At 45.4% G+C, this 41,124-nt stretch carries 31 protein-coding genes, 1 tRNA gene, 5 pseudogenes and 1 other annotated feature; of the genes and pseudogenes, 30 read left to right on the top strand and 7 right to left on the bottom strand.

What is annotated here, in order from left to right; genetic code table 11:
* Positions 1-79: 79 nt before the first annotated feature.
* From QUA16_RS18615 to QUA16_RS18605, 3 genes and pseudogenes are all read left to right on the top strand, one after another.
* Positions 80-472: pseudogene (locus QUA16_RS18615) on the top strand (GMC oxidoreductase); the annotation flags it as partial.
* Positions 473-479: 7 nt separating this feature from the next.
* Positions 480-1,397, top strand: a complete 918-nt coding sequence (locus QUA16_RS18610) for an alpha/beta hydrolase (RefSeq protein ID WP_333108306.1) — start codon at positions 480-482, stop codon at positions 1,395-1,397.
* 174 nt (positions 1,398-1,571) lie between these two features.
* Entirely contained in the window at positions 1,572-1,985 is a 414-nt protein-coding gene (locus tag QUA16_RS18605; RefSeq protein WP_333108305.1) for a nuclear transport factor 2 family protein, read from the top strand.
* Between the two features lie 165 nt (positions 1,986-2,150).
* On the opposite strand, the gene ltrA is transcribed toward QUA16_RS18605, so the two are convergent.
* A complete protein-coding gene (gene ltrA, locus QUA16_RS18600) occupies positions 2,151-3,797 on the bottom strand; it encodes a group II intron reverse transcriptase/maturase (protein WP_333108303.1) in 1,647 nt (548 codons plus the stop codon).
* A gap of 626 nt (positions 3,798-4,423) precedes the next feature.
* Here ltrA and QUA16_RS18595 point away from each other — a divergent pair.
* The 9 genes and pseudogenes from QUA16_RS18595 to QUA16_RS18555 all read left to right on the top strand — a co-directional run bounded on the left by QUA16_RS18595 (position 4,424) and on the right by QUA16_RS18555 (position 14,815).
* Positions 4,424-4,765: a muconolactone Delta-isomerase family protein gene (locus tag QUA16_RS18595; protein WP_333108302.1), complete on the top strand. Its 342-nt coding sequence runs from the start codon at positions 4,424-4,426 to the stop codon at positions 4,763-4,765.
* Between the two features lie 576 nt (positions 4,766-5,341).
* Positions 5,342-5,776, top strand: coding sequence for a hypothetical protein (locus tag QUA16_RS18590; protein ID WP_333108301.1), 435 nt, complete (start codon positions 5,342-5,344; stop codon positions 5,774-5,776).
* A gap of 252 nt (positions 5,777-6,028) precedes the next feature.
* Positions 6,029-7,504 (top strand): serine hydrolase domain-containing protein, encoded by a 1,476-nt coding sequence (locus QUA16_RS18585; protein ID WP_333108299.1) that lies wholly within the window; start codon positions 6,029-6,031, stop codon positions 7,502-7,504.
* A gap of 342 nt (positions 7,505-7,846) precedes the next feature.
* Complete coding sequence (locus tag QUA16_RS18580; protein ID WP_333108298.1) at positions 7,847-8,662, top strand: type II CAAX endopeptidase family protein; 816 nt, start codon at positions 7,847-7,849, stop codon at positions 8,660-8,662.
* 436 nt (positions 8,663-9,098) lie between these two features.
* On the top strand, positions 9,099-10,136 hold the full coding sequence (locus QUA16_RS18575; protein WP_333108297.1) for a calcium-binding protein: 1,038 nt from the start codon (positions 9,099-9,101) through the stop codon (positions 10,134-10,136).
* Between the two features lie 138 nt (positions 10,137-10,274).
* Positions 10,275-11,365 (top strand): annotated as a pseudogene (locus QUA16_RS18570) (calcium-binding protein).
* 698 nt (positions 11,366-12,063) lie between these two features.
* On the top strand, positions 12,064-12,516 hold the full coding sequence (locus tag QUA16_RS18565) for a hypothetical protein (protein WP_333108296.1): 453 nt from the start codon (positions 12,064-12,066) through the stop codon (positions 12,514-12,516).
* A 546-nt stretch (positions 12,517-13,062) separates the two neighbouring features.
* Positions 13,063-13,932 carry a hypothetical protein gene (locus QUA16_RS18560; RefSeq protein WP_333108295.1) on the top strand — a complete coding sequence of 290 codons (870 nt, stop codon included), beginning with the start codon at positions 13,063-13,065 and terminating at the stop codon, positions 13,930-13,932.
* A gap of 136 nt (positions 13,933-14,068) precedes the next feature.
* A complete protein-coding gene (locus tag QUA16_RS18555; RefSeq protein WP_333108307.1) occupies positions 14,069-14,815 on the top strand; it encodes a CPBP family intramembrane glutamic endopeptidase in 747 nt (248 codons plus the stop codon).
* An 8-nt stretch (positions 14,816-14,823) separates the two neighbouring features.
* Here QUA16_RS18555 and QUA16_RS18550 read toward each other — a convergent pair.
* Positions 14,824-16,123 (bottom strand): annotated as a pseudogene (locus QUA16_RS18550) (IS4 family transposase).
* 205 nt (positions 16,124-16,328) lie between these two features.
* Between QUA16_RS18550 and QUA16_RS18545 the strand changes: the two are divergent.
* From QUA16_RS18545 to QUA16_RS18520, 6 genes are read left to right on the top strand one after another with little or no spacing between them, the layout of a single operon-like run.
* Positions 16,329-17,027, top strand: a complete 699-nt coding sequence (locus QUA16_RS18545; protein ID WP_333106702.1) for a DUF6064 family protein — start codon at positions 16,329-16,331, stop codon at positions 17,025-17,027.
* The gene (locus tag QUA16_RS18540) at positions 17,017-17,355 is read left to right on the top strand and encodes a hypothetical protein (protein WP_333106699.1); all 339 of its coding nucleotides are present in this window, start codon (positions 17,017-17,019) and stop codon (positions 17,353-17,355) included. The genes QUA16_RS18545 and QUA16_RS18540 overlap by 11 nt, the downstream gene beginning before the upstream one ends.
* Before the next feature lie 18 nt (positions 17,356-17,373).
* Positions 17,374-17,544, top strand: a complete 171-nt coding sequence (locus tag QUA16_RS18535; RefSeq protein ID WP_333106696.1) for a hypothetical protein — start codon at positions 17,374-17,376, stop codon at positions 17,542-17,544.
* Between the two features lie 3 nt (positions 17,545-17,547).
* Positions 17,548-18,222, top strand: coding sequence for a DUF6920 family protein (locus QUA16_RS18530; RefSeq protein WP_333106693.1), 675 nt, complete (start codon positions 17,548-17,550; stop codon positions 18,220-18,222).
* Between the two features lie 48 nt (positions 18,223-18,270).
* Positions 18,271-19,032: a DUF6920 family protein gene (locus QUA16_RS18525; protein WP_333106690.1), complete on the top strand. Its 762-nt coding sequence runs from the start codon at positions 18,271-18,273 to the stop codon at positions 19,030-19,032.
* Positions 19,033-19,062: 30 nt separating this feature from the next.
* Complete coding sequence (locus QUA16_RS18520) at positions 19,063-19,974, top strand: type II CAAX endopeptidase family protein (RefSeq protein ID WP_333181291.1); 912 nt, start codon at positions 19,063-19,065, stop codon at positions 19,972-19,974.
* Positions 19,975-20,554: 580 nt separating this feature from the next.
* On the opposite strand, the gene QUA16_RS18515 is transcribed toward QUA16_RS18520, so the two are convergent.
* On the bottom strand, positions 20,555-21,664 hold the full coding sequence (locus QUA16_RS18515) for an alpha/beta hydrolase (RefSeq protein WP_333106684.1): 1,110 nt from the start codon (positions 21,662-21,664) through the stop codon (positions 20,555-20,557).
* A 247-nt stretch (positions 21,665-21,911) separates the two neighbouring features.
* Here QUA16_RS18515 and QUA16_RS18510 point away from each other — a divergent pair, with 247 nt between their 5' ends.
* The 4 genes from QUA16_RS18510 (at position 21,912) to QUA16_RS18495 (ending at position 31,908) form a co-directional block, all read left to right on the top strand.
* A complete protein-coding gene (locus QUA16_RS18510) occupies positions 21,912-22,100 on the top strand; it encodes a hypothetical protein (RefSeq protein WP_333181290.1) in 189 nt (62 codons plus the stop codon).
* The gene (locus tag QUA16_RS18505; protein ID WP_333106681.1) at positions 22,037-27,184 is read left to right on the top strand and encodes an amino acid adenylation domain-containing protein; all 5,148 of its coding nucleotides are present in this window, start codon (positions 22,037-22,039) and stop codon (positions 27,182-27,184) included. The genes QUA16_RS18510 and QUA16_RS18505 overlap by 64 nt, the downstream gene beginning before the upstream one ends.
* A 151-nt stretch (positions 27,185-27,335) precedes the next feature.
* Positions 27,336-31,385 (top strand): amino acid adenylation domain-containing protein, encoded by a 4,050-nt coding sequence (locus tag QUA16_RS18500; protein WP_333106678.1) that lies wholly within the window; start codon positions 27,336-27,338, stop codon positions 31,383-31,385.
* Between the two features lie 262 nt (positions 31,386-31,647).
* Positions 31,648-31,908, top strand: coding sequence for a hypothetical protein (locus QUA16_RS18495; RefSeq protein ID WP_333106676.1), 261 nt, complete (start codon positions 31,648-31,650; stop codon positions 31,906-31,908).
* Between the two features lie 131 nt (positions 31,909-32,039).
* Here QUA16_RS18495 and QUA16_RS18490 read toward each other — a convergent pair whose 3' ends face one another.
* Complete coding sequence (locus QUA16_RS18490; protein WP_333106674.1) at positions 32,040-33,452, bottom strand: inorganic phosphate transporter; 1,413 nt, start codon at positions 33,450-33,452, stop codon at positions 32,040-32,042.
* Between the two features lie 422 nt (positions 33,453-33,874).
* Between QUA16_RS18490 and rplS the strand changes: the two genes are divergently transcribed.
* Positions 33,875-34,258, top strand: coding sequence for a 50S ribosomal protein L19 (rplS, locus tag QUA16_RS18485; RefSeq protein WP_333106672.1), 384 nt, complete (start codon positions 33,875-33,877; stop codon positions 34,256-34,258).
* A 134-nt stretch (positions 34,259-34,392) separates the two neighbouring features.
* Positions 34,393-34,465, top strand: a tRNA-Trp gene (locus QUA16_RS18480).
* Positions 34,466-34,523: 58 nt separating this feature from the next.
* On the opposite strand, the gene QUA16_RS18475 is transcribed toward QUA16_RS18480, so the two are convergent.
* Entirely contained in the window at positions 34,524-34,718 is a 195-nt protein-coding gene (locus QUA16_RS18475; RefSeq protein ID WP_333106669.1) for a hypothetical protein, read from the bottom strand.
* A 78-nt stretch (positions 34,719-34,796) separates the two neighbouring features.
* Between QUA16_RS18475 and secE the strand changes: the two genes are divergently transcribed.
* From secE to rplL, 6 genes and pseudogenes are all read left to right on the top strand, one after another.
* A complete protein-coding gene (gene secE / locus QUA16_RS18470) occupies positions 34,797-35,030 on the top strand; it encodes a preprotein translocase subunit SecE (RefSeq protein ID WP_333106668.1) in 234 nt (77 codons plus the stop codon).
* Positions 35,027-35,665 (top strand): transcription termination/antitermination protein NusG, encoded by a 639-nt coding sequence (nusG, locus tag QUA16_RS18465; RefSeq protein WP_333106666.1) that lies wholly within the window; start codon positions 35,027-35,029, stop codon positions 35,663-35,665. The genes secE and nusG overlap by 4 nt, the downstream gene beginning before the upstream one ends.
* 3 nt (positions 35,666-35,668) lie before the next feature.
* On the top strand, positions 35,669-36,094 hold the full coding sequence (gene rplK / locus QUA16_RS18460; RefSeq protein ID WP_006635588.1) for a 50S ribosomal protein L11: 426 nt from the start codon (positions 35,669-35,671) through the stop codon (positions 36,092-36,094).
* A 231-nt stretch (positions 36,095-36,325) separates the two neighbouring features.
* Complete coding sequence (gene rplA / locus QUA16_RS18455) at positions 36,326-37,039, top strand: 50S ribosomal protein L1 (RefSeq protein ID WP_190663916.1); 714 nt, start codon at positions 36,326-36,328, stop codon at positions 37,037-37,039.
* Between the two features lie 108 nt (positions 37,040-37,147).
* Positions 37,148-37,320 (top strand) — a sequence feature (ribosomal protein L10 leader region).
* A gap of 29 nt (positions 37,321-37,349) precedes the next feature.
* Positions 37,350-37,880 (top strand): annotated as a pseudogene (gene rplJ, locus QUA16_RS18450) (50S ribosomal protein L10); the annotation flags it as partial.
* Between the two features lie 281 nt (positions 37,881-38,161).
* Positions 38,162-38,551, top strand: a complete 390-nt coding sequence (gene rplL, locus QUA16_RS18445; protein ID WP_333106664.1) for a 50S ribosomal protein L7/L12 — start codon at positions 38,162-38,164, stop codon at positions 38,549-38,551.
* Positions 38,552-38,751: 200 nt separating this feature from the next.
* Here rplL and QUA16_RS18440 read toward each other — a convergent pair whose 3' ends face one another.
* Both QUA16_RS18440 and QUA16_RS18435 read right to left on the bottom strand, forming a co-directional pair.
* Positions 38,752-40,380 carry an FAD-dependent oxidoreductase gene (locus QUA16_RS18440; protein ID WP_333106704.1) on the bottom strand — a complete coding sequence of 543 codons (1,629 nt, stop codon included), beginning with the start codon at positions 40,378-40,380 and terminating at the stop codon, positions 38,752-38,754.
* Positions 40,381-40,560: 180 nt separating this feature from the next.
* Positions 40,561-41,124: pseudogene (locus QUA16_RS18435) on the bottom strand (CopG family transcriptional regulator); the annotation flags it as partial.

Genomic DNA, 41,124 nt, shown 5'->3' with positions numbered 1-41,124 from the left:
TAGAGTTGAATTCCTTGACGGGGTAGATTCATATATCTCTTTTTTTGTCAACTTCTAATACTGTACCGACGCTCTAGTCGCAGGGCTTAAACTACTCCGCCAAATCTTTGAGACAAGTGCCTTTGATGAGTTTCAAGGGGAGGAACTGGCTCCTGGTATCGATCTGCAGAGCGATGAAGCGCTCTCCGCTTACATCCGAGACGCTTGCGATACGATGTACCATCCGGTCGGCACTTGCAAAATGGGTACTGATTCAATGGCGGTGGTAGACCCCGAACTGCGGGTACATGGGGTTGAGGGGTTGAGGGTCGTCGATGCCTCAATTATGCCAACTCTGACTACGGGAAATACTAACGCGCCGACGATCGCGATCGCTGAGAAAGCCACCGATTTAATTAAAGCTGCACATTTCACATTGATCGCTCATCAATCTTCGCAAAATCTTGTCTCTGCGTGTGGAAGTCATCAGTAAGGAAAATATGCAAAGGAAACTCTTCAAAACGTCTGATGGTGCTGAATTGAGCTACATCAGTGCAGGTAAGGGCAAGCCGCTCGTGATGCTTCACGGTTGGTCGCAGTCGGCGGAACAATTCAAATATCAAATTCCCGCCTTTGCCGAACATTATCAGGTGATAGCTGTTGATTGGCGGGGACATGGTGAGTCGGAGAAAGTCTCTTTTGGGTATCGCATTGCTCGCTTATCCAAAGACCTCCAGGAATTAATCGCTGTTCTGCAACTTGAAAAGCCGCATCTGCTCGGTCACTCGATGGGATGTGCCCTCATCTGGAGCTATCTCGATTTATTTGGGTTGGATGAAATCGATCGGTTAGTGTTGGTCGATCAATCTCCACTAGGAATATTGCGATCGCATTGGAACGTTCAAGAAATAGCTGAATCCGGGGCAATTTTTACTGCTGAACAACTCAATGCAGTAATACATACCCTGGAGAACGGCAACGCCGAGGAATTGACTCGAAACATTCTGACTTCAATGGTCACGCCAGCAATGTCAAAAGAACAGTTTGAGTGGATTGTCGAGTGCAACCTTCGCTGTCCGCGCGCGATCGCTGCCACTCTGCTATACAACCATCTTCATACGGACTGGCGCGATCAAATTGTCAGAATTCGTCAGCCAACTCTGATTATTGGTGGCAGAAAAAGTCTGGTTCCGTGGACATCGCAAGTCTGGATAAATCAAAGCATTCCTGACTCTGAGTTGGAAATCTTTGAGGAGGCTGAAGGTGGGGGACATTTCATGTTCATCGAGAATCCCGAAAAGTTCAACCGACGAGTTTTGCAGTTTCTATCGCGATCGCTTGAAACGAACCAGGAAAGGCATACAGCAAGGTTGGACACCATACTCCTGGGGCAAACACGAGACAAAGTTCGACACTAAAAAAGTTTTTACTACACAACTAATCCATCTAAGGATGATTCATGAAAACCATTTTGAAGAGCATTGCCGTTCCATCTGGCGGAGGCAAAGCGCTCCAAGTGCTGCCAGGAGAATCGACGATTACCTCCGGTAGGCTACGCCAACGTGAACGCTTCTACAATCCTTGATTGAAATATGCCTAACACAACAGGAAACATGAGCACGCCAGCCCAACATGAAACGCCAACAGTGCTGCAACGAATGTCTGATGCCATCAACGCACACGACGTTGATGCGTTCGTGAGCTGCTTCACCAATGATTACCAGGGTGAACAACCGCTGCATCCTGAGAGTGCCTTCACCGGACTAGCCCAAGTCCGGGAGAACTGGACTGGCTTGTTTGCCCAGCTTCCAGATTTACGTGCAACTTTGGTCGCTTCGACGATCCACGATGACCTCGCCTGGGCCCAATGGCACTGGCAAGGTACGCGCACGTCCGGATCGGCACTGAATATGCGTGGTGTTGTCGTTGCTGGCCTACGCAACGGAATCATCGCGTGGGCAAGGCTATACATGGAGCCGGTTCATGACCAGTCGTCAACTGGCTAGAGGGTTAGACGTTAGCAGGAATGGCTTTAGGGTGCAGATTGAAGCGATTGAGGGTGGAATTGTGACGATCGAAGCAGTGTCCTTGTCGGGTAAGGTTCGAGAGTCACCTCTCTCCCCTCCCCTAGGAACCGTGCGTGAGACTTTCGCACTCACACGGCTCAAGCCTTACTTCAAGCGAGATTTAACTTGGGTTTTATGTACCTGCTTATGACACGCTGTGTGTAAGTGTTGAAGGTTTTCCATGTCGTCTGTTCCGCCTTCTGCAACAGGTACTATGTGATGGATGTCGATTTCCTCTCCATTGAATAAAGGTTCGCCACACGAGGGACATTTCCATTTTTGGTTTGACGCTATTTTGTAGAGCTTAGAACCTTTCTCGAAGCGAGATAACCCGTGTTTTTGATGGCGTTTTTCCCAATACTCTTTTAATGAAGGGTCATCGGGACTTGCTTCTCCTTTCACCTTTATATGGCGCTCGATGGTCGTTTTCGCTATCTGGTATAGAGTAAGGTTTTTCTCCTTCCCTCGGCGGTCGTTTATTATACAAGCGAATGTCCATCTGTTGCCTTTAATGGTTTTAAAGTAACGCTTGCGAATCCACTTTGTGTTTTTGTTGGGATGTCTACGCTTAGCCCAACGCCAAAGGTATTGCCATACTCGGTGTGAGATATAGCCGTAGGTTTCTTTGCTAACTACACCTTTGTAGTAGTTGGCAAAACCCCTGAGAATAGGATTCAGCTTTTTGATTAAAACTTCTTGTTCTGCACCATTAAGGTTTCTAACCTCTTTACCAATCCGTTTGCAGAAGGCAAGTACCTTCTTCTTGGATGGCTTTATTAGTAGTTTCCCATCGTAGTGTCGGAAGTTGTACCCAAGAAAGTCGAAGCCATCTTCGATTGACGTTACTAGCGTCTTCTCAGGGCTGAGTTCTAGACCTCGTTTTGACATCCATGCTTTAATCAGGTCTTGGGCGGTTTCAAGACTTTCTTTGTCTCTAGCCGTGACGATAAAATCATCGGCATACCGTACCACACCAAGTTTAGGGTTGATGGTCTTTATAAAGTTTTCTAAACCATGCAATCCTATATTGGCTAACAAAGGGGAAATTACCCCTCCTTGTGGTGTGCCTTGTTCCGTTGGATTAAGATTTCCTTGGAACACAAAACCCGCTTTTAACCATCCTTTGATGAGTTCTCGATTTGGAAATTTTCCCATCTTAGTCAGAATGGATTCATGGGCGATGTTGTCGAAAAAGCCTTTGATATCAGCTTCTAGAACCCATTTGTGCCATCTTGAAAACAGGTTGAAACCTTGTTCTATTGCGTCAAGACAGCTTCTTCCCGGTCGGAAACCATACGAGTTTTGCTCGAATACAGCTTCCCATTCGGGTTCTAGTGAATTCTTTACTATTGCCTGTTCGATTCTGTCGCGCACGGTCGGGATTCCGAGCGGTCGTTTTTTGCCATTTGGTTTGGGTATTTCTACCCTTTTAGTTGGTTTGAGGTTTCCCCCTTCCCAGTTTTTTACCAGAATTACCCGCTGCTCTGGGGTATTGATAACTTCTTTATCAATGCCTGCCGTTGCCTTGCCCTGGTTGGTCTGGGTAATACGCCGAACTGACAATAGTAGATTGGCGTAACTCTTTTTTATCAACTTCTGTAAGCTTCTCAACTTACGAAAATCACCAAGCTTTCTCGCACGAAAGATTCGTTGGCGTAGGTTTCTAACAGTTTTGATAACTTTTCTCCAGTTAATCTGGTTCCAGTTCTCTAGCTGTTTCTTCAGTCCGTTTGTTGCCATTGCTGACACCATCTAACTTGTCCTCAGATTTGATTCCCAGGTTTTTGTTTCTTTCGTATAAGACCCAGAAGAAGTTTGCTTCCCTTTCGGTTAGAAGTAATGTTACAACCCCTATCGAATCCATTGCAGACCCGCATTCGCTTTTTCTTCCATCCTTTGCCCTCCAAAGAGTTCGGTCTTTGTTGCCTCAGACTTACTAAGAGTATTCGACCTCTCCTAGACTCTGTAGGGTTTACCCTGTTGTACCGTTTAGTTGTCTGTCCCCTTTTAGGTGCTATCTATTCTGCGATGGAGGTTCTGTTCACACGATTTATAGAAACCTAAACTATAAATCCTATCCATTTACCTTTTGGTCAAAGCCTATCAGCCTAGTTTGGCTCTTTTTCGTATAACGCAGTTTAAACGATAGTTCACTTTCGTTCACCATTAGGGAACTCCCTCTAGCACTTGTCCGTCTTAGGCTGGCGGTTTCCGTTACCAACGCGAGTCTGCACTCCGACTGTTTCGTTGCCTACTGGGCCGTGACCGGACTCTTGAGAGTCTTTTACGTGAGGGTAAGGGGTGTGACTCCCTTAGCGGAGGCGGTTCCGCATACTAAACGACCATTTCAGGTCGCGCTAAGTAGAACTAATCGCATTATGCAAGTTTTAGTTATTGTTCGTATCAAGCCAGGAACACCAGTAGAGCAAGCTTTGCCCTTTGTTACTCTAGAAGCTGCTCAGGCTTGGGAGTTTTACGCTTCAGAGCAAATTCGCCAGATGTATTACATTGCCGATAGGGGCGGTGCTGTCATGCTCTGGGAAGGCGAAAGTGTAGAATCTGTCACCCAAGAAGTCAATAAGCTACCGATGGTGAAAGAAGGGATTCTCACCTGTGAAATCTTGCCCCTTAAACCCTATACCGGTTACGCTTCACTGTTTGCCCAGCAGCCGAACATTCCTTCCACCGGGGCGCGGACAACGGATGTCGCGGTCAATTAAAGCACTACAGGTTGCGCCGGGTGAATGCCTCGTGATGGCATCAGCCCGAAAGTCGATCGATCCGGTGATTCAGGGTGGTCGTTTATCTAAATATCAACGCTAGATTCAACGAGTCGGTGACTGCGAAAGTCAACGTAATTTACGACTGATTTTAGATGGAGAAGGACGGCCAATCACACCCGACGGCAATTTTTTGGTTAGAAACAGTTTGCTTATTTCAAATTAAAGCGATGCTTTAATTTATTTAATTCGCTTCAACCTAGTCACATACTTTAAACTCGCTCCTCTTCATTATTAAGTTACCCAAAACTCGGCAAAAGTAGAAGAGGCTTGCAGCCTCTCCCTAAGATGTCAAATGGGTTCTATAGAGTTAGAGTATCTATGAGGTTGCTAGTTAGAAATTTCAAACCCATCAGCTCCTTTAGTTATGCCCTCCGATAGTTACGCAGCATTTCATTATTTGTCTAACATAAGTTTCCGAGATATATATATGCTTTAGGGCAGAGCAACATGACATTTATACGAGCGTGGCGATTCATAACACTGATGCTGGCTTCATTTAGTCTGAGTTTGTCTATGACACATTTGCTAGAGTTGCCGCAAAGAATGCAGTTTGACCAGCAACTTTGGGTGAGAGTGACGGTCTTTGAAAATGTGTATAAATTGTTTGGCTCAGTCGGCGCAGTTTTTGAAGTTACAGCGATTTTGACAGCAATCGTGCTGGCATTTCTTGTTCGCAAACATGGTTCAACTTTTTACTGGACGTTGGGCGGGGCTATTCTCTTAGTGCTGGCGTTTGTGAGTTGGATCGTGTTTGTTGCGCCAATGAATGCTGAGTTCGCCCAATGGGGGACGAATCCCATTCCAGCCGATTGGACGCGGTATCGGGATCAATGGGAGTATGCACACGCAGTCAACGCCTTGATTAAAATCATTGGGCTAAGTTTGATCGTGATTTCTGTGATTGTAGAAACGCCGAAAAAGAGAGCGATCCATTCCGATCAGGAGTAAGGCTTATTTAGATGAACGAGCTGGATTGAATTCGGGCGTGAAGTCATCAAACAGCTTAATGTTTTTAGTAAACCAGAAATCTCAGAATGGTTCGGTATGTAGAGATACAGTGTAATTCTAGCTAAATACAAAATGACGTAGTTCTGGACTATTAGAGCCGAACAAACTAATCTTAGAAGCAGAAAAGGCTGTTTTGATCGTGTTCATTTTATGGCGAATTATGCTTTATGAAAATTCACATAATCTAACCCAATGAACCAACTTTTCCGCCTCATTTTGATATTCCTGAGTGTGTTGATTGTCATCACATTCAACATCAAGGGCAGTGCAAACCAACTGGACTTGGATGATAGGATCGATCGCTTCATCACAACTCAACTGAAGACTCATCACATTCCTGGTTTGGCAGTCGCCATTACTCACAATAACCAAGTGCTGCACGTTAAGGGATACAGTACAGCAAATAACGATCGCCCTGTTACAGCACAGACCCAATTCTTGATTGGTTCGTTGGGCAAATCGTTTACCGCAGTTGCAGTGATGCAGCTAGTTGAAGCGGGACAAATTAATCTGGATTCACCCGTGCAAACTTATCTACCAGAATTTACCTTGGCGGATCCAGCGATCGCTGCCAAAATAACCATTCGTCATCTCCTCAATCAAGTGAGTGGTTTATCTGACGTAGGCTTTCCTGAGTTGCAGCTTCCCCAAGCAAAAACAATTCGCGATCGCGTTACTAGCCTCAATCAAGCAAGTCCCGTTGCGTTACCGGGCGCTCAGTTTAACTATTTCAATCCCAATTACGAAGTGTTGGCGCGAGTGGTTGAAGTGGTGAGTCAACAGCCATTCTCAGCCTACTTACAAACGCATATTTTTACACCTCTTCAGATGTCGCGGACGTTCAGTGCAACTACAAGTGCTGACGCATTCCAAGGTGCTACCAACATGGCACAAGGACATCTGATGGCATTTGGACTGCCCTTCGCATATCCAGAAATGTCTCGTTATCCGAGCGGCAGTAGCGGTGTCATTTCAACCGCAGAGGACATGGCAAATTATCTAATCTTCCAAACCAACAGTGGACAATTTAAAGAGACAACATTGCTTTCTGAAAGTAGTGTGGCGCTGATGCACACTCCACCCAAAACCATCGGTAGTTCCTATGGCATGGGTTGGTTTAAGGGCAGCGAGAACGGTGAACCAGCGATCGAACACAGTGGAAATTTGTCTACGTTCTATACGGATGTTGTGCTGTTGCCCAAGGAAAAATATGGAATTGCGCTACTTTACAACATCAATGCGTCGCCGTTAACTGCGGCATTTCCGCAAATCAAAATTGGACTGATTCAATTACTAAAGGATGGGCAGCCTGCCACAGGTGGATTCTCAATTACATTGTGGGGTATAGGGATCGCACTGCTGATGTTTATAGGTGTAATGCTGGCAATCCGCAGTTTGCTTTACTTACCACAATGGAGACAGGCGATTCGTAGAATTCCATTGTGGCGTGTCTGGTTAGGGATTGGCTGCACATTCTTGCCAGCGTTTTTCCTACTCGTATTGCCTTGGCTATTCGCATTGGTGTCGGATCGATTCTTTGGATATGTACTGCTGTTTCGATCTATGCTGGATCTGATGCTTTGGCTGAGTGTGTGTGCGGTTTTGGGCGTAGTAAATGGAATTGCACGTTTGATGCTTCTGGCGCGTTCTAATGGCTCAGAGTATTAGAAAAGCCAAATTATCTATTCACTCTCACGTCAATTTCACAATCCAAAAGAAATTATTTTATCAAAAGCCAGCATTCATCCCCGCCCATGAGTACATGGACGGGGATGAATGCTGTCGATATAATTAAAAAGCTTTGTTGACAGATAAGTCTTAAGGAGTAGAAATATGAAGTCAAAATGAATTAAAATTAAAAAATTAGGAAGGTCGCATTTAATCCTAGGTTAAAAAAATATAGTTGCCAATAATCCTGGTTTGAAAATGTCTTGATTGCAGGTTTGAGCAATGAGCATTGCAGGTCGCTACAAATAATCAGTATAAAACGACTTTTAATAAATTACAATTATGTATACAACCACATCATCAAATAAATCACCGTTAAAATTCTTTCTACTGGTTTTTGCTCTTGCTATTCCATTATGGGTAATTGGAACAGTGGTTAAAGTTAAAGGACTTCCGCTGGATGTTCCTGTTACTGACTTTATAGGCGCCTTTATACCGTTAATAGCTGCCTGTATCCTTGTTTATAAAGAAGAAGGGCATGGTGGCGTTAAGAAACTGCTGAAAAGAATTTTCGATTTTTCAAAAATCAGGCAAAAAATCTGGTATTTGCCTCTTATTTTCTTGATGCCAATAATATATTTATTGATATATGGAGTAATGCACTTGTTTAGACTGCCACTTCCTATAGGAGTGGAAATTCCGTTTCTAAAGAACGTGGTAATGTCTGTTGCCTTCTTCCTCCTTGCTACAGGTGAAGAAGTCGGCTGGTCGGGATATGCCGTTGATGCTCTGCAAGAACGATGGTCTGCACTAACAACCGCCATCATTGTGGGCTTGGTGTGGGCAATATTGCATTACCCGTCAATGATTCAACAGGGTCGCGATTTGAGATGGGTAGTATGGGGAACTCTTGGTACTGTTTGTCTGCGAATACTCATTGTCTGGCTTTATAACAACACTGGAAAGAGTGTTTCTGCGTGCATACTTTTTCATAGCATGGCTAATATTGGGAGGATTTTATTTCCAAAAGACCAAAACTACAATCCGCTATTTGATTATCCTGATGTTCACTATTCAATAATTGCGATCGCCGCTGTCATTGTAATTTTTCTGTGGGGTTCAAAGACATTAGCCCGATATAAATATAGATATACTTGATTTGTGTCCCGTTGGTTGCCTGAAAACCTATGAAAGTAATATGTCATTTCCCCATGCTGGAAAATTTAGATTGGCTAAGTAAATTAGTCCAGCAAAGCATTCAGGAAGTTCAAAAATAGTTATTAACAAAATAAGAAACTGTAGCCAACAGAATTTAGTAAGATAATGAAACAATTATTAACATATACAATTGCCATAATTCAGGGGGAGCAAATCTAAATCTGCAAGAAATTGGGATGATAAATTCCTTTAATCCTCCAGCGGTTATCACTTTCCTCGGCTAGCAAATCTTGCACAAGAATCAATCAGCCTTTTAGGGGATGATTTTTTGGTCAACCCCACAATAAAATTGAACTTAGCTTAGCAGGTCTGAAAGGCTGTTCGTGCAAATGGTGCAAGATGTCCGATCGCACCATACTCTCTTCAAGGAACAACGATGAATTACGATATCTTTGACGAACAATACTACCTTTCGCAATATCCTTGGGTGAAACCAGCCATTGATGCAGGAGTTATCAAATCTGGACTAGAACACTTTCAAAAATACGGTCAAGCCGCCGGCCTAACTAAAGTATCGCGTTATTTTGACGAATCTACCTACCTTGCCGACAATCCAGAGATAGCACCCTTCGTCCGCACAGTCAACCCAAACGCGCCCTTTGCGACCGGACTAGACCACTTTATCCAATACGGTTACGAACAGGGTCGCAGCCAAGTATCGCCTGAGTATGACGAAGCCTTTTATGTAGCAAATAACCGAGATTTACTGCCGTTTATTCAGAATGGAACTTTTAAAAATGGCTACCAGCACTTCATTCAATTCGGAATCAAAGACGGTCGGTTTGGAACTTCATTTTTTGAATCGGAATACTTACAGAAAAACCGCGATATTGTGCCGTTTGTCAACTCTGGAGCCTTAAAAACTGGTCGCGAACACTACTTCAAGTTCGGAAGTTCCGATCCAAGCCGCTCTGCGACTTTTGTTGGAACTTCGGGCAATGACATTATAACTGGTTCCGGGGTGGGGAATGCCGAATTAATTGGAGTTGAAGTAGGTGTAGAACCTCATTACGGTGCCCGATTGTATGAAAGTGATGGCAGCAATGAATTTGATACTCTCATTGGTGGTATCGGTCGTGATAAATTTGTGTTGGGCAACTATCAAGACTTCGCCCGTAATGTGCCATTCCGTGCAGCACAGTTCTACATCGGGCCGGGTTTTGCTACAATTCGGAACTTTACCAAAGGTCAGGATAGCATCGAGTTATTAGTGGGTTCCTCAGATCAGTTATTGGTGTTTCCCATCAACAATAATCGAGATTTAGCTATCCAAAGGAAAGGCTTTCCCACGTTTGAGAATGGAGTTTCTGTTCCCTCAACCAGTCCATTTGATACAATTGCTGTTATTGAAGGTGGCGGAAATCTCAGTTTGAATCTATCACCAGGATCTCGTTTAACAGGTTTACTTACGTAGAAATCTCGAAGCTATTCAGGATTTGCCCGATCGCTGCTGGGAGTACGATCGCACATTCAACAAAATCTGCGATCGCACTGGCCGATGCCAACAACTCGCCTTTCGCGACTGTACTTTACTTTTTTTAAGAAAGCAACCATGAATTACGCAATTTTTGACGAAAAATACTACCTCACCCAATATCCGTGGCTGAAACCAGCCATTGACGCAGGAAGCATCAAATCTGGAAGAGAACATTTTGAAAAATTTGGTCAAACCGCCGGCTTAACCAAAGTATCGCGGTATTTTGACGAAGCTACTTACCTTGCTGGCAACCCAAACATCGCTGCCTTAGTCCGCACTCCTAGCAACCCAAACGCGCCTTTTGCAACCGGACTAGACCACTTTATCAAATTTGGCTACGAAGAAGGCCGCACCCCCGTATCGCCTGAGTATGACGAAACGTTTTATCTAGCAAATAACCGAGATTTACTGCCGTTTATTCAGAACGGAACTTTCAAATCAGGCTACCAGCACTTCATTCAATTCGGGGTAAAAGAAGGTCGTTTTGGAACTTCATTTTTTGAAACAGAATACTTACAGAAAAACCCCGATATTGTGCCATTTGTCAATTCTGGAACCTTGAAAACTGGTCGGAACACTACTTCAATTTTGGGAAAAACGAGCCAAGCCGGTCTGCGACTTTTGTCGGAAGTTCTGGGAATGACATCCTCACCGGTTCCGGGGTGGGGAAAGTTGAATTAATTGCAGTTGAAGTAGGTTTAGCTACAGGTAATGGCTTGGGAAACAGTCGAGTTTATGAAAGTGATGGCAGTAATGAATTCGATATTCTCATTGGCGGTAGCGGCCGCGATACATTTGCGCTTGGTAAGGAGAACATAAGCCGTAGGGGATCGCCACTAGGATCGACACAGTTTTATATCGGGCCGGGTTTTGCTACAATTCGGAACTTTAATCAAGGTCAGGATACTATTCAGCTAGCAGGATCTTTCACACTATCAAATTCTTACTTAGATATATTCTCGGTGTTTTCCATTAACAATGGTCGAGATTTAGCTATCCAAACGAAGGGCTTTAGGAACTATATAAATGGACTGCCATCAATCAGTAACTTTGATACGATCGCTGTTATTGAAGGCGGCGGAAATCTGACATTGAATCAATTACCATCATCTCCAGATTCTGGGGGGGTGACGACCCGCCCCAAACCCATAGTTAGTAAGGATTGAGCCAACTTGTGGTAAAAAAAGATAGGCAGCAGAGTTGTTACACGCTTGCCTATCCAAAAAAATAATGATACCAAGATTCTACCAGACTCATTTACAAAAACACCTGACGCCATCTCAGTTTTTGGTGATGACAATTTTGCTATCCTTGATGCAATCAGAAAAACAAGTGAGATTAGAGCGGCTCTCCCGAGTATTTCCCTGTCTAATTACAGCCGAAAGTCGGCGACGTAAATTACAAAGATTTTTAGATTTACCTCACTTAACAATCGAATTAATTTGGTTCCCATTAATTACTTATTGGTTGACCACTTATTGCCGTGTTGGTACTCGCTTATCAATCGCAATCGACCGCAGTCAATGGGGCTGTATTAATCTGTTCATGGTTAGCTTAATCTGGGAGCGAAGAGCAATTCCATTATACTGGTCATTGTTGCCCAAATTGGGCAGCAGCAACTTCGAGGAACAAACTACAAATCTACAGCAAGTTTTACCATTGTTTTCAGAATATAAAGTCATTGTTTTAGGAGACCGTGAATTTTGTTCGGTAGATTTAGGAAACTGGCTGAAGTCAAAGGGTGTGTCTTTTTGCTTAAGACTGAAGAGGAATCATCTTAATCGAAACAGAGCATTTAGTTTGGCAGCGATTAGATGAATTAGGAATAGTACCAGGAACCTCTTTATATTTTCAAGGTAAAAGAGTGAGGAAAACTCGGCCTGCCACTGGGTTTGATGTTGCTTGTAAATGGAAAAGAAACTATGGAGCATGGAAGGTTGATGAAGCATGGTTTATTCTCACAGATTTAGGTTCATTATCGGCAGCTATCGATGCTTACAAGCAACGGATGGGCATTGAAGAAATGTTTAGAGATTGTAAAACAGGAGGCTACGATCTGGAAGGAACTAGCTTAAAAGGCAACCGACTGATTAACATAATTCTGCTGATGACACTCGCCTACAGTTCGGCAATATTTGAAGGAACTGAACTTCGGAAAAAGCAGGTAGGAAAATATGTATGTCGGCGTCAAGAACCTAGAAAAAGATATCGAAGACGGAGTACATTTGGTGTTGGCTTAGATGGAGAAAAGTGGGTTAATTATCAAGGGACAATATTCTTTGGAGGTGGAACAGTTAATGAAGTTAACTCGAAATAAACGTCGCTTTTATCAACAAGGTATGCGGGCTGCAACCCTTATTCGGTCTATCTCCTAGACCTCTTTGTCACCCCCCCAGCTCCAGATTATACATTTTCACTTGGATAGAAATCTCGAAGTTATTAGGGATTTGCTTGATCGCTGCTGGGGAGTGCGATCGCACATTCGCAAAAAGGGATCTCGCACTTTTGTCTTTGCCATAAAAATAATAAAACAGACTTAATAATAATTAACTGGACATAGTGAGTTAGTAGAGTTAGTTATAGTGGGTCAAGTTTAATCGACAAGTAAGCAGACTAAGCTTGGAGAAATAATTATGACTCATTATGACATTTTTGACGAGCCATTCTTTCTGTAATTATTAATCTATAAGCAATACTTTCAAGTGAAAGAATTACTAACCTATTTCGGACTTGCATACTTAATCTCTTGGATGATTTGGTCGATTATAAGTCATCTCATTCAAACCTTCCTCACAGTTTCTTCATTTTTGTTCCCTATCATGAGAGATAGTTAATTTTCTTGTTGTTGACGAGGATGAAATCTATGAAATGGCAACAATTAATTCTGGCTTTTATAGCTACCATTTGCTTAATATTTGCCGGCAATGCCCTGGCGCAGACTGATATCAATATCAACAATACCAACCTCATCCGCTTTGGTGGAAGCGTCACCGTACCAGAGAACCAAGTTGTCGAAAATGCCCTTGCTTTTGGCGGGAGTGTTACGGTATCCCCTAATGCCAAAGTTGTGGATACTGCGATCGCGTTTGGCGGAGATGTCATCCTGCAAAAAGGAGCGCGGGTAGAAGGGGATGCTTACTCATTTGGCGGCAAAATCGTACAGGAACCAGGTGGGATTATTGGTGGTGAACGCGCTACATTCAGCGATCGACATGGCATGATGTATGGCTCCGATCGAGGCAGAAGTAGCTTCTTCGCGTACTATTTCTTCAGTACCATTTTTAGAACTTGTTCCGCTGTAGTAGCAGCTATTCTCGGACTGATCATCTTACAGACTAGCCCACAGTTCCTGCCAAATTTGGCGACAAAATTGGGTCAACACCCCGGTTTGACTGCTCTATGGGGAATGGGGGCGATCGTTTCCTTTGTCTTTGCTACCGTGTTTTTAGCGATTACCCTCATTGGTATTCCTCTTATTCCACTCCTGAGTCTGACTGCGGTGATTACTGCTCTAGTCGGATCATTAGGCGTAGCACTTTTTGTCGGTCAACGCCTATTCGGTAATGGTAATTGGTCTTTACAGCAGCAGTTCTTGGTGGGTTTGGCGATCCTGACAGTTATGACACTAATTCCCTTTTTCGGAGGGTTAGTAGTTTTCCTAGTCAATCTGTTGAGCTTGGGTATCATCTTGCTGTGGCAATTTGGTAGAGAAAAACCCCAAATAGCTACTTAGTGAGTAGGGCGGCATAAATGTTAATCAGGGTGAATAAGGTTCTGACGAAGACAACGGCCAAAAATATCGGAGGTAAAGTTCAAGAATTAAAAATCCCCAGAAACCTTTCTCGCTGAGAATATATCTATTGATTGTCGTGGCGATATCTTGGCCATTTCAAATTGCGTATGTGCTGTGGGCAGAGACGCCGTTTATGCGCTATGCCTTAAGCTCATTACCTATGATTATGGTCGCAGTTGCTACTTATATCGCGGGTCGATATATATTCCATGATGGGTTTTCAAAAGCTGGTTGGAATTGGGGTAAATCCAAACACTATTTAGCCGTTTTTACAATAGCTATCTTTGTCTGGGTTGTTCCTACAATCCTCGAATTAGTCTTAGGAATGCGGAGTATTCCTAAAGCAGTTATCGTTCCAGAGATTCTCGGAAATTTTCTACTTCGTTTTCTCGCTACCTTGATTCCAGCCTTTGGCGAAGAGTTTGGTTGGCGCGGCTATATGCTACCGCACTTGGTAAAACGATACAGATTAAGAACAGCGCTGCTGCTTCATGGATTTATTTGGTGGGCATGGCATTTACCTACGCTTGTTGGAATGGGCGTGGCTGAAAAACTTACTGATAATATGGGTACTTCAATAGCCATTATGCTTGCAATCACTTTAATTCCTAGCATGATGCACGCGATGATTTATGCCTACATTTGGACAGTCACCCAAAGCCTTGCTGTTGTAACTGTTTATCACGCTGCATTTGATGAGATTCGTGATGCGATCGAAACTACGATCGGTTTTGGTTCTCTGGTTGAAATCTGGCAGATGCTTACCTGGACAGTATTAGGCGGACTGCTACTGTGGAACATTGGTGACAAGTTAAGGCTGTAAGTCTTTTGTCAAGAGGCTTTCGGAGAGTTCTTAAAAAAGAATTGGTCAGACCCTCGTTGCTTTTCAGGAAAATGGGCAATAATTAACTTAACATTCGGTTTTCGCTGCTGTTTAATAATGCCTAAATCTCGATTTTGGGGGTCAGCAAAATACTTGATTGGATCTGTTGCTTTACCTTTATGATGAGCTATAGTAAAATGATAAAGACCGCGATAAATCATTTCTAAAGAAATCTGCTCAAAAGGTAGAGCTAGTTCATCAGCTACCGCATCACCTAAATCTACTAAAACTGCATAAAATAACCAAGTTGCCCAAATCTGTAATTTAATCCCATTGATTGAACCCGTCCATAAATAGCTTAAATCTAACAGCCTTTTTACAATATTAAAAGCTTCTTCAATCCGCCAACGTCTTCGATACAAATCTGCTACTACATAAGGGGGTAATTTTTCTGGCTCTAGCACACTTGTTAAATAAGAATGCCAGGTTTTTTCTGAACGAACTTCAATCAAACGTAAGGTAATAAACGGAGTTTTCTTTGTTCCAGACCCCAAACGTATCTTACGGTCTCGCAGTCCATAACTATCGGTAAATACTTCATCTACTTTGATGGCGGCTCCTTTCTTTATTCGGGTAATAAAGTTAACCTTTTGCTCAATTAATCTTAACCAAGAATTAAAGTGATAAAAGCCTCTATATAATAGTAATAACGTATTTTTCCTGACTAGATTGAGGATATTCTCTTCAAGTTTTACATCCGATTCTTTCGCATTTTCGGTAAACCAAATTTCGACTGGCAATCTAGTTACTAGATCAATTACTGTACTTATTTTCCCCGCCAATTGTCCTATTTTAGCTGACTCTAAGTTTGATAATTTCCGAAATAATGCCTCTAATATTGAACTATCTATAATCCAAATCTGCTCAAATCTTGTTAATGTAAACTGAATACTTTCTGGTAAGGTTCGTTGATTTCTCCTCTGCCAATTTGTTCTTAAACGCGGTAATAAATCCTTAAATACTTGTTCAAACAGCTCAGCAGGAAAGGTCAAAAATCTCGATCGAGAGTGCTTGTTGGCTGACTTTAGTGGGATTACACCACAGAAAGCCGTCTCTCGTTAACATTCGGGTCAGCTCTCTTACCCCTGCCACATCTCGCCATAGTAAGGTTAAGACCGCAGCCATCATCAATGGCAAGTTGAGAATTCGGTCTCGAAGTTTTAGCTGACGGTAGGAATTTTCCTCCCAAAGCATGGCTGGTGTCAGTAATGCTTCTAGTTGCTGGGCAATTACTTCATCCTCTATCAGTGGTCGTTGTTTCTTTTTCGCGTGGTCCCGATTGGTAGTTCTGGTCTTGGTCATGGCTGGTCATAATTGCTCAACTACTTGCCTATTCTGAGTTTCATCTATTTTTTAACCAATGTAAATACCCCCTTGACAATTTACCCATCACCTTAACTTGTCACTAATGACTGTGGAAGGGAAATTGGAAACAGTTAACTGCGAGGAAAATATGAGTAATTCACAGATATCTCATCCGATCGGCAAACAACTTGGAATCCCCTTTACCACCGAACAATTTTTTCAGGTTTTTGATAATTACAATCAAACTACATATCCGATTCAGTTTGTACTGATTTTAGTAGCGGTTGCAGTGATTTTCATGGCGGTAAGTCGCAAACCGTTTAGAAACAAAATCATTTCAGGATTACTTGGATTGCTCTGGCTATGGGCAGGGATTGTTTATCATTTAATTTTCTTTACAGCAATCAGTCCACCTGCCTATCTGTTCGGTGCATTATTCATTTTTCAATGCTTGTTATTTTTATACGAAGGCGTGGCAATAAATCGTTTAAGTTTTCGTGCTAGTCGGAGATTTCACGGCATTCTCGGCGCGATATTTATTGCTTATGCACTGGTGATTTACCCGATAATTGGCTACGCTTTGGGACAAACTTTTCCATCATCGCCAACGTTCGGCGTACCTTGTCCAACCACCATTTTCACGTTCGGCTTGCTGCTCTGGACGGACAAAAAAGTTCCGTTAAGTTTATTGATTATTCCAGTTTTATGGTCGATTGTCGGAACCTCAGCGGCTTTGAATTTTGGGATTAAAGAAGATTTTGGATTGCTCGTCGCAGGAACGGTCGGAACAGCTTCTATTCTTTGGCGCAATTTAACGCCCAAAATGGAGAAAGTATATGGACGGTGAAACTAAACTGACTTTGATTAAAAGCATTCACACGTTGATATGGATATTCTTCAATGTTGTGATTTTCTATATGCTGTATGCCGCGATCGCCAATAAACTCGATATCTGGCTCTGGATTGGTTATGGATTTGTATCTCTAGAAGGTATAATTTTACTAACCTTTCGCTTCGTCTGCCCATTAACTCTGATTGCACGGAAGTATTCAAATTCAACAAAGGACAATTTTGCGATTTATCTTCCTAATTGGCTATCTAAGTACACGTTTTCAATCTATACAGCTATTGTAGCGATCGTTCCGATCGTCACAATCTATCAACTTCTGAATTAACAAACATAGGTAAGTATCATGTGGATTAAGTGGATTGCAATTATTGGTGTTTTAATCATAGTCAGCTTTGGAATTGCTGCCATTTATGGTAGCTATCGCTGGGAGTCAGATACCGATCGCCTACTAGCAAAATTAACAAATGGACGGCGAACAATTAAGCGCAAAATCTACGACCAAAAAGAGATTTAAGGCTTGCCAGAACCCGTACAGCGATTTTTTCGGACAGTAATTAAGGACGGACAAGCGATCGTGGCGGCGGTCAAACTCTCTCAGCAGGGACTGTTCAATATGAGTGAAACTGAGAACAAGTGGAGTCCGTTTACGGCCACTCAATTTGTGATTACTCAACGTCTGGGTTTTGATTGGGATGCACGCATCCAGATGGCTCCAGGAGTTAATGCCTTTGTTCATGATACCTATCTCTTAGGAGAAGGCAGCTTACACGCCTCATTACTCGGTCTTTTTACCGTTGCAAAAATACCCAGTACGCCTGAAGCGAACCAAGGTGAATTATTGCGGTTCTTTGCTGAGGCTCCTTGGTATCCCACTGCACTATTACCCAGTCAAGGTGTGCGCTGGGAGGCGATTAATGACACCTCCGCCCGCGCTACTTTGACGGATGGCGCAACAACTGTCTCCGTCGTATTTCAGTTTAATGCTGAAGGAACGATCAATACGTTTCGGACTGAGGCTCGTTATCGTGACAAGCTGACTGCGATGCCTTGGGGCGGTCGATTCTGGGAATATTCAGTTCGTAATGGGATGCTGATTCCTTTAGAAGGCGAGGTGGGATGGGAGTATCCAGAAGGCACTCGGCTTTATTTTAAAGGAAGAACTACAGAGATTCACTATGAGTTCGCGTCTTGATGGACTGCAATCGAAACAAACATCAAAATCAAAACACTGGAGGCAGTAATGACCAAACAAATTTCTCTTAATACGCTATGGAATTCAGCCACATCTCAGGAGCGTGTATTCCACTTAGATGACTTCACTCACTTGCCAGAAGCGGCCAGACGGTATCTCGACCATACGATCGCACCTGGAACAAAGCTCGCTTCTGCGGTTCGCTTGAAGATGCACGGCGAAATCAAACTGAAGAGTTGGATTCCATTCAAAGCCGAGCAAGTCATTTGCTGGGAACATGGACTGATTTGGAGTGCTACAGCATGGATGAATAGCTTCTTGCCAATTGTCGGCTCGGATCGCATCATCGACGGCATCGGTGCGATGCAGTGGAAGCTGTTGGGATTATTCCCTGTCATGACGGCGAGTGGTGCTGATATTACGCGGTCTTCTATTGGTCGCCTCCAATCAGAGTCAGTGTGTTTACCATCTGTGTTCTGTGGCGATGACGTTTTATGGACAAGCACAGAGTCATCGAATCTAGACTCCAATTTGCATTCCAGTTTTGTAGTGCAAGGCGAGCGAGCCGAACTAGATTTCACGATCGATCGAACAGGTCGTCTCAAGACCTTCAAGTTACCACGCTGGGGCTGTCTAGAAGGTGCTGAGTTTCATGATGTGGACTTCGGTGGAATTTTAGAGGAAGAGGGCACATTTTGCGGCTACACCATTCCAACTCGGCTACGGATTGGATGGTACTTTGGCTCCGATCGGTTTGAGTCGGAGGGCGAGTTTTTCCGAGCCACGATCGATGATGCAATCTATCGATAGAGCGATCTACGTCAAAGGAGAGAATGAAAAATGAGAAAATATCCGATTGCTTGGTTCTATATCTTGGCTTTTGGGATCTCATGGCTTGGCATGATATCAGTAGTCTTAGCCTCGCGAGGCATTGCCCCATTTAACCGTCCTTACTTCCAACTTCTTTCCATCTTTTATGCCATTGGCCCTGCACTTGCGGCTATGATTGTGTCACAGGTGACGCATGGTAAAACAGGGATTCGGGATTTGAACAAGGGACTAATCCGATGGCGGGTTAGCCTAATCTGGTACATCGTAGCGGTGCTGGGGTCTGCAATTTTGCTGATTGTGGCGCAAGCCGTAACGAAATTATTGGGCTTGACCGTAACTATCATAACGCCACCAGTCACTCTATCTCCCTATGTTATTTTCGGTTTGGGAGTAAATTTCCTCGCCAATACCTGCGAAGAAATTGGGTGGCGTGGCTTTGCATTACCACATTTGCAGAAACGATATAACGCTCTGATTGCTACTCTCATTGTGGGCATATTGTGGGGTTTATGGCATTTACCGCTTGTCTTTTTGGTAGGCCACCCGATGTCTGAGTTTCCTTTCGTCTGGTTTATCACCATCGTGGCAGATGCTTTTATATATACCTGGATTTACAACAGCACTAAAGGCAGTATTTTGCTAGTGGCGCTTTTTCATGGTTCGGGGAACCTGTGGGAACTATTTATAAGTAGTAGGACACAATTAATTACACAAAAATTTGGGCTACAAGCCTTGTCTAGTAAAGAATCAGCAAAAAATCAGTGTGTAATTAATTCTGTCCAATTACTTAACTGGGGTGTCCCCTGTCGCATACGCTCTTCTAAATTGTGTGGTGGCGATCACAGCGATCGCAGTATTTGGAAGAGCGCATCTCTCTCGCCGCCAGAGGGTTTGTGCGGACTAAAATGGGGTTGCAACTGAACTAAAATAATCCTGCAACGCTCGAACCCATAGGGCGGTGGCGGTGGCTCCAGCGATCGCGCTACTTTGACGGATGGCGCAACAACTGTCTCCCTCGTGTTTCAGTTTAATGCTGAAGGGGCGATCGCTACTTTTCGGGTTAATGAATCAACGATTAAACGAATTGGACGCTTGGGTGAAACTATCGGGGCGAGCGTGGAATATGGAGAGTGTTTCCTTTATCTTTTCTCTTCGCTGTGCTTATCTTATGCTTATCTTAATGGTCAACTTTCAGCTTGATGTATCTGCAAAAGTGAGATGCACCCGGCGTCCCGCCCGAAGGCGTGTATTTTCACAGCAGGCGGGACACCAGACAAGAATCATCATCAAATTGTGCAACGCCGAATTTTAAGGCCGGCACAGCCAGAACCTACAGGATTTTAACTCCATACGCTTGGGTTAACACGGTTAATTGCTCGCAGATCCCCCTAAATCCCCCTTAAAAAGGGGGACTTTGAATGCTCTTGTCCCCCCCTTATTAAGGGGGGCTAGGGGGGATCGGGCTTAACAGAACCTACAGGATTTTAGCTCACATTTTTAGTCACGAAATTTCAGTGCAGAATGCCCTGACAGCTTCGGCAAACTTTTGGTTATGCTCGATTAATGCCATGTGTCCTCCTTTCTGTATAGTAACTAGCTCTGCTTGAGGTAATTCTGTTTTCATTCGCAGGCTAGCTGGGGGGGTAGTGGCGATATCTGAATCGCCGCAGATCACCAACACAGGAATGTCAATTGATGGCAAAGTTTTTGTTTCGTCAAATTTGAGCATTCCCAGTGTGCCGCGAGCGAGAACGCCAGGAGAACCCAAGGCTGATAAGAAAGCTGAGAAATCTAATTGACCGCGCGTTTCAGTGCCTTTAAATCCTGATACTTCTACACTGATGTACAGTGAACCATTGAGATAGCTCAGCCAAGTCATCCCCCACATAATCGGTTCAAGAGCTATGGTGAGGTAGAGCAGAGGTTGAAGCAGCGGCTTTTGCAAAGCGCGTAATAAACCGCTAAAAATAGCGGTTTTGACGGGATTAGTATAAGTCGTATCTACCAGAATTAAACCAGCTACTCGACTACCGAGAAGTTCTGGAAAAAGCCGACTGAATGTTAGAGAAATCATGCCGCCCATGCTGTGTCCGAGTAGGATAACAGGTTTATTTCCTGCTATGGCAATGACGGCTTCGAGATCGCGGGCAAATTTTTCTAGGGAGTAGTCGCCGTTTTTTGGTCGAGTGGATTTTCCCAAACCTGGAAGATCCCAAACAATCACTCGGAAGCGATCGCTTAGTTGCCGTTTCGCGTAATACCAAACCATACTGTTCGGCCCCCAACCGTGGGAGAGGATAATCGGCTGTCCGTCCTCTGGGCCGTAGAATTCAACTTGTAAAATAGTGCCATCAGGCCTCTCTACCCGCTGAACCGTACCCGTCCGCGTCGGCTTGGGTTCGTCAGCACCGGGGCGGCGGAACAGCGGCAAACTGATAAAGCGACCGCCAACAGACCAAAGAACCATCAACACTCCGCTGACTAAGTAAGAAATCCCTACAAGTGCGCCGATGTACCATTCATAGAGAATGTATATACCTCCGCCAAGTACCCCGATCGACAGCAGTCCCACCAGCCATAGGAACAGGAAATTGAAGGGCATGAACGGCATAAGCTGAAACCTTGGGTAGAATTTGGGTTGCGAATTCAAACAGGATCATACTCAGGTTAGGCCAAAGTAAGCAAGTGGTAAGTTAAGCTCTTAATTTGTGCGCTGGTGGAATTTAATTTATTGATTTGCAAAAGTAATCATATCAATTCCGGCCTTACTGCCGGAATGATATCAAATCCGCGCTTCGATAGTCGGGCGTAAAGTCGAATCAAGCTGCCAACAAATAATTCGCGCAATTTTCATTTTTTTGACCCCTCCTTCTACAGTCATTAGTCAACAGTCAACAGTCAACAGTCAACAGTCAACAGTCAACAGTCAACAGTCAACAATGATTCCGGTGCAACCGGAATCGAGATCACAGGATGACTCAAAATGCCCGATCCAAAAATATCGAGTTCATCGCCAAATTCCAGAGATTCTGTCACGGTGGAGTTAGTTGAGTTTTTATCTTACCTTCGCAGTCTAGATATTAATATTTTTGTTGAGGGCGAGATCCTGCGCTGCAATGCTCCCGAAGGAATTATTACACCCGAACTGCGCGCCGAAATTTCTCAAAAAAAAGCCGAAATTATTTCATTTTTAAAAGCAGCTAATCGTACTTCTAGTTTCACTCCTACACCGATTGTTCCTATGGGGCGGGACGGAAATCTACCGCTTTCTTTTGCACAGCAGCGCTTGTGGTTTCTCGACCAATTAGTCCCGAACAATCCCTTCTATAATGTTCCCGCAGCCTTGCGTTTGACAGGTGCGCTCAATTTTGTGGCGCTGCAACAAACCTTCAATGAAATTGTGCGCCGCCACGAAGCTTTACGCACGACCTTAGCAGTAGTGTCGGGGCAACCCGTTCAGAGAATAGCTGCTGCTTTCCACCTCCCGATTAATGTAGTGGACTTGCGAAACTTGCCAAAGGAATCTCGACAAACTGAAGCAAACAGGCTCACGGCCCAGGAAGCTCAACGCTCTTTCAATTTGTCCAATGACTTGTTGCTGCGAGTCACATTATTGCAGTTAGATGATGCCGAATATTTACTAATGCTGAATATGCACCACATTGTCTCCGATGGTTGGTCTATCGGAGTGCTAATTCAGGAATTAGGCGCACTTTACACGGCCTTTGCTAGCGAAAGACCTTCGCCTTTACCGGCTTTGTCGATCCAGTACGCGGATTTTGCAAAATGGCAGCGCGAATGGCTGCAAGGGGAAGTTTTAGAAACGCAACTTGCTTACTGGCGGCAGCAGTTAAACGGCATTTCTATGTTAAATTTGCCTGCGGATCGCCCCAGACCAGCAATTCAAAGTTACCGAGGCAAAAGGCAATTTTTGCAACTGTCAAAACAACTGAGCGAGGCTTTAGAAACGTTGAGCCAGCGCGAAGGAGTGACGCTGTTTATGACAATGCTGGCAGCTTTTAAAACGTTGCTTTACCATTACGCGCAGCAAGAAGATATTGTTGTAGGTTCGCCGATCGCCAATCGCAACCGCAGTGAAATTGAAGCATTAATCGGTTTTTTTGTCAATAGTTTGGTGTTGCGTACAGATTTGTCGGGAAATCCAACTTTTCGGGAACTTTTAAACCGAGTCAAAGAGGTAGCATTAGGAGCTTACGCTCACCAAGATTTGCCGTTTGAGAAGTTAGTAGAAGAACTGCACCCCGATCGCGCGTTGAACCAAAATCCCTTATTTCAGGTGGCGTTTGCGCTGCAAAACGCGCCGGGGAATCAGTTAGAATTGCCAGAATTAACACTCAGCCCGCAGCAGTTAGATGTGGGTACAGCGCGGTTTGATTTGGAGTTTCATTTGTGGGAGCGATCGCCCAACAGTTCGGGAAGCAACCAATCGCCCAGCAATAAGCTGTGGGTTGATAGCTCCGAGGGCACCAGTGGCATGGTTATTTACAGCGCCGATTTATTTGATGAAGCTACGATTACCCGCATGATCGGGCATTTTCAAACGCTGTTAGAAAGCATTGTCACAAATCCCGAACAGCGCATAGCAAACTTGCCATATTTGAGCGCAAAAGAGCGCTATCATCTGTTAGTTGAATGCAACAACACTCAGGCGGATTATCCGCAAGATTTGTGCATCCATCAGCTCTTTGAACTACACGCCGAGCAAACACCGGATGCGGTAGCGCTGGTATTTGGAGAGGAGCGAGTCACCTATCGAGAGTTAAATCTCCGCAGCAACCAACTAGCACGTTATCTGCAAAAAATGGGGGTTGGGGCGGAAGTTTTAGTCGGGCTTTGCTGCGGGCGATCGCTCGATCTGATTGTGGGGATGTTGGGTATCCTGAAAGCGGGAGGAGCTTACTTAATTTTAGATCCGAGTTATCCTGCTGAGCGATCGAGCTTTATGCTAAAAGATGCTCAAGTGTCAGTATTGCTTACCCGCCAGGGAATTTATTCCCTGGTGGATGATGGCGAAGTGCAAAATTTAGAAACACAGTCAGTATTGCTTACCCGCCAGGGAATAAATTCCCTGTCTAATAGCGAAAGTCGTCTAAAGACGACTGAAGGAGGACAAGTTTCCAGTCGGCTTCAGCCGACTTCAGCTATGAGCCAGGGAATTTATTCCCTGGTGGATGATGGCGAAGTGCAAAATTTAGAAACACAGTCAGATGATAAAATTCACCATCCAAGGGTTGTTTTTCTAGACACTGACTGGGAGATGATTTCCCAAGAAATCGCAGACAATCCCACCAGCGCAGTCACAGTCGAAAATCTGGTTTACGCGATTTACACCTCCGGTTCCACGGGAAAGCCGAAAGGAGTGGAAATTGAGCACGGGAGCTTGTTAAATCTCGTTTTTTGGCATCAAAGAGAGTTTGGGGTGTCAGCGGGCGATCGAGCAACGCAAATTGCTGCGATCGGCTTTGATGCTTGCGGGTGGGAAATTTGGCCTTATCTCGCCGCGGGAGCTAGCATCTACTTTCCCGAAGATGACATCAGGCGAGATCCTGAAAAACTGCAAAGCTGGTTAGTATCAAAAGCAATTACAATTAGCTTTTTGCCAACACCTTTAGCCGAGAAAGTTTTGCTATTAGATTGGCCCCAAACAACAGCGTTGCGAATCTTGCTCGCAGGCGGCGAAAAACTGCAACAACATCCTTTAAAATCCCATCCATTTAAGCTAGTAAATAATTACGGCCCAACCGAGAACACCGTCGTCACAACTTCCGGTTATATTCCTGTAACAGAGCAAACAGACATCGCCCCGACAATTGGCCGCCCCATTGCTAACACTCAAATCTACATATTAGACAAATATTTGCAGCCCGTACCAATGGGGGTTGTTGGCGAATTGTACATCGGCGGAAACGGACTCGCTCGCGGCTACCTCAACCGCCCAGATTTAACCGCAGAACGATTTATTTCCAATCCTTTTAAACCCAATTCAGACACCATTCTCAATGACTTGTTTAGGAACAGGCAAGATGCCTGTTCCACAATAAAACACATCTCTTGTGGAACAGGCATCTTGCCTGTTCGAGATAATGGTGCAACATCTGAGTTTAAACCAAATTCAGGAGAGCGAATTTACAAAACCGGCGACTTAGTGCGCTACAGAGGCGATCGCAACCTTGAATTTTTAGGACGCATTGACGAACAAGTAAAAATTCGCGGTTTCCGCATCGAATTAGGAGAAATCGAGACAGTATTAACTCAACATCCGGCCGTGCAGCAAACTGTAGCAATAGCTTCGGAAGATGGACAGGGAGATAAACGTTTAGTAGCTTATATTGCCCTGAATCCTGAATATAGCGTTGCCCGCGAAAAAAGCCAAATAATGCAATTGCAAGATGAACAGGTTTTGCAGTGGCAAATGCTCTACAATGAAACTTACAATCAACCTGCTGTTGACTCAGATCCAACTTTTAATATTGTCGGCTGGAATAGCAGTTATACTAATCAGCCAATCCCAGCAGAACAGATGCGCGACTGGGCGAACAATCAAGCCGCCCAAATTTTAGCTTTGCAGCCTAGCCGAGTGTTAGAAATTGGCTGCGGCACAGGTTTGTTGCTGTTCCAAATTGCCTCTCGCTGCACTCAATATTACGCCACAGACTTTTCACCTATTTCGCTCAACTATATTCGGCAGCACTTGGCAAATCAAGAGTTAGCTAATGTAACGCTGCTTCAGAAAATGGCGACTGACTTTGAAGGAGTAGAGACAGCAGCTTTTGACGCAGTAATTCTCAACTCGGTCGTGCAATATTTCCCGACTATCGACTATCTCGTGCAGGTGCTAGAAGGTGCGGTGAAAGCAACTGCTCCCGGCGGCTTTATATTCATCGGAGATGTGCGCAGCTTGCCGTTGCTGGCAGCTTTTCACGCTTCGGTACAACTGTATCAAGCCGAACCTTCTCTCGCGGGCGAACAGTTGCAGCAGCGAGTACAAATGCAAATTTTTCAAGAAACAGAATTAGTTATTGAACCAGATTTTTTTAGCGCATTAAAGCACCGCTTTCCGCAGATTGGCGGCGTAGAGATTCAATTAAGTCGGGGTAGTTACCACAATGAGTTAACTGATTTTCGGTACAATGCTATTTTACATATTGCGTCTGAAATAGCAAGCCCCCAATCATCGCAAAAAGGGGAGCGGGGCGCAGAAAAGCGCCTGGATTGGTTGGATGAAAATCAGAAGCTGACTGTTACCAAGGTGCAACAAATATTATTGGAAAATCAACTCGATGTTTTAAGAATTTCTAATGTGCCTAATGCGCGGGTAACGGCAGCAGTTAAGGTGGCAGAGTTGCTGTCTGTTGTCGATAAATTTTCAACTGCAGGTCAGTTGCAGAAAGCTGTGGAAAAAGTCGAGGATTTAGGAGTAGATCCCGAAGCGTGGTATGCTTTGGGAGTTCCGTATAATGTTAATATTAGTTGGTCTAATTCCGACAGTCAAGGGCGCTACGATGTAGTGTTTGCACGGGGCGAAACTAGAGATTTTGTGCGCGAAACTAGAAGCGATAACTTGCGTCCTTGGCGCTCTTATGCTAACAATCCCTTACAAGCTAAAGCAGCGCGTAAATTAGTGCCACAGTTGCAGGCTTATCTAGCAGAAAAACTGCCGGAATATATGGTTCCGTCGGCTTTTGTGGTGCTGGAGTCGCTACCGGTGACGGCTAACGGAAAGGCCGATCGGCTCGCTTTGCCTGCACCGGAGCCGATTAAGTTGGAAGGGGCTGGCGGTTATGTTGCGCCTCAGACTTCTATTGAGGAAGTTTTAGTGAAAATTTGGGTTGAGGTTTTGGGGATAAAGCGAGTGGGTATCCGGGACAATTTCTTTGAATTGGGAGGCCATTCGCTGCTGGCGACTCAGCTTGTTTCTAGAGTGCGAGATGCTTTCGGGGTAGAGTTGCCTTTGCGCCGCGTTTTTGAAGCGCCGACAATTTCAGAATTATCTAAGATTGTTGAGAGTTTGAAAGATAAGAATGCTAAAAGTGATGCTCCGGCTTTAGTGCCGATTTCCCGCGATAGTCGGCGGCGGAAGCTATCATCTTTTAATGGACCTATTGCATGAATTTTTGATTGATAGAGCAACCGCAGATGAAGGGCAGATTAACGCTGATAAACGCAGATAATTTTAAGATGGTTTTTGGCTTGGGCAAGATGTTGAATCGAAAAAGTAAATGAAAAGGATGGCTGTTGAACAGGATGCAATTTAGATAAATATGCAGCAAGAAACAGAAGTTTTTGTATTTCCAGCATCGTTTGCTCAGCAGCGACTGTGGTTCCTCAATCAATTAGCACCGGGTAATCCTTTCTATAATGTTTCAACAGCGCTCCGCTTAACTGGTTCGCTCAACTTAAGATCTTTAGAGCAAACCTTTAATGAAATTGTGCAGCGGCACGAAACTTTACGCACCACTTTTACGCTTTTGGAAGGGGAACTCGTACAAATTATTGCTCCCATTTTAACCGTATCCCTCCCCACAATCGACTTACAAAATCTCTCGCCAACTCAGCAGGAAACCGCAGCGCTGCAACTCGCAACCGATGCAGCGCAATGCCCTTTCGATTTAGCCTCCGGGCCGTTATTCAAAGTAACGCTGTTACAACTCAGTGAAACAGAACATATATTGTTGCTGAATTTACATCATATTGTGGCTGATGGTTGGTCGATTGGAGTGCTAATTCGAGAGCTGGGAACGCTCTACACAGCATTTGTAAAAAATGGGATCTCGCACTTACCAGCACTGCCCGTGCAGTACGCCGACTTTGCAGAGTGGCAGCACCAATGGTTGCAGGGCGAAGTATTAGAAACCCAATTAGCTTATTGGCGGCAGCAGTTAAACGGAATTACCACACTCAATCTACCAACAGACAGGCAAAGACCAGCCGTTCCATCCTATCGAGGCGCTAAACAATTTATAACACTATCACCTGCTTTGAGCGAGGCGCTAAAGTCATTGAGCCAGCAAGAAAGCGCGACTTTATTTATCACTCTACTAGCTGCTTTTCAAACTTTGCTGTACCGCTATACAGGACAAGTAGATATTGCAGTAGGAACGCCGATCGCCAATCGCAACCTGAGCGAAATAGAAGCATTAATCGGTTTTTTTGTCAACAGTTTAGTGCTGCGTGCAGATTTATCAGGAAACCCAACTTTTCGGGAACTATTGCATCGGGTAAAAAACGTCGCAATGGCAGCCTACGCCCACCAAGATTTGCCCTTCGAGAAGTTGGTTGAGGAAATGCACCCCGATCGCGAGTTGAGCCGCAACCCCCTATTTCAACACAGTTTCAGCCTGCAAAACACTCCTATAGCAGCGCTAGAATTGCCGGGAATCGCTTTCGAGGCGATCGACTTTGACGCAGGAACCGCCAAGCTAGATTTAGAGTGCCACTTGTGGGAAAATGCAGGAAGTATTCAAGGGCAATTTATCTACAGCACAGATTTATTTGATAGCGGCACAATTGCGCGCATGGCGGGACATTTCCAAACGCTGCTCGAAGCCATTGTTGCCAATTCCAAACAGCACCTCAGCGACTTCGCTTTGCTGACAGCGCCAGAATACCAGCAATTATTAATCGATTGGAATGACACTCAGAGAGATTATCCGCAAAACCAGTGTTTCCATCAGCTATTTGAAGAGCAAGTCGCGCGATCCCCCCATGCTGTCGCCGCCGTCTTTGAAAACCAGCAGTTAACCTACCGCCAACTCAACAGCCGAGCCAATCAACTTGCACGTTACTTGCAGCAATTGGGAGCAGCACCAGAAGTTTTAGTGGGCCTTTGTGTAGAACGTTCCTTAGATGCGATCGTCGGATTGCTAGGCATTATCAAAGCAGGCGCAGCCTACCTGCCTTTAGATCCAACTTATCCTCAAGAGCGCCTTAACTTCATGTTAGAAGATGCTCAGGTGTCGATTTTGGTAACTCAGCAGCACTTAGCAAAAAACTTGACGCAGCCGGAAAATTACGGAGTTTTTTCTGTAGTGTGTTTGGACTCCGACAGAGAAATTATCGCCCGACAAAGACCAGAAAACCCAACTACAAATATCCTACCAAAAAACCTAGCCTACGTCATTTACACATCTGGTTCAACCGGAAAACCCAAAGGCGTTTTAATCGAACATCGGGGCCTCTACAACTTAGCCATAGCTCAAATAGAAGCATTTAACTTAAACTCAAATCACCGCATTTTGCAATTCGCCTCCATGAGTTTTGATGCCTCAATCTTTGAGATTGTCATGGCCTTAGGAACCGGAGCAACACTTTACTGTGCCAAGAAAGAATCTTTGTTGCCCGGACAAACATTAATCCAATTTTTGCAGGACAATGCTATTACCCACGCTACCCTCCCGCCCTCGCTGCTAGCTGTCCTTCCAAACGCCGAACTTCCCGCACTGCAAACAATCATTTGTGCTGGCGAATCCTGTTCCCCGGATATTGTTAAACGCTGGGCTTCCAGGCGCAGATTTTTTAACGCTTACGGCCCTACAGAAGCGACAGTCTGGTCAAGTTTGGCCGAAATTGGCGATTCCAAAAAACCGCCCATCGGCCGCCCAATAGCTAACACTCAACTCTATATTTTAGATAAAAATTTACAGCCTGTACCCGTTGGAATTCCCGGTGAATTGTACATCGGTGGCAGCGGATTAGCGCGAGGCTACCTGAACCGCCCCGAATTAACCGCCCAGCGATTTATTGCTAATCCGTTGAGCCAGAAAGCAGGAGAACGAATTTATAAAACTGGTGACTTAGCGCGCTATTTTCCCGACGGCAATATTGAGTTTTTAGGCCGCACTGACGAACAGGTAAAAATTCGCGGTTATCGAATAGAATTGGGCGAAATTGAAGCGCTGCTGGTTCAGCATCCAGCAGTCAAAGAAACAGCGGCGGTTGCTGTGGATGATTTGTCGGGCAACAAACGCCTAGTTGCTTATGTCGTCCCCAATCACAATCAGACGTTTAATTCCGGGGAAATACGCAATTTCCTCAAACAACAACTGCCCAATTACATGATTCCCAGTGCTTTTGTGGCGATGGATTTTCTGCCCCTAACTCCCAATGGCAAAATCGACCGCATGCGCCTACCTGCACCGGGGAATCTAACAAGCAATTCAATAGATCGAAGCTGCCTTGCACCTCGCACGCCAACCGAGTCAACCCTCGCCAAAATTTGGGGCACCATCCTCAACGCAGAGTGCGTTGGCATTCGCGATAACTTCTTCGATTTGGGTGGAGATTCCCTGCTGGCAATCCGCCTCATCAATGAGATTAACCAGCAATTTCAGCGCGAATTGCCGCTGTCTGCTCTTTTTTTAAATCCGACAATTGAAGGTTTAGCAGATTCGCTATCTTCAGAAACAAATTCTCTGGAATGGTCGCCTTTAGTAGCTATTAAGCCTCGCGGTAAAAATCCCCCGTTCTTCTGCGTTCATCCCATCTTTGGCGTCGTGTTTCCTTATGTCGAGTTAGCCTTTGGGCTAGGAGAAAATCAACCGTTTTATGGGCTGCAACCAAAGGGTATTGACGGCGAAAGTTCTCCGTTAACTAGCATTGAAGACATGGCGGCTGACTACATCGCAGCCTTGCGTACCGTTCAACCAAAAGGGCCTTATTTTTTAGGAGGTTGGTCTTTTGGAGGTTTGGTTGCTTTTGAGATGGCTCAACAGTTGCTCGCAGCGGGGGATGAAGTGGCTTTACTTGCTGTGCTGGATACTTTAGCGCCGGTTTCTGCTAACAAACCTTCTTTTTGGGACGGTTGCAAGTTTATTCTGACTACTGTTTCGCGCTCTATCTGGCCTTTTGTAGTTGATTATTTTCGCTTGGTGGCTGCTGCGGAAAATGTTCAAAGTGGCGGTATTGCTGCCAAATTTCCGAAATTAAATAAGATGCTTAATTGGGTAGCTAATTTTTTGCATCGCTGGAATTGGAAACAGGCTGTTATGGTTAGCATCCTATCTCAGGAGTCAAAAGAAAGAAGCTGGCGCGAGCTGGCAATTCCTTCGATGTTTACTGTATTTCAGGCTAATAGTCAAGCAACTCTCAGCTATGTACCGAAAATTTATCCGCAGCGAATTACTCTGTTTAGATCGAGGGAAAAGCTAAGCATGAATCATCATGATCCGACTCTTGGCTGGAGTGAATTAACGACGGAAAAAGTAGAGGTGATTAGAGTTCCTGGGAATCACCTGACTATGTTGAGAAAGCCCTGCGTCGAGGTGCTGGCTCAAAAGCTGAAGCATTGCTTGGAGGAGGAATTAATTGATTGAGCGGCCCGCGTGCTTGTGCATCGAAACCAGGTTTGATGTGCGAAATTTCTATTAGCCATCTCCAATAATTATTGTGGAACAGGCATCTTGCCTGTTCAAAGCTGGCTTTTCTGGAGATGTCTAAGCTGTCGCGCATTTAAATTGTATATTCAGGGCGGGCGGAACGCCCAACCCCTACTCCCCACAAGAGTTTGATTGTCCTTTAACATACAATTGAAATGCCGCAACAGCTTATTACCCTTGTAGTTAGGATGTCAAAAAATTGCGATCGCCCGAAGAACACTTTTTGCAACTAGAAATCATCATGCAGCGCCACGCCGCATCACTCGAAGCCGAAGTCAGAGCTTTGCAAGCCGCTGACGAAACCGCCCAGTGGCCCGCTGACTGGAAGCGTGGCTATAATTGGCGTTTCGCTAAAATTTTCGCTTCAGTGAAGATTTTTCGCAACTGGGCTGCAGATGCTGCGGCTTGGAAACTTTTGCCTTCGCGAGTTTATCCCAACCGAGGCAATCAGAAAGATTAGTCTGTTGACAGTGGACAGTAGGGGCGGGTTTTACCCACAATCTCGGTCTAAGACCAATCATATCGTAAACCCGCCCCCACCCAACAGTAAATCCCCATCTACCTCCAATTCTTCAATCTAAAATCTAAAATCTAAAATCTAAAATCGATTGATTGCGCGATGCTGAAGATGATAGCACCCAAACCTGCTGCGATCGGAATTGTCACCAGCCAAGCCGAACCAATTGACAGCAAAGTTTCCAAGCGTACTGTTTTCCAAGCTTTGATCAGCCCGACTCCGACGACTGCACCGACTAAAGCGTGGGATGTGGAAACTGGCAAACCGAAGCGGGATGCTAGCAAGACTGTGGTGGCTGTGGCTAATTCCGCGCAAAATCCGCCACTTGGTTGGAGTTCGATGATCTTTTCGCCGACTGTGGCAATTACATTTTTGCCCCAGATGGTTAAACCGATGACTATTCCTGCGCCTCCGAGGACTAAAATCCACAGGGGAACGCTGAAATCCTCTGAGGGAAAGGAACCTGTGCGCCGGATGTAGGCGATCGCAGCTAGGGGAGCAACTGCATTTCCTACGTCGTTGGAACCGTGGGAAAATGCTACAAAACAGGCGCTCAAGACTTGAAATCTCGCCATTTGTTGCTCGATGAGAGAGTGGCGGGGAGGGGGAGAGGGGGAGAGGGGGAGAGTGGGAGATTGGGAAAATATTCCCTCTTTCTTATTCCTTGCATCCGTTACATCCGTTACATCCGTTACAAAATCCGCTGCCGAACCCTCTTCCTTCTCAACTGATTCTAATTTGTTCCAGCTATTGAGTGTCAAGGCGATCGCCCCCATACTCCCGATGCCAATGACAATATCGTGAATTGGAAGATTCCAGCCAAATCGATCGTGCGCGGCGGCGATCGCCCCTGTCTGCACCAAAGCAACATCCACAACAGACGGCAGTACAATTATCCCAAATACGCTCAGCATTGCTGCACTCAGCCAAGGTATCCACTCGCGCATTTGAGATAGAGGATCTGGCCGATCAAGAATCGAATACTTCACCACACTGTAAAATAGTGCCGCTAAAGCACCGCTGGCAACAGGTGTCGCCACCCAAGTTAGGGAGATGGTGCCGATGGTTCGCCAATCAACTGCATTAATTCCGGCTGCAACACAGCTAAAACCCGCGATCGCGCCCACCACTGCATGGGATGAAGAAACCGGCAAACCTCGACTGGTAGCGATTTGCAGCCATATCCCGCAAGCTATCAGCACTGACACCATCCCGATTAAAAATACTTGCGGTTTGGCCGCGAACACTTGTGCATTCACAACTCCTGTTGCGAGAGTTTCGGAAACTCCTTGCCCGAACAGCACTGCGCCGGAAAATTCCAGTATGCCTGCAACAATTATTGCCTGCCGCAGCGTTAGCGCCTTCGAGCCTACGGATGTCCCCATCGAGTTAGCGACATCGTTGGCCCCCAAGTTGGCGGCGACGTACAACGCGAGTGCGGCCATTGCCCCTAGTTGCAGAAATACGACCCCAGAGGTATTTAACATAGAAGTTTTTTGACATAAAACTGGTAGTTCGATATATGATAAGGGATTGTCAGTAACCCAGGTCTAAAAGAGATGGGGCTTGCAAGAGCAATTCCCGCAAGCCGTACTGACCAGCCAAGCGTCTTAACTGACTACGTTTTTTGAGTCACGACACCTGGAAATGCGTAGCTAGTTTCCTGCTCTGTCATTTGCAATTAAACAGTCTTAAGGTCACTGAGACAGTGTTGCAAGTCTAAAAAGCTCACTAAACATTGGCGAAGCTAACATTACTGGAATGGCAAGGCGCTCCCGGCAATACAGGGATTAGACAAGTACCATTCCTCTACTTGTCTAGCCCCGAAAGGGGTAGGCGGTTTAAACCGCTCGTGTCGTTTCCCTCTCAGGGCTCAAGCCACTGAGTGTCCCACTTACCGAGTTTTTTTATGAAAGGCGCAGAAATAATCCGTTCTATCGAAACGGCAGAAATAGATAGAGTCAAGCAAGAACTCAATAAACAACTTCCCGAAATTTACGTCGGCGACACAGTGCGAGTCGGCGTAAGAATTAAAGAGGGTAACAAAGAACGGGTTCAGCCCTACGAAGGGACTGTGATTGCCATGCGTAACGGCGGGATTAATGAAACAATCACCGTCCGCCGCGTGTTTCAGGGCGTCGGCGTGGAACGGGTGTTTTTGATTCACTCGCCCCGCATCGCGACGATCCAAGTGATGCGCCGCGGGAAAGTCCGCAGAGCAAAACTTTACTACCTGCGCGATCGGGTGGGCAAAGCTACTCGCGTCAAACAGCGGTTCGATCGCTCCCTGTAGGAATGCACCCAGCTTCCCCTTGGTTCATGGTTCATGGGAAATTTAAAAAATTTAAAAAAAAGTTTCCCATTTACGAGCGCACTGTGTTAAAATAGAAATCTAGAGGTTAAGCGAATTTCAGCAACCTCACCTGTGCGCTCTTAGTTCAGTTGGTAGAACGCAGGTCTCCAAAACCTGATGTCGGGGGTTCAAGTCCTCCAGGGCGCGCTGAATCACCAAACTTTAAATTCTGCCCGAAAGCGCCCGGATTATTGGCTGGCAACAGTCAAAACCGCAAACTTTCGGGTAGAATTAATTTTTGTGGGCGGTTCGCAAAAAATGCCATCAACAAATCCTCGGTGTCGCTTCTCGATCGTCGGTTTCGGCGATCGGCATTTACGCCGTTGATTGGTTGGGCTTGTAAAAAAGTCGTGGCTTTAGATTTGAGATTTGGGACTTGGGCGTAAGTGGTTAGTGTCACAAAATCTGAGAGCCGCGGGCCACTCACACCATCTAAAATCTAAAATCTAAAATCTAAAATCGCAAGGGGGATTGAATCGTGGCGAAAAAAGACGAAGCTCAAGAAACTCAAGAAATGACGGCGCCTGGGTTTAATCCTGCGGGTTTTTTTAAGGAAACTAGAGAAGAACTCGACAAAGTGGTTTGGCCCAGCAGGCAGCAGCTAATCAGCGAGTCTTTGGCCGTGCTTTTGATGGTAATCCTCTCAGCAAGCCTGATCTATTTGGTGGATAACTTCTTTAACTGGGGCGCGGGAAAGGTGTTTGGGCCATGACTTTTGCATCAGAAGAATCTGAGTATTCCACAGAAGCGACGGGACAGGGAGCATCGCCAGATGTGCCGGAGATTGATGCTCGCTGGTATGCTGTTCAAGTTGCCTCTGGCTGCGAGAAGCGGGTGAAGGCAAACTTGGATCAGCGGATTCAAACTTTGGATGTTGCCGATCGCATCGTTCAAGTAGAAATTCCGCAAACTCCGGCGATCAAAGTCGGCAAAGACGGTTCCAGGCGGCAGTCAGATGAAAAAATCTTTCCCGGCTACGTACTCATCCGTATGTTTATGGACGAGGATACGTGGCAGGTGATCAAGAATACCCCGAATGTAATTAATTTTGTCGGGGCAGAGCAGAAACGCCGCTACGGGCGCGGCAGGGGTCACGTCAAACCGCTACCTCTGAGTCATTCGGAAGTAGAACGGATCTTCAGAAACGCTCAGGAATCAGAACCAGTTGTCAAAGTATCGATGTCTACTGGAGACCACGTTGTGGTACTTTCCGGGCCGTTTAAGGATTTTGAAGGTGATGTGATTGAAGTTAGCCCGGAACGAAACAAGCTCAAAGTTTTACTCTCGATTTTTGGGCGCGATACGCCTGTAGAATTGGAGTTCAATCAGGTTCAGAAACAGAACTAACTAATGGCAAAGAAAGTTGTTGCAGTAATTAAGTTGGCGATTACGGCGGGAAAAGCCAACCCAGCTCCTCCGATCGGCCCAGCTCTGGGTCAGCACGGCGTCAATATTATGATGTTTTGCAAGGAGTACAATGCTAGAACCGCAGACCAAGCGGGTCTGGTGGTTCCGGTAGAAATTTCGGTTTTTGAAGACCGCAGTTTTACGTTTATTCTCAAAACTCCGCCGGCGTCGGTTTTGATTCAAAAAGCCGCTGGCATTGCTAAGGGTTCGGGAGAACCTAATCGCAAGCAAGTAGGGACGATTACACAGGCTCAGTTACGAGAAATCGCTGAAACCAAAATGCCTGACCTCAATGCTAATGATGTTGAGGCTGCTATGAAAATTGTGGCAGGAACGGCTAAAAATATGGGCGTGGCGATCGCTGATTAAAGTCAGTTGTCAGTTGGCAGTTGACAGTTGGCAGTTGTCAGTAATTCAGGATTTTGAAGGTAAAATCTTCAATCCAAAATCCCAAATCCTTGCATCCAAAATCGATCGGTTCAGGGGGAGAAGCAAAGCTTCGCTAGTAACCGAAAACGGGTAGATTTTAAGATTGTCCGATAGGTTCAATCTAAAATCTAAAATCTAAAATCTAAAATCGACTGACCCCAGGAGATAACAATGGCAAAGAAAGTATCGCGAAGACTGCAAGAACTTCAAAAGAAAGTTGAAGACAGACCTTATCTACCGCTGGAAGCTCTGCAACTTTTGAAAGAAACAGCAACCGCTAAGTTTGGCGAAGCTGCTGAAGCTCACATCCGTTTGGGAATTGACCCGAAATATACTGACCAACAGTTGCGGACAACTGTATCGCTACCAAAAGGAACTGGTCAAGTAGTCAGAATTGCGGTGATTGCTAAGGGCGAAAAAGTTAAAGAAGCTCTGAATGCCGGCGCGGATATTGCTGGTTCTGAAGAGTTGATCGATGAAATTCAGAAGGGCATGATGGACTTCGACTGCCTGATTGCTACCCCAGACGTGATGCCGTTGGTGGCAAAATTGGGTCGGTTGTTGGGCCCGCGCGGTTTGATGCCTTCTCCGAAAGGTGGCACGGTGACGACTGACATTGCTCAGGCGATCAACGAGTTTAAAGGTGGTAAACTAGAATTCCGTGCCGATCGAACTGGCATCGTTCATGTTATGTTTGGCAAGGCAGCTTTCTCAGCGGAAGATTTGCTCGTCAACCTTCATGCTTTGCAAGAAACAGTTGACCGCAACCGTCCTTCTGGTGCTAAAGGTCGCTACTGGCGCAGTTTGTACGTATCCGCAACAATGGGCCCGTCGATCGAAGTCGATATCAGTGCTCTGCGCGATACCAAACTTGATGCTGCGTAGAAAGAATTAAGCAGAAGGCAGAAGGTAAAAGACAGCTTCGGCTGTCTGTGTAAATCTCTCACAAGATTTGCGTCATAGCCTTGCTATGTCTGCCTTCTCGTGATAGCCTAATCAAAAATCAATAAGCTGAAGACCGCAGGTGCCGATCGCTTAATTTCCTGCCGAGGCTGAAGAAATAAAAACTCAAGATTCAAAGATTAAAAATTTTCTATTTTTAATTCGGACTTGTTAATTTTTAATTCTCTGCCCCGGCTCTAAGGTCGGGGTTTTTGGTGGGCAGTTTTCGATCCTAAAAGGAGGTGAAATAAGTATGGGCAAAAGTTTAGCAGTAAAAAATGAGATTATTGCAGACCTCAAGCAAACCTTGAGCGAATCTCAACTGGCGATCGTGATTGACTACACGGGCTTAACTGTTGCTGAAATCACAGATTTGCGTCGGCGTTTGCGTCCGAAAGGCAGCAGTTGCCAAGTGGCCAAAAACACGCTGATGCGAATTGCGGTTGAAGGCAACGAAACCTGGCAGCCGATACAGGAATTGCTGACCGGTACGTCGGCGTTTCTGTTCGTGCAAGAAGATATTGGCGGCGCGATTAAAGCTTACCAAGAATTCCAAAAAGTCTCTAAGAAGACAGAACTTCGCGGCGGCGTGATGGAAGGACGGGTACTGAAAGAAGCTGATGTTAAAGCATTAGCCGATCTGCCGTCGAAAGAACAACTCATGGCTCAAATTGCTGGCGCTATCAACGGTGTCGCAACCAAGTTGGCTGTGGGTATCAATCAAGTTCCTACTTCGATCGCTCGCGGTCTTAAGGCTTATGCTGAAAAAGACGGCGATTTAGCAGAAGTAGAAGCAGAAGCAGCAGCACAACCTGAAGCAGAAGCAGCAGCACAACCTGAAGCAGAAGCAGCAGCGCAACCTGAAGCAGAAGCAGCAGCACAACCTGAAGCAGAAGCACCAGCAGAAGCAGACAGCACATCTGCGTAAGTCATTAGTAATTAGTCACGAGTCAAGAGTCGTTAGTTTTGAGAAACAAACTGATCACTGGAGACGAGAAACTAATAATTAATGAGCAATCGAAAGTCTCAAATTCCAAATCTACAATCGAACTAGGAGTTCAAAAAATGTCTACAGCAACTGATGAAATCTTGGATAAACTTAAGTCTCTGACTTTGCTCGAAGCTTCTGAATTGGTCAAGCAAATTGAAGAAGCTTTCGGCGTCAGCGCTGCTGCTCCTGTAGGCGGCATGATGATGATGGGCGGCCCTGCTGCTGCCGCTGCTGAACCCGAAGAAGTACAAACTGAGTTCAGCGTGATTCTTGAAGAAGTTCCTGCTGACAAGAAAATCGCAATTCTGAAAGAAGTCCGCGCTATTACCGGTCTGGGTCTGAAGGAAGCGAAAGACTTGGTAGAAGCCGCACCGAAGGCAGTTAAGGAAGCTATTGCTAAGGAAGCTGCTGAAGAAATGAAGAAACAGCTTGAAGCTGTGGGCGCAAAGATTGCTATCAAGTAGTCAGAGAATGTAGTTGATATCAATTCGGGTGACACCGGAATGATTGTTGACTGTTGACTGTTAACTGTTAACTGTTGACTGTTGACTGTTAACTGTTAACTATTAACTGTTAACTATTCCTTAAAATTAATCGCGCGATAGTTACATCTCTCGCGCGATTAATTATTGTTGGCGTAGGGAAACGGCATGGCCGTTTCCTCTTAGATTTTAGAGGTGGCTTCCATTTGTCGCACTACTGTTAAAGCAGAATAGGAAACACCGGCAGTACCTTCTCCGGGATGGGTGGAGTCGCCCACTAACCACAAATTTTTAATTGGTGTGCGGTTGGCAAATCCGAAGGGGCCGAAAGTTGGTATTCGCTGACCGATGCCACCCACAACGCCTCTATCTCTCGCTGTATAGCGGGCAAAGGTGCGGGGTGTAGCGGCTTCTTGGTGTACGATCGACTCTGGCGTCAAATTGAAATATTCGCTCAAACGGGCGATCGCCCCTGCCGTATATTTTTGCTTCAATCCTTCATAATCAACCGAATTCCACCACATTCGAGTATCAGTAAATGACGAAGCGATAATTGTCGCCATTCCCTCCGGTGCTCGCCCATCACCCGGATGACTGACTGAAACAAATAATGAATTATTCTCCCCAATCTCGCCGTCGTAATCGTAGAGAAACTGAAGGTGCGGCGGACAATTTGCCGGAATTGCACTTTCATGCACTCCCAAATATATCACAAATGCGCCGGATGCCGGCGGCAATTTATCAACTCGATATTTGTAGCCAGCCATTTGATTTGGGAGTTGGTTTGTTGTCTCTGAAGTCTCGGATTTAACCGATAAATTCTCTGTTAAATTATCTGTTAACTTTTCGACAATCGGCTCGCTTGACAACAATTTTACTAGATTTTGCGCTGTGACGTTGGCAACAATGCGATCGGCAGTTTCTGTCCAAACTTCGCCTGTTTTTTGATTGCGAATCACTGTACCGGTGGCTTTGCCGTTGGCGGTGACAATACTTTCAACTGTGTGCCGCAACAGGACTTTGCCGCCGTCTCGTTCGATCGCCTCTACCAGTCGATCGCTCAATACCTGCATACTTCCTTCTAGATGATACAATCCCTGCGGCGCTTGCGAAACTCCTAAAGCCGTCGCCGCGTAAAGCAGCGCCGTTTCTTCGGTATCAACTTGAGAATACAATTTTAACTGCAAATCCAGAAAAGTTTTCAAGCGCAAATTGTCGCCCAACCCACAAAGCCGCAAAGCATCTCCCACTGTCATAAAAGTGAAAGGCAAAGTAATTAGAGTATCGGGGCGAACTGCTTGAATTAATTGCCAGAAATCCCAGAAGTTTCTGGGGGGTAAAACTGGATCGCGCCCTTGAAAGTTCCAGCTAGCTTTGAACAATGCAGACAATAATTGCCAAAAAGGTTCGCTTCCAGGAAACTGCCGCTGCCTTTCTTCCTGCCACTTTTGCGGATCTCGCCACACGCTAATCGGTGCGGTTTCTCCCGGCAAAAACACCGCACAAGCCGGATCGCAGGGTGTCGCGGCGGGAAGTTCTATGTCTAATTCTGAGAAAATTCGGTGGTGAATGCCTCCGGGTTCCAATCCTGCAACCTGCGTGGCGCCGACATCGAAGGTAAAGCCTTTGCGTTTGAAGGTGGAAGCGCATCCGCCGGGGACGATCGCCTGTTCTAAGACTAGCACTTTGTATCCTCTGCGGGCTAGCAGGGCGGCTGCTGTCAGCCCGCCGATTCCGCCTCCAATTACCGTGACGCGGCCCTTAGTGTCTGTGGGACTGGGTTTGCCTAAAGGGGTGCGATCGCCTGTCATAAATTTATTTATTGTAATATTTCTTAATAGTATGCTCATATTTTGCAATAAAAAGCTCTTGTAGCGACAGGTTGAAATCTATCGCTACAAGAGGAAGGAGGCCGAGTTTAGAGGACGTTTTAGGGGTAAAGTGCTCCAGGCGAACCCGGAGCGTTAGACAGTGCCGTGTTGATTAGAGAATCACTGACGGCGCCACTTGTTGAGATAAGCTTCGCCAATCCCAGCCACAGCCTGCATTTGACCTAGCTGTTCCCGTAAAGCTTTGATGGTTCTTAGCTGTTCTTGAGACTGTTGCTGCAAAGCGTCGTAATTCCGCTGTATCGCCGCACTCTGGTTCAATTGATTTTCTAGAGAGTGCAACTTGGTTAGTTGAACTTGGAATTCGCCGATCGCACTTGACTTTTCTGCTAACTCGTGCTGCAAAGATTCGTAACTCGACTTCGACACGGTTTGCTGCAATTGGCTTTCGAGATTTTGCTTTTCGGTGGCGAATTGCTGCTGCAAAGATTCCAAAGCACTGGATTTTTCAGCGATTTGGTGCTGCAAAGATTCCAGAGCACTGGATTTTTCAGCGATTTGGTGTACAAAGTCGTGTTCCCGGTGTTCTTTTTCAGCGATTTGGTGCTGCAAAGATTCCAGAGCACTGGATTTTTCGGCTAGCTGTTGCACAAAGTCGTGTTCCCGGTGTTCTTTTTCAGCGATTTGGTGCTGCAAAGATTCCAGAGCACTGGATTTTTCGGCTAG

This window comes from Microcoleus sp. S13_C3 (assembly GCF_036700905.1).
Taxonomy (GTDB): Bacteria; Cyanobacteriota; Cyanobacteriia; order Cyanobacteriales; family Microcoleaceae; genus Microcoleus.
Note: the sequence above shows the minus strand (reverse complement) of the source record. Positions and strands in the feature narration are given on the sequence as shown.

Bases quoted from the DNA above. Each gene is read 5' to 3' on its own strand.
- QUA16_RS18610 (WP_333108306.1), top strand. From the start codon at position 480: ATGCAAAGGAAACTCTTCAAAACGTCTGATGGTGCTGAATTGAGCTAC.
- QUA16_RS18605 (WP_333108305.1), top strand. From the start codon at position 1,572: ATGCCTAACACAACAGGAAACATGAGCACGCCAGCCCAACATGAAACG.
- ltrA (WP_333108303.1), bottom strand. From the start codon at position 3,797: ATGGTGTCAGCAATGGCAACAAACGGACTGAAGAAACAGCTAGAGAAC.
- QUA16_RS18595 (WP_333108302.1), top strand. From the start codon at position 4,424: ATGCAAGTTTTAGTTATTGTTCGTATCAAGCCAGGAACACCAGTAGAG.
- QUA16_RS18590 (WP_333108301.1), top strand. From the start codon at position 5,342: ATGACACATTTGCTAGAGTTGCCGCAAAGAATGCAGTTTGACCAGCAA.
- QUA16_RS18585 (WP_333108299.1), top strand. From the start codon at position 6,029: ATGAACCAACTTTTCCGCCTCATTTTGATATTCCTGAGTGTGTTGATT.
- QUA16_RS18580 (WP_333108298.1), top strand. From the start codon at position 7,847: ATGTATACAACCACATCATCAAATAAATCACCGTTAAAATTCTTTCTA.
- QUA16_RS18575 (WP_333108297.1), top strand. From the start codon at position 9,099: ATGAATTACGATATCTTTGACGAACAATACTACCTTTCGCAATATCCT.
- QUA16_RS18560 (WP_333108295.1), top strand. From the start codon at position 13,063: ATGAAATGGCAACAATTAATTCTGGCTTTTATAGCTACCATTTGCTTA.
- QUA16_RS18545 (WP_333106702.1), top strand. From the start codon at position 16,329: ATGAGTAATTCACAGATATCTCATCCGATCGGCAAACAACTTGGAATC.
- QUA16_RS18540 (WP_333106699.1), top strand. From the start codon at position 17,017: ATGGACGGTGAAACTAAACTGACTTTGATTAAAAGCATTCACACGTTG.
- QUA16_RS18535 (WP_333106696.1), top strand. From the start codon at position 17,374: ATGTGGATTAAGTGGATTGCAATTATTGGTGTTTTAATCATAGTCAGC.
- QUA16_RS18525 (WP_333106690.1), top strand. From the start codon at position 18,271: ATGACCAAACAAATTTCTCTTAATACGCTATGGAATTCAGCCACATCT.
- QUA16_RS18520 (WP_333181291.1), top strand. From the start codon at position 19,063: ATGAGAAAATATCCGATTGCTTGGTTCTATATCTTGGCTTTTGGGATC.
- QUA16_RS18515 (WP_333106684.1), bottom strand. From the start codon at position 21,664: ATGCCGTTCATGCCCTTCAATTTCCTGTTCCTATGGCTGGTGGGACTG.
- QUA16_RS18505 (WP_333106681.1), top strand. From the start codon at position 22,037: ATGCCCGATCCAAAAATATCGAGTTCATCGCCAAATTCCAGAGATTCT.
- QUA16_RS18500 (WP_333106678.1), top strand. From the start codon at position 27,336: ATGCAGCAAGAAACAGAAGTTTTTGTATTTCCAGCATCGTTTGCTCAG.
- QUA16_RS18490 (WP_333106674.1), bottom strand. From the start codon at position 33,452: ATGTTAAATACCTCTGGGGTCGTATTTCTGCAACTAGGGGCAATGGCC.
- rplS (WP_333106672.1), top strand. From the start codon at position 33,875: ATGAAAGGCGCAGAAATAATCCGTTCTATCGAAACGGCAGAAATAGAT.
- nusG (WP_333106666.1), top strand. From the start codon at position 35,027: ATGACTTTTGCATCAGAAGAATCTGAGTATTCCACAGAAGCGACGGGA.
- rplK (WP_006635588.1), top strand. From the start codon at position 35,669: ATGGCAAAGAAAGTTGTTGCAGTAATTAAGTTGGCGATTACGGCGGGA.
- rplA (WP_190663916.1), top strand. From the start codon at position 36,326: ATGGCAAAGAAAGTATCGCGAAGACTGCAAGAACTTCAAAAGAAAGTT.
- rplL (WP_333106664.1), top strand. From the start codon at position 38,162: ATGTCTACAGCAACTGATGAAATCTTGGATAAACTTAAGTCTCTGACT.
- QUA16_RS18440 (WP_333106704.1), bottom strand. From the start codon at position 40,380: ATGACAGGCGATCGCACCCCTTTAGGCAAACCCAGTCCCACAGACACT.